59 protein-coding genes and 2 pseudogenes (1 of these 61 running past the window's edge) are annotated in these 57,671 nt (G+C 51.0%); 53 read left to right on the top strand and 8 right to left on the bottom strand.

Features of this window, described 5'->3' with window-relative positions; translation table 11 throughout:
• Positions 1-523 carry the beginning of a DUF4097 family beta strand repeat-containing protein gene (locus tag F1593_RS12900; protein ID WP_149401975.1) on the bottom strand. 791 nt of this gene lie to the left of the window's left edge, so the window shows 523 of its 1,314 coding nt (coding positions 1-523); it begins with the start codon at positions 521-523; the stop codon falls past the left edge of the window.
• A gap of 433 nt (positions 524-956) precedes the next feature.
• Positions 957-1,916 (bottom strand): YihY/virulence factor BrkB family protein, encoded by a 960-nt coding sequence (locus F1593_RS12895; RefSeq protein ID WP_149401974.1) that lies wholly within the window; start codon positions 1,914-1,916, stop codon positions 957-959.
• 258 nt (positions 1,917-2,174) lie between these two features.
• On the opposite strand from F1593_RS12895, the gene F1593_RS12890 reads away from it, so the two are divergent.
• The 6 genes from F1593_RS12890 (at position 2,175) to F1593_RS12865 (ending at position 6,629) form a co-directional block, all read left to right on the top strand.
• Entirely contained in the window at positions 2,175-3,095 is a 921-nt protein-coding gene (locus tag F1593_RS12890; protein ID WP_149401973.1) for an MBL fold metallo-hydrolase, read from the top strand.
• A gap of 12 nt (positions 3,096-3,107) precedes the next feature.
• A complete protein-coding gene (locus F1593_RS12885; RefSeq protein WP_149401972.1) occupies positions 3,108-3,836 on the top strand; it encodes a site-2 protease family protein in 729 nt (242 codons plus the stop codon).
• A gap of 11 nt (positions 3,837-3,847) precedes the next feature.
• Positions 3,848-4,381 (top strand): hypothetical protein, encoded by a 534-nt coding sequence (locus F1593_RS12880; RefSeq protein WP_149401971.1) that lies wholly within the window; start codon positions 3,848-3,850, stop codon positions 4,379-4,381.
• 190 nt (positions 4,382-4,571) lie between these two features.
• Positions 4,572-5,129: a nucleotide exchange factor GrpE gene (locus F1593_RS12875; protein WP_172632086.1), complete on the top strand. Its 558-nt coding sequence runs from the start codon at positions 4,572-4,574 to the stop codon at positions 5,127-5,129.
• 62 nt (positions 5,130-5,191) lie between these two features.
• Positions 5,192-6,232, top strand: coding sequence for a DnaJ C-terminal domain-containing protein (locus tag F1593_RS12870; protein WP_149401969.1), 1,041 nt, complete (start codon positions 5,192-5,194; stop codon positions 6,230-6,232).
• 25 nt (positions 6,233-6,257) lie between these two features.
• Complete coding sequence (locus F1593_RS12865) at positions 6,258-6,629, top strand: MerR family transcriptional regulator (protein ID WP_149401968.1); 372 nt, start codon at positions 6,258-6,260, stop codon at positions 6,627-6,629.
• A 151-nt stretch (positions 6,630-6,780) separates the two neighbouring features.
• Here F1593_RS12865 and F1593_RS12860 read toward each other — a convergent pair whose 3' ends face one another.
• The 4 genes from F1593_RS12860 to F1593_RS12845 all read right to left on the bottom strand — a co-directional run bounded on the left by F1593_RS12860 (position 6,781) and on the right by F1593_RS12845 (position 13,128).
• A complete protein-coding gene (locus F1593_RS12860; RefSeq protein WP_149401967.1) occupies positions 6,781-8,445 on the bottom strand; it encodes a glycoside hydrolase family 3 protein in 1,665 nt (554 codons plus the stop codon).
• A gap of 165 nt (positions 8,446-8,610) precedes the next feature.
• Positions 8,611-10,896: a zinc-dependent alcohol dehydrogenase gene (locus F1593_RS12855; RefSeq protein ID WP_149401966.1), complete on the bottom strand. Its 2,286-nt coding sequence runs from the start codon at positions 10,894-10,896 to the stop codon at positions 8,611-8,613.
• 207 nt (positions 10,897-11,103) lie between these two features.
• Positions 11,104-12,351 carry a sensor histidine kinase gene (locus tag F1593_RS12850; protein ID WP_149401965.1) on the bottom strand — a complete coding sequence of 416 codons (1,248 nt, stop codon included), beginning with the start codon at positions 12,349-12,351 and terminating at the stop codon, positions 11,104-11,106.
• A 48-nt stretch (positions 12,352-12,399) separates the two neighbouring features.
• On the bottom strand, positions 12,400-13,128 hold the full coding sequence (locus F1593_RS12845; protein ID WP_149401964.1) for a response regulator transcription factor: 729 nt from the start codon (positions 13,126-13,128) through the stop codon (positions 12,400-12,402).
• Positions 13,129-13,947: 819 nt separating this feature from the next.
• Here F1593_RS12845 and F1593_RS12840 point away from each other — a divergent pair.
• From F1593_RS12840 to F1593_RS12620, 45 genes and pseudogenes are all read left to right on the top strand, one after another.
• A complete protein-coding gene (locus F1593_RS12840) occupies positions 13,948-14,388 on the top strand; it encodes an RrF2 family transcriptional regulator (RefSeq protein WP_149401963.1) in 441 nt (146 codons plus the stop codon).
• Positions 14,389-14,567: 179 nt separating this feature from the next.
• Positions 14,568-14,954 carry a response regulator transcription factor gene (locus F1593_RS12835; protein ID WP_149401962.1) on the top strand — a complete coding sequence of 129 codons (387 nt, stop codon included), beginning with the start codon at positions 14,568-14,570 and terminating at the stop codon, positions 14,952-14,954.
• A 29-nt stretch (positions 14,955-14,983) separates the two neighbouring features.
• Positions 14,984-15,955, top strand: coding sequence for a cysteine synthase A (gene cysK, locus F1593_RS12830; RefSeq protein ID WP_149401961.1), 972 nt, complete (start codon positions 14,984-14,986; stop codon positions 15,953-15,955).
• 489 nt (positions 15,956-16,444) lie between these two features.
• Positions 16,445-17,278: an LrgB family protein gene (locus tag F1593_RS12825; RefSeq protein ID WP_149401960.1), complete on the top strand. Its 834-nt coding sequence runs from the start codon at positions 16,445-16,447 to the stop codon at positions 17,276-17,278.
• A 1,062-nt stretch (positions 17,279-18,340) separates the two neighbouring features.
• A complete protein-coding gene (rpoB, locus tag F1593_RS12820) occupies positions 18,341-21,838 on the top strand; it encodes a DNA-directed RNA polymerase subunit beta (RefSeq protein ID WP_149401959.1) in 3,498 nt (1,165 codons plus the stop codon).
• Between the two features lie 102 nt (positions 21,839-21,940).
• On the top strand, positions 21,941-26,284 hold the full coding sequence (gene rpoC, locus F1593_RS12815) for a DNA-directed RNA polymerase subunit beta' (protein WP_149401958.1): 4,344 nt from the start codon (positions 21,941-21,943) through the stop codon (positions 26,282-26,284).
• 94 nt (positions 26,285-26,378) lie between these two features.
• On the top strand, positions 26,379-26,828 hold the full coding sequence (gene rpsL / locus F1593_RS12810; protein ID WP_149401957.1) for a 30S ribosomal protein S12: 450 nt from the start codon (positions 26,379-26,381) through the stop codon (positions 26,826-26,828).
• Between the two features lie 583 nt (positions 26,829-27,411).
• Entirely contained in the window at positions 27,412-27,882 is a 471-nt protein-coding gene (gene rpsG / locus F1593_RS12805) for a 30S ribosomal protein S7 (protein WP_149401956.1), read from the top strand.
• Between the two features lie 9 nt (positions 27,883-27,891).
• Positions 27,892-29,970: an elongation factor G gene (gene fusA, locus F1593_RS12800; RefSeq protein ID WP_149401955.1), complete on the top strand. Its 2,079-nt coding sequence runs from the start codon at positions 27,892-27,894 to the stop codon at positions 29,968-29,970.
• 310 nt (positions 29,971-30,280) lie between these two features.
• Entirely contained in the window at positions 30,281-31,486 is a 1,206-nt protein-coding gene (gene tuf, locus F1593_RS12795; RefSeq protein ID WP_149401954.1) for an elongation factor Tu, read from the top strand.
• A 91-nt stretch (positions 31,487-31,577) separates the two neighbouring features.
• Entirely contained in the window at positions 31,578-31,895 is a 318-nt protein-coding gene (gene rpsJ, locus F1593_RS12790; RefSeq protein WP_149401953.1) for a 30S ribosomal protein S10, read from the top strand.
• Between the two features lie 56 nt (positions 31,896-31,951).
• The gene (gene rplC, locus F1593_RS12785) at positions 31,952-32,752 is read left to right on the top strand and encodes a 50S ribosomal protein L3 (protein WP_149401952.1); all 801 of its coding nucleotides are present in this window, start codon (positions 31,952-31,954) and stop codon (positions 32,750-32,752) included.
• A gap of 6 nt (positions 32,753-32,758) precedes the next feature.
• Complete coding sequence (gene rplD / locus F1593_RS12780; protein ID WP_149401951.1) at positions 32,759-33,460, top strand: 50S ribosomal protein L4; 702 nt, start codon at positions 32,759-32,761, stop codon at positions 33,458-33,460.
• A 17-nt stretch (positions 33,461-33,477) separates the two neighbouring features.
• Positions 33,478-33,774, top strand: a complete 297-nt coding sequence (rplW, locus tag F1593_RS12775) for a 50S ribosomal protein L23 (RefSeq protein WP_149401950.1) — start codon at positions 33,478-33,480, stop codon at positions 33,772-33,774.
• Between the two features lie 11 nt (positions 33,775-33,785).
• The gene (gene rplB / locus F1593_RS12770) at positions 33,786-34,625 is read left to right on the top strand and encodes a 50S ribosomal protein L2 (protein ID WP_149401949.1); all 840 of its coding nucleotides are present in this window, start codon (positions 33,786-33,788) and stop codon (positions 34,623-34,625) included.
• Positions 34,626-34,628: 3 nt separating this feature from the next.
• The gene (rpsS, locus tag F1593_RS12765) at positions 34,629-34,916 is read left to right on the top strand and encodes a 30S ribosomal protein S19 (protein WP_126626678.1); all 288 of its coding nucleotides are present in this window, start codon (positions 34,629-34,631) and stop codon (positions 34,914-34,916) included.
• Positions 34,917-35,063: 147 nt separating this feature from the next.
• On the top strand, positions 35,064-35,414 hold the full coding sequence (rplV, locus tag F1593_RS12760; RefSeq protein WP_149401948.1) for a 50S ribosomal protein L22: 351 nt from the start codon (positions 35,064-35,066) through the stop codon (positions 35,412-35,414).
• Positions 35,415-35,438: 24 nt separating this feature from the next.
• The gene (gene rpsC, locus F1593_RS29840; RefSeq protein WP_149401947.1) at positions 35,439-36,503 is read left to right on the top strand and encodes a 30S ribosomal protein S3; all 1,065 of its coding nucleotides are present in this window, start codon (positions 35,439-35,441) and stop codon (positions 36,501-36,503) included.
• A 14-nt stretch (positions 36,504-36,517) separates the two neighbouring features.
• Positions 36,518-36,949 (top strand): 50S ribosomal protein L16, encoded by a 432-nt coding sequence (gene rplP, locus F1593_RS12750; protein ID WP_149401946.1) that lies wholly within the window; start codon positions 36,518-36,520, stop codon positions 36,947-36,949.
• A complete protein-coding gene (gene rpmC / locus F1593_RS12745; protein WP_172632085.1) occupies positions 36,936-37,145 on the top strand; it encodes a 50S ribosomal protein L29 in 210 nt (69 codons plus the stop codon). The genes rplP and rpmC overlap by 14 nt, the downstream gene beginning before the upstream one ends.
• Positions 37,145-37,516, top strand: a complete 372-nt coding sequence (gene rpsQ / locus F1593_RS12740; protein WP_149401945.1) for a 30S ribosomal protein S17 — start codon at positions 37,145-37,147, stop codon at positions 37,514-37,516. Before rpmC ends, rpsQ begins: the two co-directional genes overlap by 1 nt.
• Before the next feature lie 22 nt (positions 37,517-37,538).
• Positions 37,539-37,907 carry a 50S ribosomal protein L14 gene (rplN, locus tag F1593_RS12735; RefSeq protein ID WP_149401944.1) on the top strand — a complete coding sequence of 123 codons (369 nt, stop codon included), beginning with the start codon at positions 37,539-37,541 and terminating at the stop codon, positions 37,905-37,907.
• Between the two features lie 12 nt (positions 37,908-37,919).
• On the top strand, positions 37,920-38,306 hold the full coding sequence (rplX, locus tag F1593_RS12730; RefSeq protein ID WP_235932570.1) for a 50S ribosomal protein L24: 387 nt from the start codon (positions 37,920-37,922) through the stop codon (positions 38,304-38,306).
• A gap of 5 nt (positions 38,307-38,311) precedes the next feature.
• Positions 38,312-38,854 carry a 50S ribosomal protein L5 gene (gene rplE / locus F1593_RS12725; RefSeq protein WP_149401943.1) on the top strand — a complete coding sequence of 181 codons (543 nt, stop codon included), beginning with the start codon at positions 38,312-38,314 and terminating at the stop codon, positions 38,852-38,854.
• 14 nt (positions 38,855-38,868) lie between these two features.
• Positions 38,869-39,054 (top strand): type Z 30S ribosomal protein S14, encoded by a 186-nt coding sequence (locus tag F1593_RS12720; protein ID WP_149401942.1) that lies wholly within the window; start codon positions 38,869-38,871, stop codon positions 39,052-39,054.
• 73 nt (positions 39,055-39,127) lie between these two features.
• On the top strand, positions 39,128-39,523 hold the full coding sequence (gene rpsH / locus F1593_RS12715) for a 30S ribosomal protein S8 (protein WP_149401941.1): 396 nt from the start codon (positions 39,128-39,130) through the stop codon (positions 39,521-39,523).
• A 13-nt stretch (positions 39,524-39,536) separates the two neighbouring features.
• Complete coding sequence (gene rplF / locus F1593_RS12710) at positions 39,537-40,112, top strand: 50S ribosomal protein L6 (protein WP_149401940.1); 576 nt, start codon at positions 39,537-39,539, stop codon at positions 40,110-40,112.
• 421 nt (positions 40,113-40,533) lie between these two features.
• On the top strand, positions 40,534-41,073 hold the full coding sequence (locus F1593_RS30130) for a 50S ribosomal protein L18 (protein ID WP_443092134.1): 540 nt from the start codon (positions 40,534-40,536) through the stop codon (positions 41,071-41,073).
• A gap of 158 nt (positions 41,074-41,231) precedes the next feature.
• A pseudogene (gene rpsE, locus F1593_RS12700) lies at positions 41,232-41,729 on the top strand (30S ribosomal protein S5); the annotation flags it as partial.
• 214 nt (positions 41,730-41,943) lie between these two features.
• Complete coding sequence (rpmD, locus tag F1593_RS12695; protein ID WP_149401938.1) at positions 41,944-42,138, top strand: 50S ribosomal protein L30; 195 nt, start codon at positions 41,944-41,946, stop codon at positions 42,136-42,138.
• Positions 42,125-42,652 (top strand): 50S ribosomal protein L15, encoded by a 528-nt coding sequence (gene rplO / locus F1593_RS12690; RefSeq protein WP_149401937.1) that lies wholly within the window; start codon positions 42,125-42,127, stop codon positions 42,650-42,652. The genes rpmD and rplO overlap by 14 nt, the downstream gene beginning before the upstream one ends.
• A gap of 110 nt (positions 42,653-42,762) precedes the next feature.
• Positions 42,763-44,094 carry a preprotein translocase subunit SecY gene (gene secY / locus F1593_RS12685; RefSeq protein ID WP_149401936.1) on the top strand — a complete coding sequence of 444 codons (1,332 nt, stop codon included), beginning with the start codon at positions 42,763-42,765 and terminating at the stop codon, positions 44,092-44,094.
• Between the two features lie 103 nt (positions 44,095-44,197).
• A complete protein-coding gene (locus F1593_RS12680) occupies positions 44,198-44,851 on the top strand; it encodes an adenylate kinase (RefSeq protein ID WP_149401935.1) in 654 nt (217 codons plus the stop codon).
• 725 nt (positions 44,852-45,576) lie between these two features.
• A complete protein-coding gene (gene infA, locus F1593_RS12675; protein WP_149401934.1) occupies positions 45,577-45,795 on the top strand; it encodes a translation initiation factor IF-1 in 219 nt (72 codons plus the stop codon).
• Positions 45,796-46,072: 277 nt separating this feature from the next.
• Positions 46,073-46,189, top strand: coding sequence for a 50S ribosomal protein L36 (gene rpmJ, locus F1593_RS12670; protein ID WP_149401933.1), 117 nt, complete (start codon positions 46,073-46,075; stop codon positions 46,187-46,189).
• Positions 46,190-46,264: 75 nt separating this feature from the next.
• On the top strand, positions 46,265-46,645 hold the full coding sequence (rpsM, locus tag F1593_RS12665) for a 30S ribosomal protein S13 (protein ID WP_149401932.1): 381 nt from the start codon (positions 46,265-46,267) through the stop codon (positions 46,643-46,645).
• A 21-nt stretch (positions 46,646-46,666) separates the two neighbouring features.
• Complete coding sequence (rpsK, locus tag F1593_RS12660) at positions 46,667-47,065, top strand: 30S ribosomal protein S11 (protein WP_149401931.1); 399 nt, start codon at positions 46,667-46,669, stop codon at positions 47,063-47,065.
• 31 nt (positions 47,066-47,096) lie between these two features.
• Positions 47,097-47,723 (top strand): 30S ribosomal protein S4, encoded by a 627-nt coding sequence (gene rpsD, locus F1593_RS12655; RefSeq protein ID WP_149401930.1) that lies wholly within the window; start codon positions 47,097-47,099, stop codon positions 47,721-47,723.
• Between the two features lie 247 nt (positions 47,724-47,970).
• Complete coding sequence (locus tag F1593_RS12650; protein ID WP_149401929.1) at positions 47,971-48,951, top strand: DNA-directed RNA polymerase subunit alpha; 981 nt, start codon at positions 47,971-47,973, stop codon at positions 48,949-48,951.
• Between the two features lies 1 nt (position 48,952).
• Positions 48,953-49,579 (top strand): bL17 family ribosomal protein, encoded by a 627-nt coding sequence (locus F1593_RS12645; protein WP_371873842.1) that lies wholly within the window; start codon positions 48,953-48,955, stop codon positions 49,577-49,579.
• A gap of 62 nt (positions 49,580-49,641) precedes the next feature.
• A complete protein-coding gene (gene truA, locus F1593_RS12640; RefSeq protein ID WP_149401928.1) occupies positions 49,642-50,445 on the top strand; it encodes a tRNA pseudouridine(38-40) synthase TruA in 804 nt (267 codons plus the stop codon).
• Positions 50,429-50,896, top strand: a complete 468-nt coding sequence (rplM, locus tag F1593_RS12635) for a 50S ribosomal protein L13 (RefSeq protein WP_149401927.1) — start codon at positions 50,429-50,431, stop codon at positions 50,894-50,896. Before truA ends, rplM begins: the two co-directional genes overlap by 17 nt.
• Positions 50,897-50,952: 56 nt before the next feature.
• Entirely contained in the window at positions 50,953-51,330 is a 378-nt protein-coding gene (gene rpsI / locus F1593_RS12630; protein WP_149401979.1) for a 30S ribosomal protein S9, read from the top strand.
• A gap of 425 nt (positions 51,331-51,755) precedes the next feature.
• A pseudogene (locus F1593_RS12625) lies at positions 51,756-51,896 on the top strand (NAD-dependent epimerase/dehydratase family protein); the annotation flags it as partial.
• A 90-nt stretch (positions 51,897-51,986) separates the two neighbouring features.
• Entirely contained in the window at positions 51,987-52,412 is a 426-nt protein-coding gene (locus tag F1593_RS12620; protein WP_149401925.1) for a nitroreductase/quinone reductase family protein, read from the top strand.
• A gap of 265 nt (positions 52,413-52,677) precedes the next feature.
• On the opposite strand, the gene F1593_RS12615 is transcribed toward F1593_RS12620, so the two are convergent.
• The gene (locus F1593_RS12615) at positions 52,678-54,225 is read right to left on the bottom strand and encodes a sensor histidine kinase (RefSeq protein WP_149401924.1); all 1,548 of its coding nucleotides are present in this window, start codon (positions 54,223-54,225) and stop codon (positions 52,678-52,680) included.
• Between the two features lie 15 nt (positions 54,226-54,240).
• Complete coding sequence (locus F1593_RS12610) at positions 54,241-54,921, bottom strand: response regulator transcription factor (protein WP_149401923.1); 681 nt, start codon at positions 54,919-54,921, stop codon at positions 54,241-54,243.
• Positions 54,922-55,065: 144 nt separating this feature from the next.
• Here F1593_RS12610 and F1593_RS12605 point away from each other — a divergent pair, with 144 nt between their 5' ends.
• Both F1593_RS12605 and F1593_RS12600 read left to right on the top strand, forming a co-directional pair.
• A complete protein-coding gene (locus F1593_RS12605; protein WP_149401922.1) occupies positions 55,066-55,812 on the top strand; it encodes an ABC transporter ATP-binding protein in 747 nt (248 codons plus the stop codon).
• On the top strand, positions 55,809-57,578 hold the full coding sequence (locus F1593_RS12600; protein WP_149401921.1) for an FtsX-like permease family protein: 1,770 nt from the start codon (positions 55,809-55,811) through the stop codon (positions 57,576-57,578). Before F1593_RS12605 ends, F1593_RS12600 begins: the two co-directional genes overlap by 4 nt.
• Positions 57,579-57,671: the final 93 nt, after the last annotated feature.

The raw sequence follows: 57,671 nt of genomic DNA, 5'->3' as shown, positions 1-57,671 counted from the left end.
AGGTGACATTGCCAATTTTGTCGCAAACCTGAATTTGCGATAGTTGTGAGAGCGCGACATCCTGACTGCTGGTCCGCGTATATGTTTTCAGACCAGGCAGGCCAGGGATACCACTGAGATGCCCGCCATTTTGTACCGCATTCAAGCCCAGGATCACCAGTGCGGCCAGTATGGCGACCACCAGTAAGACACCAATCACGCAGCCTGTGAGCAGAGTGGGCCAGGTACGGCGCTTGCGTGCAGGTGGAATCCGTCGCATGGTACGCTGCGGGGCAGGTTGGCGTGAAGGGCGAGAGGCCGGGATATCACGTTCGGGCGTGACATAGCTACGCTGTGTGCGGGGATAAGGTCTACGGGCCCCATGTGAAGGACGGCGGAATGGAGGTTGCTCATCGTCTTCATACTCTTCATACTCTCCATAATCCTCATAGTCATCTTCGTGGATATAGCGATAGTCGACGTAGTCATCCTCATCCTGTGGATGCCAGCCGTTCGGTGAATGATTATTTTTTTCCTTGCCCATAGATCGTTGCGTACTCCTCGCTCCTGCTTCTGATGTGCCGCGTAGAAAAATATCCTGCCCATCAAGCATGTTATTGAGTATCCATTGTACCATATAGAGCATTTATCGCTTGATAGGCAGTACAATCTTTCACTAGAAAAAAAGAGACGCATGCTGCCCGGCTACAGAGTGTCTGACTCCTATGCTCTTCACGATCTCTGCGCATGAATTTTCGCCCTAATGGCGCTCAAACATCTTTTTATTGTATATTGCTGTAAATGTGATATGAACATTTACAGCAATATACAATAAAAAGGGTGCAGGCGCGCATGCGCCAGCCAGCCAGTGAGCAGCAAGATCCCGCTGGGAGTGGGAATCAAAAACTTTATTAGAGCAGATTGAGGCAAAAAAAGGCCAGCCACAAACACCTGTGGCTGGTCTTTTTTATCGGAGCTTAGTTGCTGTGGCTGGCGCGTGTGACAAAATCATGTGGTGTGGGCGGAACATTTTCAACAAAGTACGCATTGACGGTTGCGCCAATCAATGTGACCAGTGAAATGATATAGAAGAAGATCATGAATACCAGTGCGAAGGCAATCTGATTGACAATCCCATTGGTATAGCTCTGAGCATACAGAGGGAAAGCAATCAGTCCAATCTGTAGCACAATGGCTGCGACCACCGCACCCAGGACACTATTGCGGGCGCGTGTTTTAAACATGCCCTGGCGATTGGGCAAAAAAGTATAGATGATCTCGAACAGTAAGAACGAGACGATCGAGCTACTGATGATACCCACAATCCGATTCACCATGTTCGAGTGAACGTTGAGAGAGGTATTTTGTAAGAGTGCGAGTACCTGTTCCGGCACCAATGAGGTCAGTACCAGTAATGGAGCCAGAATCATAAAAACGAGAACCATGATAATTGCCAGTATGTTTTTCTGCTTCTGGGGACGCTGTGGTACATGATAGATGATATCGAAGCAAGCCTCAAGCAAGGTGAAGAGGCGTGAACCAAAGAAGATCGCAAAAATGATACTGAAGAAAATCCAGATGCCGGAACTTTGTGTGAACTTTTGCAGTGCTGATGTCGTAATTTGTGCAGGCAATATCTGCGGAGGTAACAACGATTGCAGGTGTTTAATAAACTGTGCTTGCGCATGCGCATCAAGGCTACCAATAATGCGGCCGACAATTGCCACGAGTAACATGCCAAGAGGAATTACGGAAGTCACCAGACCAAACGTCAGTGCCTGGGTCAAATGTAAAGACCAATCATGATAGAATTTTTTAACAAAATCGTGTGTAGTCTTGGCGCCTGATTCTACGTTACTGACGGCGTCGCTACCAAGATCCTGGGCTTTGCGTTTGGCCTGGCTAGCATTCCTGTCTGTCGAGCGATAAGAGGCCATATGTTTGTTCTCCTCTGATAATGTATTTGCATACTGTGCGTGACGTTATCGTCCTCGTCGAAGTACAGTGTTGAAAGAAAATGATTTCCAAGGATAGAAATGCGGTAGTTAACCTATACTTAACAATAAGTTCACGAATGAACTTGTTTAATCGTTTCATTAATTAAGAGGAAGCAACCTTTTCAATACTTTCACAAAACGGTATAATAGGGTGGGCCATTTATCACAAAAAGTTGGTGGCGTAGGAGCAATATTTTTATGGCTAATGTTGAGGAATCGCGTTTTCTGATTCGTTTTTGGGGCGTGCGTGGAAGTTATCCCACCCCTGGTCCTGGTACGCTACGCCATGGAGGCAACACCGCCTGTGTCGAAATCCAGGCAGGAGAGCACACGCTTATTTTCGATGCGGGAAGTGGCATTATCGGCCTGGGTGCTAGCTTAATGCAGCAATTACAAGGATCAGCGACTCGCTATCTCTCATTGTTCATCACACATGGGCATGGGGATCATCTGCAAGGATTTCCTTTTTTCTCGCCCCTCTTTGACCCACGTATCAATCTCCATCTCTTTGGTCCTCAATTAGCTGATCAAAATATAGAAGAGTTATTAGTGCCGTTAATGTCGCCGCCCTATTTTCCAGTAGATGTACGTCATCTACCTTCGCAGCGTGCCTTTCATACGATTGAGGATACCCAGTGTATTCGCTGGCTCCATGGTGAGTCAGAGCCAACCCTTTTCCCACGTACCCCGAGCTTATCCGTAGCGCAAGGTGGCGAAACACGTGTTATCGCCTGCTTTACCCACAGCCATCCCTTAAATGGTGCTATTATTTATCGTATAGAGCATGCAGGTCATAGTGTTGTCTATGCGACCGACGTAGAATGGAGTGACGGCTGTGATCCGGTTATCCTGGATTTTATTGCCGGGGCAGACGTCTTGATTCACGATGCGCAATACACAACGGCCGACTATCAGCAGATGAAGCATGGGTTTGGTCATAGCACTGTAACCATGGCGCTTGATGTTGCCAGAAGTGCCCGGGTGAAGCAACTTATCCTCTTTCACCATGAGCCAACCTATAATGATGACCAATTGGATACAATGGAGGCCGAGGCCTGCGCCAGTTTCGCCCGGACACGCTCAGCATATGAAGGCATGGAGATTGATCTTTTAGCTTGAAAGAGTGAATGAATGTTAGATGTGTTATTAGCACTAATGATAATCGGTTCGTTCCTTGTGGCGATATTACTGCATGAATGGGCCCACGCTCAGATGGCTTATTGGTTGGGGGATCACTCACCAAATACCAGCGAGCGTCGAACCTTGAGCTTATCCGCGCATATTGAACCAGTAGGCTTACTGATGTGTATCGTGCTCGCCTTTCAATCCATGACCGGATTGGGTTGGGGAAAACCAGTCAAGCCAGATCCCTGGAAGATGCGTGTCAGCGCAAATACTGGTGTCCTCCTGGTGGCCTGTGCTGGCCCCATTTTCAGCCTGCTTGTCGGATTGGCGGTAGCGGCGCTGTCGCGTTTTCTCTATCCTTTTTACGAGCAAAACATCCTCTTAAGTTTTGTCTTGAAATTGCTCACCGTTTTTGCGACCGTCAACATCGGTCTGGCGATCTTTAACATTCTCCCTTTTTATCCTCTGGATGGATATCAAATTGTGTATACGCTCTTACCCAGTAAGCAAGCTGTACAATTTGCACGCTCAGCGACCTATGGACCGTTTATCATCCTCATTCTCTTCTTTTTCCTACCATTTTTGGGTCAGTTTGTGAACATGCAAAACTTCTTTTTGTTTCAACTGGCTGCCTACATCCGTTTGGGAGCATTCTTACTGGCTTCGCTGGTATCAGGTATCCCACTGACTGATACGTATCCTTACTTCTATGGTTTTTTTGTGTTGCACTTTTAAGGCATGGCAAGATGAAGATGGTGCTCAAAACGGTGCGCTACCGCTTACGGCAGGTGCGTCAACAGCTTGGTTTTGTGCCTCCGTTGACCAGAGCAGATGATGCAGAGGTGGCGCGCTGGCTTCCCGCCTCAGCTCTACCTCTGTTTTATACCATGTCAACGGCGGATCAGCAGCATAGTCTGCGGGTCTGTCGTGGTCTGTTAGCTGGTGGCAATCAGGAATCTGATTTACTGGCGGCAGCCTTATTGCATGATGTCGGTAAAGCTGAAGGGCGAGTTCCATTCTGGACGCGCCCTGTCATTGTTCTGGGCAAGCACCTCGCCCCATCCCTATTGCGCCGTACAGTCATGGAGCCAGATAATAGTGCGTACAATGAGCAGCCGCACTGGCGTCAAGCGCTGAGTTATGCCTGGCATCATGCCGCAGTAGGTGCTCGACTGGCCGAGCAGGTTGGCCTCTCCGAACGAGCCATACTCTACATTCGCACCCATCATCAACCTCATGGTCCCGCTGCCGCCCTCTATCACGTCGACGAAATCTCCTGATCCAAAAACGTCAATACCAAAAATATCTCAATTTCGGCAATAATGGTTAAATGCGTATTGTTGCTGGGAACTCTATGGGCTGGAAACTTGACAGTGTATGGCTCAAGTTTTATACTGTACACATAATAAAGTTACGCCTATCCCTATAGTAATGTAATAGAAAAGCATGCTGAGGAGAGATAAAAGCATAATGGAAGATAACCGCGATAAATCAGCTGAGCAATCAGAAAATATAGAGCAACAGTTTTTCAATACCGGCGATGCCGATCAGGTACAGCGCATTGCTGAGTTAGAGGGGCAACTGGCCCAGGCGAAAAAAGAGGCGGCCGACAGTTGGAATAAATATGTCAATGTACGCGCTGACTGGGACAATTTCCGAAAACGCCAGGAGCGTATGGTTACAGATCGTGTTCTCTATCAAAAAAAGGCTGTATTTAATAAATTACTTGAGGTATTAGATAATGTAGAGCGTGCTCTTATTTATGAAGATACTATGGACAAAACTCAGTTACAACATACTTTACGTATGCTTCAGTGGCAGATGAATGAAGTGCTGCGTGGTGAAGGGCTCAATGCGGTTCCAACGGTCGGCGAGACCTTTAATCCCTACGTGCATGAGGCAGTAGAAGCCGTTGAGGATAGCGATCAGCCCGACGGAGTTATTCTGGAAGAGCTGCGCAAAGGATACACCCTTGGCGAAGAGATACTGCGTCCTGCCCGCGTCAAAGTTAGTGTCGGGAACAAGTAAAGCCCGCTAGATCGAGGTACTATCAGTATCTCGTAGGCAGCATTTTTTAAGAGGGCTGGGACATGGATTATAAAGATTATTACAAAATATTGGGTGTCGCACGTGGCGCGAGTGCGGACGACATAAAAAAAGCTTTTCGTAAGCTTGCGCGGAAATATCATCCAGACGTCAATCCCGGCGATAAGAAGGCTGAGGACAAGTTCAAAGAGATCAATGAGGCCTATGAGGTGCTCGCAGATGCGGATAAGCGTAAGAAATATGATACGCTAGGCCCCAACTGGCAAGAGCAATTTGGCCCCAGTTTCTCAGGTGCTGGAGGCGGGCGGCGCACCTATAGTTCGGGTGGTATGCGCGGCACGCCCTTCGACTTTGATCCGTCCAGTGCAAGTGGTTTCTCTGACTTTTTTGAGGCCCTCTTTGGACGGAGCAACGCCGGTGCTCGTTCCTCAAGTATGGGTGGGGGGATGCGTGAGGATCTGCGGCGGCGCGCGGGCGATAATATTGAGCAGCCGGTCGAGGTAACGCTACAGGAAGCGTATATCGGCGGTTCACGCACCTTCAATATTCAGTCTACCGAGGTGTGTCCAACCTGCCGTGGCACAGGTGAAGTCAATGGTCGCAGTTGTAGTAGCTGCGGCGGCCAGGGGCAGATTCCCAAGAGTAAGCGTATTCAGGTTAAAATTCCAGCTGGTGTGGACAATGGTTCGAAGATTCGCGTGGCTGGTGAAGGACAACCGGGCATCGGTGGTGGTCCGCGTGGGGATCTGTTTCTTGTGATTAGTGTAAAGCCCGATGCGACCTTTGAGCGTAAAGGGGATGATTTGCATGTGGGTGTGGAGGTGGAACTGGTGAAAGCTATGTTAGGTGGCGAAGTGGCGGTTCCGACTCCTGATGGGCGTCGGCTCTTGCTCTCCATTCCATCTGAAACACAGAATGATCGGCAATTTCGTTTGACGGGCAAAGGTATGCCACATCTGCGTGGTGATGGAAATGGAAACCTCTATGCCCACGTCAAGGTTGTATTACCAATGCAACTTTCTGCCGAAGAACGAGAACTGTTTGAGCAACTGGCACGAAGTCGCGGAGTCGAAGCTCGCTCATAGCGCGATAAAAGGAGCGTGAGAAATCATGTCTGAGAATGGTGATGGCGCATGGTACATCATTAGCGTGGCAGCTCAGCGTGCTGAAGTGCATGAGCAAACCTTGCGTCATTACGAACGTTTGGGACTGATCTCGCCTGCGCGTAAGGGTAGCAGCCCGCATAGCCCACGACTGTATTCTGATCGAGATATCGAACGTGTCATTCACATTCGTAGCTTGATGCGTGATCTCGGTGTCAATCTGGCTGGTGTCGAAGCTATCCTGCACATGAAGGAAGGGATGGAAAAGATGCAAGAGGATCTGGCACATGAGATATCTCATTTGCGCGAACAGCATGCAATTGAGACGCGGCGTTTGAAGGATATTATCGAACGCTTGCAGCGTGGCACATTGCCATAATGCGACGTTCATTTCGTTCGGGAAAATAAAGGGTTTTGGGGGGAGAAGAGGAAAAGTGGGGCACACCCCACCCCCTGGCAGGAGGACTGCCGGTCCCCCTGTATCCTCTGTGCCCTTTACATGAGATCCTGCCTGGCTATAGCTGGCTATATCAGGAGTTGGCTGGTGGAACCGCCGGGACAAGGCCGCGCTCCATTTTGAGGGTAAGGATGTGGGTAGCGGCATCATCGAGACGGCTCTTGGAGAGGGCCCCATTCTTGAGCGCATTCTCGATAGCTGTGACCATTACACGCATCTCAGCGGCATTTTGAGGTCCCAGGAGTAGATCGTTGCCAGCTTTCAGGGCCATCACACCCGCATCGGCCAGCGGCACATGTTGACCATTGACCTGTACCCCAAGCATCGTCAGGGCGTCCGTCACGATAACGCCATTATAGCCAATCTGTTTACGCAAAATGTCTGTTACAAAGGTTGGCGAAAGTTCAGAAATGTAGGTAGGATCAATGGAGGGCACAAACTCATCTGTCGTCATGACAATGCCCGGTTGCTCCATTTTGTCGCTGGCATGAATAAAGTGTTCAAAGGGCAAGAGATCCTTGTCATAGAGCTGTTGTTTGGTTTCGTTGATGGTGACGAAGACGGCATGGGGATCGGTCGTTTTTGGCGCGCTACCCAGTCCTGGAAAGTGTTTGACGGTTGCGATTACACCGCCTGTTTGCATGGCTTTCATATAAGGGCCCACATATTTAATCACATCCGCAGCGGTCGAACCGAACGAGCGCTGATCCCAACCGATATAGCCATCATTAGATGATACGTCAACATCCGGCGCGAAGTTTGTATTAATGCCAACTGAGAGCAGATCGTGCGCAACCTTTGTACCTTCCCTGGCAGCAACAGTCGTACTACCGGAGTCATGGATATCGCGGGCCGAGAGGCGTGGTGGATAAATATTCGTGAGACGATGTACGTTCCAGCCCTCTTCATCGGCTGAGATCAACAACGGAAAAGTCGCGCGTTTTTGCATTCGTGCAGTATCCGCTCTGGTCTGTGCAAGCGTATTGATCTGACGTTGATACATAATGACGCCACCGGCATGCATATCATGGACCATCGCATCCAGGTCGGGTGAGTAGCTATTTTCCTGATACTCAACCATCATTACCTGACCAATTTCTTCCGCCAGACTCATCCTGGCGACAGAGAGGTAAGCCAGCTGTCGATCCTGCATATGGGTGGAGAGGTGCCTGAGATCATCTATCTGCTGACTACTCAGCGGAGGCGCGACAAAGGCCGTGGTCTTTTTGATCGTTGTTTTGGCAACCGGTGTCGTTGAAACCTCTGGAGAATAGTAACGTTGTCCCAGGATGGAGCCGCCGATGCTCAGCAGAAGCAAGACGACCAGCGCGAGTAGTAGGAGCGGCTTTGTTTGGCGACGACGACGGCGTCCAGGCAGCTGGGATGAAGTAACCTGACTCTGCGCGGTATTCCCGGGTGTGGTGGTGACTGGCTCAACGGGCGGCATCTGATCCTGAATTGAGCTTGAATAGGCTTGGAATTGGCGCAAGGATGGCTGTTTTGATTCTTGTGTTAATGAGCGAGCAGGCAGGTGTAAAAATGGATGCACGGACGGTGATGGTAGGGAGGGATCATGCCGGGGGGCTGTTTGTTTGGAATAGAGAACTTCGTCTGGCTGGTCTGGTTCAAATGGAGCGGTATTCCAATCCGCTGGTGCTGGTTGTGGTGAATATGGTAGATGCTGTGGCTTAAATGACTCTGATCTCTCATGGGCGAATGGAGATTCCTTGTTACTCATCTTCTACTCCGTGCGTGACTAGTATTGCTCAGGGCTCCCATGTCCATGGGGGCGCAAAAAATGAGACGACAGATCAGATGCATAAAATTGCTCGCTTATATACAGAGCAGTTGTACTGTGAAGGTCTTTGATGATCTATCGTCTCTGTGAAAAGTTCTCCTGCTCTTAGCGACCGCCAGACCTTTTTTTGCGATTGCGAGAGCGCGCTTGCTGGATTGCTATGGTGCGAGGTCTGGCTTCTTGCTCTGAAGAAGATAACGCATCAACTTCTGGGATTGTCTCAGATTCGACAGGAGTCAGGGATGGGGTGGGATCGTACTCATCACCCAGGCTAACTTCAGCATACTCTTCCTGGAAAGAATCCTCTGGTATATCCTGTTGGTACAGTTGCTCTTCCCAGAATGGATCATAGTTCTCTACAGGATCGATAGCATCTCTTTCTGTTGCGTCCCATTGTGTCTGCTCGTTGTTCTGTGTGAATTCAGGCTCTTCTAGCTCCTGAGCGCCGATTCTGGCTGTATAGTCTGCTTTTTTATCGGATACCTCCTGCTCGATCTCTACAGGGGTCTCAGACGCCGCTGCTGCGTTTTCTGCTGTATGCGAATTCAGTTTTGCGGCACTGAGTGCAGCTGCTACTTCTGAACGGGATACGCGGACGGTAGCATCAGAATTTAAGTCAAGATCATTTTCGGTTTGTGGAATGGCCTGTGGTTTGACAAAGTATTGTGTGTGCTCGATCTGATCGGCCTTTGCCTCATCTTCAATATGATTTGATGTCGCTGGCACTGATCCTTTTTCATCTCCTTTGAGTCTGGAGACATCAATATTTCCTGACATATGTGATTGAGGAACATAGGAATGATGATTCCCTGTGGCGCGCCTGCCAACGGCAGGGAGAGCGGAGGCGGTATCTCCAGTGCCATCATCATCATTATTGTTGTGATATTGCTGGCTTACCTGTGCTGTGCGCGCAGACTTGGCTAACTCTTTGGTATGGGGTTGAGCTGAAGGTATCTCTTTGCGATTGGCAGGTGTTAATGGCTGTGATGATGAGCGCCGGGCAGGATCGATGGTCTGAGCCAGGGCTCCACTGCGCGTGCGTGGACGTTCGCCAGTGAGAAGCTCACCTGTTTCCGGATACTCTTCCATAAAGTTGATGGTGGATTGACGGCGAATGCGTGGGGCTGAGGCACGCACATTGGGCACGACCGAGGCTGGCAGAAGAGAATAATCGAACACGACCTTGATGGCCCGGCTCTCAGCTTTATCGGACGCGGTTAGCAGGGCATGTTTATAGTTGTTGACAGCGAAATGATGGGTGATCAATTGTTCTGGCGCAATGCTGCCCTGGATCATCAATTCGGAGGCCACCTTGAAGGTTGAGACCTCATGCTCGCTGCCTAGCGGCCACTCTTCCATACCATGGGCGTTGCTTCCCTGCAAGTTAATTTCCTGGGTCCACAGGGGGGTGAGATCGATACCGATAGGTTGCATCCGCAGACCGACAACGACGATGGTTCCCTGAGAACGAATCCAACGCAAGGCATGATGCAATGTACTGCGTTCTAATGGACCATTCTTTTGTCCGATCGTATCGTAGATTACGTCGTAGCCGCCCTGAAGGGTGCGATTTCCAAAGAGTCCATTATATAGTTTGGCCTGGGTCGCACGTTGGATGCCTACATAGGCATCATGTGGATAGATGATATGTGCCGCGCCCAGACGAGTGGCTCGTTCCACCTGAAAAGGATAGCGTGCCAGCACACTGATCTCGGTTTGTGGGGTCAGGGCACGCACGATTTGTTGAATCAGCAATCCAACCGTGCCAGCACCAATGATTAAGACTTTATCGCCTGGTTGGGGCAGATGGCGGAGGACTGCATGAATTGCCATGGCGGTTGGTTCGAGCATTACTGCCTGCTCATCGGTCAGGCTGGATGGTACACGGAACAGTTGTTGTTCATGGAGTAGCATCTCTTCGCTCCACCCACCACCCAACGGGGGAGGAGCCAGAAAGGTCCCCTGTTCGCATAAATTATAATTGCCACGCGCGCAAGAATGACAGGGTGGTTGTACACCAGCCGTCACACAATTGGGCTTCCATTGTAGTGCTACTCGATCGCCTACCTGCAAGCGCTGAACATCATCCCCGATCTCAATAACCTCGCCCACCACCTCATGGCCGGGATAATAATGGCTTTGACTGGGAGTAGCAGCTGAGGCAACACGCTGATCCCTTCCTCCATGGTAAAGCAGGTGGAGATCGCTACCGCAGATACCTGAGAGGCGATTGCGTACGCGTACCCAGCTATTCTCTGGCAGTGACTGACGCGGCGCGTTCTGGACTTGTAATGGCGAATAAGAAGAAAAATAAATGTTGCGATAAAAGCGACCAATCATCTGCGCGAGCAGAACTTTCTTCTGGTCTAGATCCATCGTAGAGGTCCACATAGCGATATCTTACCTTTATCCAAATGGTTATAAGTGGTGAACGTACAACCATATCCCCTTTTTACTTTTTTGCAGTGTATCACGGTAAACCAGCGAAGGTCAATGCGTGTAGGAAAGAAGCATAGCTGCGCTTTTCATCCAGGAAGGCTGTTCATCCATAATTATGCATTTTAGAGAGAATAAATCTGGATTGCAGACAGGCTCAGACTAGTCGGCGCAAGGCATCAGCACCTTGAATTCGGTATTGCCGGGTTCACTACAAGCAGTGATTGCTCCATTATGCGCTCTGACGATAGAAGATGCAATTGTCAAACCCAGCCCGGTACCAATTACAGTGCTTGTTGAGGACGAGCGATGGCGGCCGCGATAGAAGGCTTCAAAGATATGTTCCAGGTCGTCACTGGCGATGCCATCCCCATTATCGGTCACGCTGATCGCAACCTGTCCTTGAATCTTATCCAATTTCAGGGTAATTTGACCATCTGGACCAGGGCGTCCATATTTCAGAGCATTATCCAGCAGAATAAAGAGCAATTGTTTGACACACTCCCGGTCAGCCTGCACCCCTAATTTGTCCTGCGAGGCCAGATGAAGTCGAATTGGACGTTCATCGTTCGCGCGTGATCTTGTCTGCTCAACACTCTCCACTGCCAGATCAACCACATCTATATATTGCAGTTTCATTGGATGGGTATCATCTAGCCGAGCCAGCGTCAGAAGATCATTGATGAGCAGGGTCATGCGTTCCGATTCATTTTTCATGCGTCTGAGCATATGCTGAGCGGTCTCTGGATCATCCCTGGCATTGCCTCGCAGCAGCAACTCGGTAAAACCACGAATCGAGGTGAGCGGTGTACGTAACTGATGAGAGGCATCCGAAAAAAACTGATGGAAGCGATCCTGTGAAGCGCGTTGTGCCTCCTCTGCTGTTTCCAGCCGGGACACCATCGCATTCAAACTTCCGGCCAGCCGATCAATTTCATCCTGGGGAGGCAAGCGTAAGGGCAGGCGCGTGCGTTGCGCCAGATCGCCCATTGCAATTGCCTGAGCGGCATCAGTCATGCGTGAAAGTGGGCGGAGCAGCAACGTTGTCATCACAAAAGCCAGGGCAGAGCCGACCAGGATCAGAGCCAGCACAGCGAGCATCATATAGGTTGATGAGTTCTGTTGATCCAGTAAAAGATAAGAAAATGCCAGCATCAGAATGAGCAGCAAAGAATATGCAAAGGTCAACTGCGTGCGTAAGCTCATGAAAGGGCGCAACCAGGCAGGAGTATCTGGATGATTGTTACCACCAAGCTGTGAAAAAGGCATATGCAACGGTTGGGTAATCTCTTCTCCCCTGCTTGGGCCAAGCAGATACAGATTTTCACTTGAAGCCAGACGCTGAGTGTCTGCTCGGGAAAGCCGCATGGCTAACTGTTTTTGTGACCTGATGGCTTTCTGCTCTGACATAATTGTGATACTCCGGGTGACAAATTGACGAGTACAGTGAAAAACGTTTTATCCTTTTAATACATAGCCCACGCCACGAACGGTGACAATCAAGCGTGGCGAGCTGGGAGAGTCCTCAATCTTTTCGCGTAAATAACGCACATAGACCTCGATAATATTTGTCTCACCCAAGAAATCATAGCCCCAGACACGATTCAAAATGGTTTGACGATCCAGAACCTCGCGGGGATGACTCATAAATAGATGTAAGAGATTATATTCAGTCGCCGTCAACTCAACGGGTTGACCGCTCCGTGTCACCTCGCGGGTAGCTGTATTCATGCGCAATTCGCCGAACTGCAAGATCTGCGCGGCATTAGCATCCGAGGCATCGCCTGGAGAAGACTTGGTGCGGCTCTGGCGGCGTAAGATCGCCTTAATGCGTTCCAACAATTCATAGAAATCGAAGGGCTTGGTTAAATAATCATCGGCCCCGGTTTGCAGGCCCAGAATGCGATCTCCCACCTCATCTTTTGCTGTCAGCATCAGCACTGGAACATCGCGCGTTGTCGGGTTGTTCCGTAAACGGCGGCAGACTTCCAGACCATCGATGCCAGGCATCATCACATCCAGAATAACCAGATCCGGGTCGATACGTTGCGCGAGTGCGATGCCCTGCTCTCCATCTGACGCCACCTCTACCTGGAAGCCTTCGTAACGGAGACCGAGGCGAATAAGCTCTATAATATTATCCTCATCATCTACGACAAGAACTTTGAGTTGTGGCTGATTCTCCATAGTTTCTCTCCTGGTGATTCACCAATTAACACAAGCGGGCATCATCAGTAGAAGCGAAGAAATGTGCCTGTGTTTCTAAGGTTCATTATAGATAGGTCTGTGGCGACCTGCAAGCCTGATCGTTCTGTTTATCGGCATTCTCAGCATAATCTAATCAATTTGGAATAGCGCTTATCTAATCTTAAGCTGATCCATCTCTGAGGATATGCGTCTCGACAACGCGCTGATTCCCAATCTCTCTATGAGAGAGTGTCAGCCCCCCAATAGCAGCGGGATCTTGCTGCTCACCTGCTGGCAGGCGCTTGCGCGCCTGCACCCTTTTTATTATGTGATGTAGAAAAGGTTCGAAGAACCTTTTCTACATCACATAATAAAAATCTGTTTGAGCACCGCAGGTGCGAAAACTCATGCACAGAGATGGTGGAGAGCATGGGAGTCCGACACACTCTGAGATCTTCCTACCCACTTGTAGGAAGGTGCTCACGCGCCTGCATTGCATGTTAAAACATTTTTGAGCACCTCAGGTGCAAAAATTCATGCGTAAAGTTTTGAATGATAGAGGAGTCTGACACATTCCAGGAAGGACAGGCCAATGGGAAAGGGCTCAGTAATGGTATGATAGAGGTAGAGAAAGATACTATTAGAGAGATTGTTTACTCACTTTGTCAAGTTTCATCGATAAACCATTGACATGCATTCTCTACTGATATATTCTAAACACTAGATAAAAAGGTATTTCAGGGGGGCGAGCCGCCTCTGTTGGTAGCACAAGCCCACCCTATAACATTCGTCACTTTGCCCAGTGGAAAGGCCCCTAAGATGAAGCTAACAATGAAGGGAGACTATGGCCTGCGAGCTATGCTCGATATGGCCGCGTATTACGGGCAAGGTCCGATTGAGAGCGCAGATATTGCAACGCGGCAACATGTCCCAGAGCAGTATCTCGATCAAATCCTCATGGTATTACGGAAAGAGGGATTGGTGAAGAGCGTTCGCGGTCCCAAGGGTGGGCATATGCTGGCGAAAGCGCCAGGCCAGATTACTATGGCACAGGTTATGCAGGCTCTTGAAGGATACGTTCCCCCGATGGAATGTTTACCCAACCCGGACTTTTGCAAACTTTCCCCCGGTTGCGCCTTACGCGATGTCTGGCAGCAGATAGATACGTTGACGCAACAGATCTTACATACTACCACGATTGAGGAGTTGGCTCAAAAGCATCGTACCGGTAGTACAGAAGAGACAATGTACTACATTTAAGCTCGTGCAGGTTCGTCGACCAGTGTTTCAGGCTGTGGCACCGGGGTTACGGATGTGCCAGACCGCGTACAGGTAATTTCAAAATTCCGTAGTGGTCATGACCGCTACGGTTTTTGTGGGGGGAGCTGGTTGGGGCAAGCATAAGGATGTGTTGAGTAGGCAAAAGGGGATGGTAGCACGTGGTTGATGCAGCTTATGAGCATAAACTGATCGCTATTGTTGAGGATGATCCACGACTGACCGAGATGTTTTGTGATGTGTTTAAGTTCTTCGGCCAATGGCGTTTGCAGGTGTTTTCAGATGGGCAGGTTGCCAAAGATCAATTGCCTGATCTGGGGGCGGATCTTGTGCTACTAGATATTGGCTTGCCCAGTCTCGATGGTGGGTCCCTCTATAAATATTTACGAGGACATAGTAATACCAAAAACACTCCCATTATTGTGATTACCGGGAGCCATGATTGGGAATTGCATCGTATGGGTCTACGGGCTAGCATTCTCCTGCGCAAGCCATTCAATATGCAAGAACTGGTAAGTATTATCCACGCTTTGCTCCCTGAGGAATGATTCTGTAGAAAGAAGGCTGACAAAGAGTTATGGTCCATTGGGCAAAAAATGTGACTGAGTTAGTTGGTCGCACTCCTCTCCTTGAGTTAAAGCGTTTTGCTGCCGAAGAAGATCGTTCCGGTCAGCCAAGCGGTGTGGTAGCGAAGATCCTGGCAAAATTAGAAATGATGACTCCGGGTGGGAGTTCGAAGGATCGCGTTGCATTGCAGATGGTCTACGAGGCAGAGATTCAGGGATTATTGCGACCGGGCGCGACGATTATCGAACCCACCAGCGGAAATATGGGTATTTCCCTGGCATGTATCGCGGCTGCACGTGGCTATCACTGTATTCTGACGATGCCGGACACGATCAGTCTGGAACGTCGCCTCTTACTCCAGCGTTTTGGAGCTGAAATTATTCTCACCCCGGCCTCACAAGGCATGCGTGGCGCGATCAACAAAGTCATTGAATTGCGTACCACACGTTCTAATGTCTGGTATCCTCAACAATTCTATAACCAGGCCAATCCTCGTGCTCATCGGGATGGAACCGCGCTAGAAATCTGGGAACAGACAGCCGGAGCGGTCGATATGGCAGTGATTGGTGTAGGAACGGGCGGCACTCTGACTGGCATTGCCGAAGGCTTGCGTGCGTACAAACCGGGCATTGAAGTAGTCGCTGTCGAACCGGCCACCTGTGCCGTTCTTTCCGGTGGTCGACCGGGTCCCCATCGCATTGAGGGCCTGGGTTCTGGCTTTATTCCCGATACCCTGCGCGTGGACTTAATCGATCGGGTAATCCCGGTTACAGACCATGATGCCGTCGAGACCGCCATCCAGGTGATGAAGGATGAAGGATTGTCGATAGGGATCAGCAGTGGAGCGGTTGCCTGGGCCTCCTTACAAGAGGCGCGTAAAGAAGCGAATCGCGGCAAAGTAATTGTAACTGTCTTTCCAAGCGCAGCCGAACGCTATCTCCAGACAATTCTCTTTGATGATTTGCGGGCGCAAGCACGTTAGCTTCCGCCTTCAAGACTTGTTCTCTCCTTTTCATCCACCATTTCTGAGCTCCTCGCATGATTTTTCGTACTTATCTTCGCTCACCACACACTAAAAAAGGAGCAGAAGCGCAAGTTACTGCCAGCAAGTGAGCACCTCGGGCGTGAAAAAATTATATATGTGAAATAGAGAAGAGCATATATTTTGATATAGATTGCGTCAAAATGTATGCTCTTCGCGTTGTATCTCTGACCATTCTGGCTTTTTGCTATCAAATGATACAGAATGACATATTGCTGAGAGAAACCAATTTCGCGCTGCTTCGTAATAATAAGGTGGGGAGATAGAACACAGGGAATCTCCCTGCGGAAACTTGATTTGTTGCGCTTACTGTTGATTATTTTTGTCACACTTGATACAGGTTGAATCGTTACAGCATAGAGAAGAAGAAACGATCACCTCTTAAAGTGCACTATGCAACAAATCTCTTCGATTATCAGGGGTGGATTTATGATGCAAACGTTGAAAGATACGTATCGCTTTAATCTGGCGCGTTCGCGATACTCACATATTCGTATGTTGGGCTGGCTATTTTTTGTAGGTCTGCTTGTATGTGCAGCAGTGGGGATTGGCTGTGGTGCCTGGTTGTGGACAACTTATGCGCATACCTTTACTTTCTATTTAAAATGGCAGGATGCATTGGTAGCCTTATCGTGGTTTATATCGTTCCTCGCCATAATGGGATGCGCGCTGGTATTACGTTTCTTGTACACTTTGCGTCAGGGATATACAGAGGGTATGGTCACGTTTGAGGCCAGCAACACCCTGACCGTCCGTGACCTCTCGACAGAGAATCTCAAAAGTATCTTTTGGATCATGAATAGCACCTTCTGGTGTTTCACAGCAGCATTGATTGGTTTGATACCAGCCATTCTGATCGGCTGGACACTGGGCTTTAACAATCATGTGGTGATGGTATTAACTACAGCATTGGCTGTGCTCCTGAGTATAGCTGGTCTGGTCGTCAGCATCGCGGCAGTCGTCATTATCCTCATCGGTTGTATCGGAGGCGTCTCCTTCTGTCGTAAACTCGGCTCTTCTCATACCTATTGCTTGAATGGGCAGGTAACCATTCGCATCGATAATTTTGTCCTGACCATCAGTTATCCCGGGCATCCAGAATCACTGGTCGATCTCAACTTACTCTCGACAGAAGATCAACACCAGCTCTTAGATCTCTTGCATAAACGCTGGATTGACGCCGAGCAGGTCTGGAATCCCACCCTGGGTGATGAAATCGCCCGCGCCCTGGAAGCTGCCGAACACCTCATGAGTGTCGCCTGATTCCTCATTCTCACCAATCCCGGTCTGCCCATCCATTGTCTGATGAAACAACAAAAGAGGGTCCGAACCTTTGTGCTCACAGTATTCGGCGTTTTTGCGTTGTTGCAACATCTATTTTCGTTCTTCAAGCGGTATTGCCCGTGAAGGGTAGTTGTTACGAGGGTAGCCTCGTCTTCACCCTGAGAATTGAAATTCCTGGCCGGGATGGAATAAGTTGAAATTCTGGCGCGTTTGTTGTAATATACTCATGAAGAAAAATTATATTGTGGACAGAAGAATACATGATAACATCGATGAGCCTTCCCGCTCGGCGAAGCTCATGGCAGAGTTGCACGAGGACGCGCCGTTCGACTTGAGCAAAAACAGACAAGAGAAAATAAAGTCGCCAGAAAGAGACAACACCACCAGTGCTGGCGGTGCAAAGAGCCAGGAGGCCTGAGAAAGGCAACTTTTTCAATGGTCTTTGTATTGTTATGAAAAAGGTATTGACATATTTGGTCAGGGCATGTATAATTGTACCTTGCCAGTGTATGTATACTAATAACAGTAGTGTTATAGCTGATTCATAACACAGGTAACGGCGTAGACCAAGAGGCGAGACACATTACGAAACGACACATCACTCCCCAAAAACGTGAGGATACTATCATAAACCACATGAAGTTGAACCCTTACCCATTGTTATGAGCTAAGCTCTGCAACAAAAACAAGATTTCCGGGTGGAGGTTCCGATGTGGTATTTTTTGCTGTTTCGGATTCTTAACTGGTGGCTTTTATCTTGGCAGCTGGCTTGTTTATCTCCAATTGGAGGGGATAGTTGTGTGGGCGATTGGCAGATTGGCAAAAAGTTTGCAAAACAATCATTATGCGTAGAGATGTAGGAGTAACCGCTTAGTTATGAACGCAAGCGGTTACTTTTCTTGTCATAGACCGTTTCACAACACAGGCATTATCAATAAGTATTTATCTGTTTTTTTCCGTTTTCCGTTGCACTGAGAGGTGCGTATTGTCGTGTCTCTCAAATTCCTCTATGGGCGACTAGGTGAGAGGAGATTACCAAGTATGGCAGTAAGCACAAGGGCCGTTGCGCTCCCCGAGCGTGTATCCTTTGCACGTATTCCAGACATACGGCCTATGCCTGGCCTGATTCAAATTCAACTTGACTCCTTTGAATGGTTTAAAAGAGAGGGTTTGCGCGAGCTTTTCGAAGAAATATCTCCGATTGAAGATTTCACTGGCAAAAACCTCAGTTTAGAATTCATTGTACCACCCGAACCATTTGGCAAGCCAAAGTATTCAGAGGACGAGTGTCGTGACCGCGATGCCACATTCGCTGCACCCCTGAATGTGAAGGCACGCTTGATCAATAAAGAGACCGGTGAAATCATTGAAAAAGATGTCTTCATGGGTGATTTTCCATTAATGACAACTGATGGAACTTTCATCATCAATGGTGCCGAGCGTGTCGTCGTGAGCCAGCTGGTTCGTTCTCCTGGTGTCTACTTCACGGTAGACGCAGACGCTACCACGGGCAAGAAAATGTTCGCTGCGAAGCTGATCCCCGGCCGTGGTGCCTGGTTAGAGTTTGAGACCAGCAATAAAAATCTGCTGACCGTCAAAATCGACCGCAAACGTAAGATTCCTATCACAACGTTGCTGCGTGCGATCTCAAGCCTGGCGAAAGATCAATGGCATTCTGAAGATTTAGACCTTTCAACCGATCAGGGTATTCTGGATGCGTTTGCTGGCGTGGATAATGATGAAGTTATTCGTTACGTTCAGGCCACGTTGGACCGCGATCCAGTGAAGAAAGAGGACGAGGCGTTACTCGAACTCTACAAAAAACTCCGTCCGGGTGATCCCGCGACTCTTGATAATGCACGTTCTCTGGTAAAGAATTTATTCTTTAATCCACGCCGCTACGATCTGGGTAGTGTGGGTCGTTATAAATTGAATCGCAAACTGGACGAGGCTATTCCCCAGAGCACTCGCATCCTGACTCAGGATGATCTGGTGAATATTGTGCGTCGTATGGTGGCACTGAACAATGGACATGGCCGCAAAGATGATATCGACCATCTTGGCAACCGCCGCGTTCGTTGTGTTGGTGAGTTGATTCAGACCCAGTTCCGTGTTGGTCTGCTGCGTATGGAGCGCGTCGTCAAGGAGCGCATGAGTATTCAGGAGCCAGGACAGGCCACACCAAATGCTCTGATCAATATTCGCCCGGTCGTCGCGGCGATGAAAGAGTTCTTTGGTGGAAGTCAGCTTTCACAGTTTATGGACCAGACCAATGCTCTGGCTGAAATCGGCCATAAACGCCGTTTGTCAGCACTCGGACCTGGTGGTCTCTCCCGTGATCGTGCTGGTTTCGATGTGCGTGACGTACACGAATCTCACTATGGGCGTATCTGTCCAATTGAGACTCCTGAAGGTCCAAACATTGGTTTGATCGGTAACCTCGCGACCTATGCTCAGATTAATCCTTATGGGTTTATTGAAACGCCTTATCGCAAGGTATACAAACGTTTGAAGGCTAATGATCCCAATTTGATTGGTCGTGAATTCCGTGGCGTCTTTGGCAGTGAGCGTGATGCAGTCACCGATACAGATGGGACCGTCTTGATCCCGGCTCGTGAGCGTGTACGCGTTGATGAGGTTCTGTTCAAGAAATTATCCGCTGTATTAGGTGATAAAGATGTGCGTGTGAAGCCATTCGTCACCGAGGTGGTTGATTATCAGACCGCCGATGATGAAGAGAACTTCTGGATCGCGCAGGCCAATGCTGTGTTGACCGAAAATGATGAGTTCGCAGAGGATCGCGTCCTGGCTCGTTACCAGGGTGAATTCTTCATGGAGAACTCTGACAATATTGACTATATGGACGTCTCGCCGCGCCAGATGGTGTCAGTTGCTACGGCCCTGATTCCTTTCCTTGAGCATGACGACGTCAACCGAGCACTGATGGGTGCCAACATGCAGCGTCAGGCAGTGCCGTTGCTGCGTCCCCAGTCGCCCATTTGTGGTACCGGTATTGAGCGGCAGATCGCGGTTGACTCCGGTCAGGTCGTGGTAAGTCGTGTCAATGGTGAGGTCGTTTCTTCGACTGCCCGCCGTATTGAGATCATCGATATGCAGGGTGAACTGCATAGCCATCGCCTGCGCAAGTTTGTCCGTTCGAATGCCGGTACCTGCATTAACCAGCGCCCGATTGTGAAAAAGGGTGACACCGTTATCGCCGGTCAGGTCATTGCGGATAATACCTCAACCCAGGACGGTGAACTGGCCTTAGGCCAGAACATTCTTGTCGCGTTTATGAGTTGGGAAGGCGGTAACTTCGAGGACGCCATCCTGATTAGCGAGCGTATCGTACATGAAGATCTCTTCACCTCAATTCACATTGAGAAATATGAGATCGACGCCCGCGATACCAAACTGGGACCTGAGGAGATCACCCGCGATATTCCAAACGTTGGTGAAGAAGGTCTGCGCAACCTGGATGAGCGCGGCATCATTTATGTCGGCGCTGAGGTTGGACCGCAAGATATCCTGGTTGGTAAGATTACGCCGAAGGGCGAAACCGAACTGACGGCGGAAGAGAAACTGTTGCGCGCCATCTTTGGTGAAAAAGCTCGTGAAGTGAAGGATACCTCATTGCGTGTGCCACACGGTGAGCGTGGTAAGATCGTCGAGGTGAAAGTCTTCTCGCGTGAGGCGGGTGACGAACTTCCTCCAGGAGTCAATCAACTGGTACGTGTCAGTATCGCGCAGAAACGTAAGATTGGTGCCGGTGACAAAATGGCTGGACGCCACGGCAATAAGGGCGTTATCTCCCGTGTATTGCCAATCGAGGACATGCCATTCTTGCCAGATGGAACGCCAGTGGACATCATTCTGAACCCACTAGGTGTACCTCACCGTATGAACATCGGTCAGATTATGGAAACACATCTTGGCTGGGCCGCGGAAGCATTGGGCTTTAAAATAGCCACTCCGGTTTTCGATGGCGCAACTGAGGACGATATTGAAGAATTCTTGCGTCGTGCTGGTTTGCCAGAGACCGGTAAGGTCCAACTCTACGATGGACGTACTGGCGAACCCTTTGATCATCCAATTACGGTTGGCTACAACTATATGCTGAAGCTTGCCCACCTGGTTGAAGACAAAGTCCATGCCCGGTCCACTGGACCATACAGCTTGATTACGCAGCAGCCGCTGGGTGGTAAAGCACAGTTTGGTGGTCAGCGTTTCGGTGAAATGGAAGTATGGGCACTGGAAGCATATGGTGCCGCGCATATCCTGCAAGAGATCCTGACGGTCAAATCGGACGACGTCGTGGGTCGTGTCAAAACCTACGAGGCCATTGTGAAGGGTGAAAACATCATGGAGCCTGGCGTTCCAGAATCCTTCAAAGTGCTCGTAAAAGAATTGCAAAGCCTGGGCATTAACGTTGAGGTCCTGAACGAAGACGAGCAAAAGATCCAATTCGTAGAAGATACCTCCAATGACGTGATGCCGGAACTGGGTATTAACCTATCCGGTTTCGAGGGAGACCAATAGTATAGGGGCAAACGCCAACGTGTGTGTTGAAATTGTAGGAAATGAATTGCGTAGCGACAGGTCATTTGGCCTGTCGCTAGCCCCTATCCCAGGAGAGGTAGCATGCTCGAAGTAAATGATTTTAACGCTATCCGAATTAGCCTTGCCAGTCCAGAGCAGATTCGCGGCTGGAGCTATGGTGAGGTTACAAAGCCGGAGACAATTAACTATCGTACACTGAAGCCCGAAAAAGATGGTCTGTTCTGCGAGCGTATCTTCGGACCAACGAAGGACTGGGAGTGTTACTGCGGTAAATATAAAAGAGTGCGTTTTAAAGGCATCGTCTGCGATAAGTGTGGTGTCGAAGTTGCGCGTTCTAAGGTCCGGCGCGAGCGCATGGGCCACATTGAACTGGCATCACCTGTAAGCCACATCTGGTACTTCAAAGGTACACCGAGTCGCATTGGTCTCCTGCTCGATCTCTCTCCACGTAACCTGGAGCGCGTGCTGTACTTTGCGCTTTATGTCGTGACCGAGGTTGATGAAGAGGCACGCCAGCGCGAATTGATGCGCCTGGATGAAGAGATGGTTGGCCTGGAGCAGAATCTGGATGAGAAGGTCGTTGAGCGTGTGAACAACTTGCGTGCGCAACGCGATGCTGCTCTGCAAGAGAATGATGATCGTTATTCTCCCGTCAGCCGCCAGGAAATCGAGGAGCGCCGTGAGCAGGGACTGGAAGCAGCCCGTCAAGCAGAGAGCGAGACTCTGAGCCTGTTGCGCGAGTCGATGGGGCAAGCGGTTGAGGACGATATCTTCTTCTTACCAACCGATCAGATTATTGTGCGCGAGGGTGAGACCGTCTCCTCCAAACATCTGGATGTCCTGGAGCGTGTCGCCGAAACTGCCCGCAATTCAATTGCTGAGCAGGCCCGTCGTGAGATGGATGGTTCACAGACTGAAGGCAAGCATGAAGCTGATCGCCTGAACTTCGATTTCCAGAGTCAGATTGATTCTGTACAATCACAACTTGAGCATGAGCGCACCGATGCTCGCCAGCGCATTGAGCAACTGCGCCGCGATCTCGAAGGTCTCAAGAAAATGGACCTGCTCCAAGAGAATCGCTATCGCGAGTTGAAAGACAATTTCAGCGATGTTTTCCGCGCTGGCATGGGTGCGGAGGCTGTACGCGAATTAATCTCTGGTATTGATCTGGAGAAATTGTCGGACGATCTGCGTCATGAGATTGGTAATACCGTTGGTCAGCGTCGTAAAAAGGCGACCAAACGCTTGAAAGTAGTTGAGGCTTTCCGTAAGTCGCACACTGCTCCCGAGTGGATGATCATGACGGTTCTGCCAGTGTTGCCACCTGATCTGCGCCCAATGGTACAGCTCGATGGTGGTCGTTTCGCGACCTCGGACCTCAATGATCTCTATCGCCGTGTGATTAACCGCAACAATCGTCTCAAACGTCTGCTTGAGTTGGGCGCGCCTGAGATCATTATTCGCAATGAAAAACGTATGTTGCAGGAAGCCTGCGACGCGTTGATTGATAATGGTCGCCGTGGTCGTGCTGTGGCTGGTTCTGGTAACCATAAGTTGAAGAGCCTGTCCGATATGCTCAAAGGTAAGCAGGGACGTTTCCGTCAGAACTTGCTGGGTAAACGTGTTGACTACTCTGGCCGTTCGGTTATCGTGGTTGGCCCGGATTTGAAGTTGAATCAATGCGGACTGCCAAAACGTATGGCTCTGGAGCTCTTCAAGCCATTCGTGATGCGTAAACTGGTTGAGCAAAACTTCGCCCACAATATCAAGAGCGCCAAGCGTTTTGTGGAGCGTGTCAAGCCTGAGGTTTGGGATGTCCTCGAAGAGGTGATCAAAAACCATCCAGTGCTGCTGAACCGCGCCCCAACGCTGCATCGTCTTGGTATTCAGGCCTTCGAAGCAGTTCTGGTTGAGGGCAGTGCCATTCAGTTGCATCCACTCGTCTGTTCAGCTTTCAATGCTGACTTCGACGGTGACCAGATGGCTGTCCACGTTCCTTTGTCCGAAAAGGCACAGGATGAGGCCCGTCAGTTCATGATGTCAACCCGCAATCTGTTGTCACCTGCCCATGGTGAGCCATCGATCGGCGCATCCCAGGATATGGTGCTGGGTTGTTTCTACCTGACACAGGAGCGCCCCAATAAAAAGGGCGAGGGCCGTGTCTTTGCCGATCCCGGTGAGGCATTGCTGGCACTGCAACAGGGCGTGATTGATCTTCAGGCACCAATTAAGGTCCGTATGGGCATTATTGATGTCTATGACCAGCCCCCCCCCGAGAAGGCTACTCTGCACTCTATGAATAAGCCTGTGGCTACTACTGTGGGACGCATCATTTTCAATGAGGCTTTGCCAGAGCGCCTGCGTTTCAAGAACTACGCCATGAAAAAGGAAAACTTGAAACTGGTCATCGGTGAATGCTTCAAAGAATATGGACGCAGTAAGACCACTGATCTTGCCGACGAAATCAAACGCCTTGGTTTCCACTATGCAACCAAAGCCGGTGCCTCGGTCGCGATCAGTGACGTACAGGTTCCTCCGGGTAAAGCGGAAGAGTTGGCGAAAGCCGACGCCAAAATTGTTGAGCTGGATGAGCAGTTCCATGATGGTTTGATCACCGAGAACGAAAAATATCAGCAGACAATCAGCGTGTGGAATGAAGCCACTGATAACGTCCAGAAGATGGTTCGTTCAGTGCTTGATCCATTTGGTTCCATCTACACGATTGCTGAATCTGGTGCGACGAAAGCGAAGTTCCAGCAGATTCGTCAGCTGTCAGGTATGCGTGGATTGATGACCGATCCATCGGGCCGTATCATGGATATTCCCGTACGCGGTAACTTCCGTGAAGGCCTGAGTGTGCTAGAATACTTTATTAGTACTCATGGTGCTCGTAAAGGTCTGGCTGATACCGCCCTACGTACAGCAGAGTCTGGTTACCTGACTCGTCGTCTGATCGACGTCGCGCAGGATGCTATCGTCACAGAAGAGGATTGTGGTACGACAGAGGGTATCCTGATCACCGACTTCGACTCAAAAGATATGGCGCTGGAGAATTCCCGTGGTCGTCTCTTAGGTCGAGTGCTGGCTGAAGAGATTCCTGAACTGCCACATCTGCAAGCGGGTGAAGAGCTCTCAGACGAGGATGTGGATGAGATCGTGGCCGCGAAAATCGAGGCTGTGCGTGTCCGTTCAGCCCTCAATTGTCTGGCCCGCCGTGGCATTTGTCGTAAGTGCTATGGCCGTGACCTGGCAGCCAACGCCCTGGCCCGTATCGGGGCAGCGGTTGGTATTGTCGCCGCGCAATCCATTGGTGAGCCTGGAACACAGCTGACCATGCGTACCTTCCACACTGGTGGTATCGCAGGAGCGCAAGGAGACATTACACAGGGTCTGCCACGTGTTGAAGAACTCTTTGAAGCGCGTGTACCAAAAGATAAAGCGGAGATCAGTGAAATCGACGGTATCGTCGAGATCACCAAAGACGAGGCCACTGGTGCGCGTAGCGTGCGTGTTGTTTCGACCAATACCTTCTTCGACGAATACCCTCTACCCAAAGAGGTCAACGCCAAGATTGTGGTCAACGAGCATGATCGCGTGCAGAAAGACCAGATCATTGCCCTCATTGCGGCTGAAAATGGAAATGAACCTTTGCCCGTCATGGCACGGACAGATGGTGAAATCATCCTGACTGAAGAGGGCATCTCAATCCGTTTTGAAGAGCGTGACGAGCGCACCTATACCGTGCCAGCGTCCCGTAGCATTGCTGTCCAGGATGGTCAGCGTATTAAAGCTGGTACGCCAATCACCTCCGGCCAGCGAGATCCCCAGGATGTCTTACGCATCCAGGGTCGTGAAGCGGTCCAACTGTACCTCACCAAAGAGGTCCAGCGTGTGTATCGAAATACTGGTGTGTACATCCACGATAAACACATCGAGGTCATCGTGCGGCAAATGCTGCGCCGCGTGAAAGTCGACGAGCCGGGTGATACCGAAATGCTCCCGAACGACCTGGTGGACCGTTTCTTGTATGCTGATACCAACGCACGTGTACTGGCAGAAGGTGGTGAGCCCGCCAAAGCCTCGACCGTGTTGCTCGGTGTCACCAAAGCATCACTGAATACTGACAGCTTCTTAGCGGCCGCCTCCTTCCAGGAGACGACACGTGTGCTGACGGAAGCCGCGATTGAAGCCCAGACAGATCATCTGGTCGGTCTGAAAGAGAATGTCATTATCGGTAAATTGATCCCGGCCGGTTCGGGTATTGCCCAACGCCGCCGTGATCAAATCGCTCGCCAACAGGCGGCGGCAGCGCGTATTGCAGCTGCTACACCCGTTGTCGCTGGTGCCATTGCCAGTGGCGGTACACCTGTCGGAGCCGGCAGTGCACCTCTTGGACTGACACTTGACAGCGGAGACAATGAGTGATAGTATATGCAATCGCATATGTGTGATAAATTTGACGCGAATAGGACTCCTATTCGCGTGTACTTAGAACTATGAGGACAGGGAGGATTGTTCCTTGCCGACAATTAATCAGTTGGTCCGTAAGGGCCGCACAAACAAGCAGAAAAAGGTGAAGGCCCCCGCGTTGTTGTATTCGTACAATGCGTTAAAGAACAGGACCTCCCGCCTGCGTGGGTCGCCCCAGAAGCGTGGCGTCTGCACCCAGGTACGTACGATGACCCCGAAAAAGCCGAACTCGGCAATGCGTAAAATTGCTCGTGTTCGTCTGTCAAACCAGATGGAAGTTACGGCCTACATTCCTGGTGAGGGACATAATTTGCAGGAGCACTCGGTGGTGCTCATTCGTGGCGGTCGTGTAAAAGATCTGCCAAGCGTCCGCTATCATATTGTGCGCGGCACGCTGGACAGCGAAGGCGTTTCAAAGCGCCGTCGTGGTCGCTCAAAGTATGGAGCCAAGCGTCCGAAACCCGGACAGGCGGCCGCTCCAGCCAAGGGCAAACGGTAAGTAAGGAAGCGCAGTAGTTGTGCGCGGGTCTGGTGAGTAGCGACCGCATAGCACCAGTCCGTAAGAGTCCGGAACATTAGTAGAAGCTAGTGCGCCGGGACAAGGATACTGCATTCAGTCGGTAAATCACACATCATCGTTGGCGGACACTCCGCTACCTCGTGTAGTGCAGGTGTCCGCCAGATTGCGATGATCGTCGGGTGTTCTCCTGGTTTAGTTATTTCGGTGCGTCTGTGAAGAAAAGCGCAGGCGGATCGAAACGAGCGTATCCATCTACGCTGTGGAAAGGCACCCGCGTGTAGGCGTTCGAAGACGATCAAGGTAACCATGCCTTGAAATCGAGTCGGCGTCTTTTCTGGTGTCCGCCAGGTACCGACCAGGTACCAGGACATAAAGGGATGGGCGCTTGAGCACACAGCGATCAAGAACTGTGTGGTGCAAGCAGAGTAGATGTGAAGAAAACTTCTGCCAGAACCTGAGAGAACACACGAAACCAGAGATCAAGACGATCTCATCCCCTGCGGTTGGGGAACGATTGATGAGAAGCATAGCAGATCCGAATGACACACTGAGGAGGCAGTACATGCCAAGACGTAAGAGAGTGGTGCGTAGGCCGGACGTACAGGACGCCAAGTACAAGAGCCGAAACGTAGCCCGTTTTACAAACAAATTAATGATTGACGGCAAGCGCAGCCTTGCTGAGCGCATTATCTACGATGCATTTGAGGCGATTGAAGCCAAGCAGAAACGTCCTCCCCTGGAGGTGTTCGAGCAGGCATTGCGCAACGCCACGCCAAGTATCGAGGTCAAACCCCGCCGTGTCGGTGGTTCAACCTACCAGGTGCCGATTGACGTTAAGAAAGATCGCGGCAACGCACTCGCTATGCGCTGGCTGATCAAATCTTCCCGTACGCGTAACGGACGATCCATGTCAGAGAAATTGGCTAGCGAGTTAATGGATGCAGCAGCGGGTCAGGGTGCAACCATTAAAAAACGTGAAGAGACCCACAAGATGGCGGAGTCCAACAAAGCCTTCGCTCATTATCGCTGGTAAAAAGACATCATGGCAAGAGAATATCCACTCGCGAAAACACGAAATATTGGTATCATTGCTCATATTGACGCTGGTAAGACCACAACCACCGAGCGTGTCCTTTTCTATACCAAGAAGATTCACCGTATTGGTGAGGTTCACGAAGGGGCCGCGACGATGGACTGGATGCCACAGGAGCAAGAGCGTGGCATTACGATCACATCGGCCGCTACGACCTGTTTCTGGCAGGACCACCGTATCAATATCATCGATACCCCGGGTCACGTGGACTTTACCGCAGAAGTTGAGCGCTCATTACGCGTTCTCGACGGTGGCGTTGTCGTCTTTGATGGTGTGGCAGGTGTAGAGCCACAGTCCGAGACGGTCTGGCGTCAGGCAGACAAGTACGATGTTCCACGTATCTGCTTTGTAAATAAGCTAGACCGCACCGGTGCCGATTTCTGGCGCTGTGTGGACATGATTAAAGATCGCCTTGGTGCGGGTGCTCTCCCGATCCAGATTCCGATTGGCATGGAGTCCGATTTTAAGGGCTACGTTGACCTTTTTGAGCAGAGAGCGGTTATCTACACGGATGACCTGGGAACCACTTCAAAGCAAGTAGAGATTCCTGCAGAGCTTCAGGCTGAGTATGAGAAGCATCGCGAAGCGTTAATTGAGCGCATTGCGGAGTCTGACGAAAATCTGACCATGAAGTATCTCGAAGGCGAAGAGATCTCGAAAGAAGAGCTGACCGTAGCGTTACGTAACGCTACTATTGCAAACACATTAGTGCCAGTTTTATGTGGTAGCTCCTTGAAAAACAAGGGTGTACAGGCAATGCTGGATGCAGTGATCGCTTTCTTGCCTTCTCCTCTGGATATCACCGTTCCTACCGGAACCGATCCTGAAAACGGTGAGACCATCACTCGTGAAGTGTCTGACACAGCTCCGTTTAGCGCGCTGGTCTTCAAGATTGTTTCTGACCCATTTGTCGGTCGACTTTCCTACCTGCGTGTCTATTCTGGTATAATGGCTAAGGGCGCTTCAATTGAGAATACCTCAAAGGGCAAAACCGAGCGCATTGGTCGTTTGCTGCGTATGCATGCGAATCACCGTGAAGATATCGACGAGATTCGAGCCGGTGATATCTGTGCGGCCGTGGGCTTGCGTAACACCTTTACCGGTGACACGCTCTCAAACTCGCAGCAGCCGATTATCCTGGAGTCGATCCAGTTCCCAGAGCCGGTGATCGACCTGGCGGTTGAGCCAAAGACGCGCGCTGATCAGGAAAAGATGGGCATCGCGCTTGGCAAACTGGCTGAAGAAGATCCAACTTTCCGCGTCCACACCGACGAAGAGAGTGGTCAGACCGTTATCTCTGGAATGGGTGAGTTGCACCTGGACGTCATCACTGACCGTCTCTTCCGCGAATTCAAGGTTGAGGCCAATGTGGGTCGACCACAGGTTGCATACCGTGAAACCATTACCAAAGAAGCACAGGCACAGGGTAAACATATCCGCCAGACAGGTGGTCACGGTCAATATGGTGACGTCTGGTTGCGTGTAGAGCCCAATGAGACAGGCAAAGGCTTTGAGTTCGTCAATGGCATTGTCGGCGGCGTGATCCCAAGAGAATACATCAAGCCAGTCGAAAATGGTGTCAAAGAGACATTGGAAAATGGCGTTATTGCTGGCTTCCCAATGATTGACGTCAAAGTGACCCTGTACGATGGTTCATTCCATGATGTTGACTCAAGTGAAATGGCCTTTAAAATTGCTGGATCAATCGGTATTAAAAATGCCGTTGCTAAGGCAGCTCCAATTCTGCTTGAGCCAATGATGAAAGTCGAAGTCACGACTTCCGAAGAGTTCTATGGTGATGTAATTGGCGACCTCAACCGTCGTCGTGGCATCATCCAGGGTATGGAAACCCGTGGGGTGACGAGTGTGGTGCGGGGCCATGTTCCCCTTTCCGAAATGTTCGGCTACGTGAACGATCTCCGTTCTATGACTAGCGGGCGTGCGGCATACACAATGGAATTCTCGCACTATGATCCCGTTCCAAAGAACCTCGCCGACGAAATTGTTACAAAACGTTCGGGGCGTTAAAATGACACCGGGGGTATCTGTGACAGATACCCCCCAATTCTGCGATAGGTGAATAAGGGGCCGCTACTTTAGCCTCCCCCACTTTCCTGTCCAAGACACTTGCTGGTAGTGTGTATGCACACAGGTAGAGCTTGCTGTGCCTGTGAACGCAATAGGCGGTAAGTACCAGCATTTAAACAACGCATTCATTTTATTGATATACTCTACTATCTCGGTGCCGAATTCAGGGAACAGGCCTACCGGGTGGAAAGTATCTTAAAAAATGTGTCCTGCGGGGTGCAGGAAGAATTAAACAAAAAGAGGAATTGACATGGCGAAGAAAAAGTTCGAGCGGACAAAACCGCATGTGAACATTGGAACCATTGGACACATTGACCATGGCAAGACTACCCTGACTGCGGCGATCACAAAAGTATTGTCTGCTGCTCAGCTTGCCAAATATACAGCGTTTGACCAGATCGACAAAGCCCCCGAAGAGCGCGAGCGTGGTATCACCATCTCGATTGCCCACCTGGAGTACGAGACGGAGAAACGCCACTATGCTCACGTTGACTGCCCTGGTCACGCTGACTATATTAAGAACATGATCACGGGTGCCGCTCAGATGGACGGCGCAATCCTCGTGGTGAGCGCTCCTGACGGTCCTATGCCTCAGACGCGCGAGCATGTTCTGCTTGCCCGTCAGGTAGAAGTACCTGCCATGGTAGTCTTCCTGAATAAAGTTGATATGATGGAAGACGAAGAGTTGCTTGAGCTGGTTGAGCTGGAAGTACGCGAACTGCTTTCCAAGTACCAGTTCCCTGGCGATGATGTTCCAGTCGTACGCGGCTCCGCCATCAAAGCCCTGGAGAGCAAAGGCGATCTGTCCCGCAATGATCCTGATGCCAAACCCATCTGGGATCTCATGGACCAGGTTGACGAGTACATCCCAACTCCTCCACGTGCCACCGATCAGCCTTTCTTGATGCCTATTGAAGATGTCTTCGGTATTAAAGGTCGCGGTACTGTCGCCACCGGTCGTATCGAGCGTGGCGTCGTCAAAGTTGGCGAGAACGTCGAGATCGTTGGTATTCAGGAAGTGACCCGCAACGTCGTCGTAACAGGCGTCGAGATGTTCCAGAAAACGCTGGACTCCGGCATGGCTGGCGATAACGTCGGTTGTCTCCTGCGTGGTGTTGAGCGTGCCGACCTTGAGCGTGGTCAGGTACTGGCCAAGCCCGGTTCGATCAAACCTCACAAAAACTTCAAAGCTCAGGTATACGTCCTCTCGAAAGAAGAGGGTGGCCGCCACACTCCATTCTTCAACGGCTATCGCCCCCAGTTCTATGTCCGCACCACGGACGTAACCGGTTCGATCAAGTTGCCAGAGGGTGTTGAAATGGTCATGCCTGGTGACAACATCGAAATGACAGTTGAGTTAATCCAGCCGGTCGCTATGGAAGTAGGCGTGAAATTCGCCATCCGTGAAGGTGGTCGCACTGTTGGTGCTGGTTTCTGCACGCAGGTGATTAGCTAAGCAAGGCAGCAGGGGTCATGGACAGAGCTCACGCAGAAACACACAACGAGCGAAATCGCCCTCTGACCCCAATCCGTATCAGGAGAGAAAAATGGCTACGGGAGTGAAACAGCGGATCCGCATTCGCCTCAAGGCATACGACCATCGCATTTTGGACCAGTCAGCGGCCCAAATCGTGGATACCGCGCAACAGACAGGGGCACGTGTCTCAGGACCAGTGCCGCTGCCAACCGAGACCGATAAATACACGGTGATGCGCTCACCATTTATCGACAAAGATGCACGCGAACAGTTTGAAATTCGTACACACAAGCGTTTGATTGACATCATCGAGCCGACGAACAAGACTGTTGAAGCCCTGACACGTTTGAACCTGCCCGCAGGCGTGGATATCGAAGTTAAACTGTAAGGGTTGCCAGGGAAGCGAGAGGCTATCCCCCTTATAGTTGAGGAGAGGTAAAGAATATGCTGAATGCATTGTTGGGCAGGAAGGTCGGCATGACCCAGGTATTTGGGCCCAATGGAACAGCCATTCCAGTCACAATCATTGAGGCTGGCCCCTGTGTTGTCACACAGGTCAAAACTGCCGCCAATGATGGGTATGAAGCGGTCCAGATTGGTTTTGAACCAGCCACCACGAAAAATGTGACGCGCCCAGAACTGGGACATCTCGGACACAGCCTGCCATTATTGAAGGCACAACGCAAAGCGCTGCAGACACATCAACAGGAGCAGCGGAGCGAAGACAAAGCGGAAGCTGAAAACGCGACCGCACCTGAAAAAGACAGCAAGCAGATCCAGAAGTTGCTGAAGGTTCAGGCGAACCGTCAGCGCCGTCCCGGGCCTGCGCTTGGCCCCTTCAAAGTCCTGCGTGAAGTTGGACTGGACGAGGGTACCACCGGCGTAGAGTTGGGCGTGCAGGTTGATGTCAGCCTCTTCAAGGATGGTGAATCTGTGGACATCGTTGGAACCACCAAAGGTAAAGGTTTCCAGGGCGGTGTCAAACGACATGGATTTGCTGGCGGCCCCAAGACGCATGGTCAGTCGGATCGACACCGTGCTCCAGGTTCTATTGGTTCAGGTACGACCCCAGGTCGTGTTCTGAAAGGAACCCGGATGGCAGGCCGTATGGGTAATGTGCGTGTGACAGCGAAGAAGTTAGAAGTAATACAAGCTGATCCTGAGCGCAACCTGTTGGTGGTCAAGGGTTCGGTGCCCGGGGCCAACGGTGGTTTGCTCATGATTAAAAAGCATGTGATGAGGTAAACCGAAATGCCCTCGACTACAGTGTATAATCAGGCCGGAGAGGCCGTAGAACAGCTCGAACTGAGCGAGCAGGTGTTCGGAGTTATCCCTAATATGGCGGTTCTGCACCAGGTTGTCACCGCACAACTGGTCAATCGTCGTCAGGGTAACGCCTCAACCAAAACTCGCAGCGAAGTAAAGGGCGGCGGTAAGAAACCGTATCGGCAAAAAGGTACAGGCCGTGCACGTCAGGGTAGCACACGTGCACCTCAATTCCGTCACGGTGGTACCGTCTTTGGCCCTAAGCCGCATGTCTATCATCATGATGTGCCGAAGAAAATGCGTCGTCTGGCGATCCGTTCGGTATTATCGGACAAGGTTGCTAACGAGAATTTGATCGTCATTAATGAATTGGCACTTGAGACCCCTCGTACCAAGGATATGCTGACGTTATTGAGCAAATTCCCGGCGAGTGCGGGCAAAAAAGTACTGATGTTGTTGCCACAGCGCGACGAAAACGTTGTATTATCGGCGCGAAATATTCCGACCGCCAAGGTGCAGCATGTCTCTTCGATCAACGTTGTGGAGCTGCTGAAGCATGATGTCATCGTCATGCCAGTGAAAACCGTGCGCTGGATTGAATTAGTTTTCGGTGAAGGTCTGAGTGCGGAAGACGCAACCAAACAGGTTGTAGAGATTGCCTCAGCGAGCGCTGGAAGCGAAGCGTAAGGCGAGGAGGAGAGACTGTGGAAATCACAGAAATTCTGCGCAAGGGTATCGTTACCGAGAAAACGGTCAAATTGCAGGCGCGGAATCAGTATACCTTTGAAGTGGCGCTACAAGCCAACAAAATTGATATCCGTCGGGCGGTTGAGCAATTGTTCAAAGTAAAGGTTGTATCGGTCAACGTGATGCGTATGCCTGGCAAGCCCAAGCAAATTCGTCAGCGTGGTGCTGCTCCTCGACCTGTTGAGGCCCGCGAATGGAAAAAAGCGATTGTCACCCTCGCAGAGGGCGAGTCAATCGATGCATTGAAGGCATAGGGGATTGAGAGATGCCAACTAGACAGTATCGACCAACATCTCCTGGACGTCGCGGCATGTCGGTATCGACCTTCGAGGAGATCACCAAGACACGACCAGAGAAATCTCTGACGGTGAAGCTGAATAAGCACGCCGGACGTAACAACCAGGGTAAGATTACAACCCGCCATCGTGGCGGTGGTGCCAAGCGCGCCTATCGTATCATTGATTTCAAGCGCAACAAGTTGGGGGTTCCAGCCCGTGTCGCTGCGATTGAGTACGATCCAAATCGCTCATCACGCATTGCCCTGTTGCACTATGTTGATGGAGAGAAGCGTTACATTATTGCACCTCTTGGCTTACAGGTGGGAGATCGCGTAGAGTCAGGTCCCGATTCCGACATTCGTGTTGGAAACGCCCTGCCCCTCAAGAATATCCCAACCGGTACGACGATCCATAACATTGAGATGGAGCGTGGTCGCGGTGGACAGCTGGTGCGCGGTGCCGGTGCCGGTGCACAGTTGATGGCAAAAGAGGGCGATTATGCTCAGGTGCGCTTACCATCCGGTGAGCAGCGCAGAATTCATATTCTGTGTGTCGCAACCATCGGTCAGGTCGGCAATGTTGACCATGAAAATCAGAGCCTGGGTAAGGCCGGACGTTCGCGTCACCTCGGTCGCCGCCCAACGGTTCGTGGATCTGTTATGAACCCCCGCGACCATCCTCATGGTGGTGGTGAGGGACGTGCCCCAATCGGTGGCCAGCCACAGACTCCCTGGGGCAAACCTGCGATGGGCTTCAAAACTCGCCGTAACAAGCGAACGGATCCCTTCATTGTTCGACGCCGTAACGCAGGCCGCAGGAGGAAGTAGCATATGTCGCGCTCAAGAAAAAAAGGGCCATATATTCACGAGTCACTCAGGAAAAAAGTCCTGGTTATGCGTAAAACTGGCGACCGCCGCGTGATCAAAACCTGGTCACGTGCGTCAATGATCTTCCCTGAAATGGTGGGGATGACCATCGGTGTCCATAATGGCAAGACTCATGTGCCGGTTTTCATCAGTGAAAACATGGTAGGCCATAAACTAGGTGAATTTGCCCCCACACGCCACTATCGTGGTCATGCTGGCGGCAAAAATGAAAAAACCACAAACGTTCGTTAGAACACTACGTGGTAGTTATGAGGCTCAATGGTTTGAGCCCTCCGAGGATAGTGCAGGGACCAGCATCCGTTGTCCCAGGGGCCGACCGAATTTAAAGCGATTTAAAAGAAATGGTGCCCCTTCCTCGGTGTATAATGTGAGGTAGAGATGCAAGTCAGGGCTATTGCAAAAGATATTGGCATTCCGCCGCGCAAGATGCGTCTGGTTACGAACGCGGTGAAAGGGCTTCGGGTAAATGAGGCTCTGGCTATTCTTCAGTTCTTGCCACAAGCCGGTGCTACCCCTGTTAGTAAGGTGGTAGCTTCTGCCGCGGCTAATGCGGAGAATAACTACAATCTCAATCCAGATGACCTGTATATTCTTAATATTGTGGCGGATGACTCGTTCCGGATCAAACGTGTGAAACCACGGTCACATGGTCGGGCGGCTCGTATCTTACGACGTTTCTGTCATGTCACAGTGATTGTCTCCGATGATCCGGCAGACGCCGGTCGTTAGAGACTGCTAAAAAGGAGGACACTTTTGGGACATAAAGTGCATCCCAATGGGTTCAGACTCGGCGTCGTGAGAGGATGGCAATCTCGCTGGTATGCTGAGCGCGATTACAAAGATATCCTGGCCGAAGATTTCAAGATTCGTGGGATTATCAACAAAGAGCTTGCCAACGCTTCGGTTTCGAAAATTGAGATCGAGCGCACTGCCGCTGATCAGGTTCTGGTCAAAGTGTTTACAGCAAGACCTGGTATTGTTATCGGTAAGAGCGGCGAAAAGGTAGACCGACTGAAAAGTCTCCTTGAGAGCAAGACCAAAAAGCGCCGCGTGCGCATGGATATCGTTGAGATCCGCCAGCCGGAACTCGATGCTTTCCTGGTTGGTCGCAGTATTGCCGAGCAGTTAGAGAAGCGCGTTTCATTCCGACGTGCTATGAAGCAGGCCGTGCAGAAATCAATGCGCGCCAATGCTAAAGGAATCAAAGTGATCTGTGGTGGCCGCTTAGGTGGTTCGGAAATCGCTCGTACTGAGAAAGAGGTCGAGGGAAGTGTTCCGTTGCAGACTCTGCGCGCCGACATCGATTATGGTCAGACCGAGGCCCACACAACATTTGGTGTCATTGGCATCAAAGTGTGGATCTATAAAGGTGATATTCTGCCCAGCAAACGCCGTGAGTTAGCTGAAGCTCAAGTGGCAGCCGCCGCACATCAGAATGTTGCATCACGTGATCGTGGTGACCGTCGCGGTGGCGAGCGTCGTGGACCACGCACCGACCGTCCTCAGGGCAGCGAGCGCGCACCACGTCCCCTGGGAGATCGTCCTCGCGGTGGAGACCGCGGTCCACGCCCACAGGGCGAGAGACCAGCGCGTCCACCACGCCCAGCAGGAGATCGTCCAGTCGGGGATCGCCCACAGGCCGAGCGCGGCCCACGTCCTGGTGGAGACCGAGGTCCACGCCCACAAGGCGAGAGACCGCAGCGTCCACCTCGTCAGCCACGTCCTGAGCAGACACCTGTCAGCGAGAGTTCCCCATCGGTAACTCCTACTGAGACCACAACGTCGACGCCTGATACCGGGGCCACTCAGAGCGAGTAGAGGAGAGCGAAGCCATGTTACTGGCACCATCACGTACAAAATATCGTCGACAGCACCGTGGACGCATGAGGGGCGAGGCCATTCGTGGTAGCTCGATTTCCTTCGGCGAATACGGACTGCAGGCCCTGGAGGCTTGCTGGATGGAGGCTCGTCAGATCGAATCCGCGCGTATCGCGCTCACCCGCTTCATGAAGCGCGGTGGTAAAGTCTGGATTCGTGTCTTCCCTGACAAGCCAATTTCCGCCAAGCCTGCTGAAACCCGCATGGGTAGCGGTAAAGGCGCGGTTGACCACTGGGTAGCAGTGGTCAAACCAGGCCGCATCATCTTTGAGATTGGCGGCGTCAGCGAAGAGATTGCTAAAGAAGCTGTGCGCCTGGCCGGTCACAAACTGCCTGTGAGAACACGCTTTATCAAACGAGGGGAGGCAGAGAGTGTCGAAGCTTAATGAACGTCGCAAAGAGGTCGCTGGAATGACAGCTAGCGCGGCGCAGGCTGAGCTTAAAGAAAAGCGCCTCAAATTATTCCAGCTCCGTTTGCAGCAGCAGCGCGGCGAAGTCAAAGATAACCGCGTTTTTGCGCAGACCCGGAAAGATATTGCGCGCCTTCTGCATCACCTAACCGTATTGGAGAATGAGCAATAATGACACAGCAATCCAATGCGATCACACCAGAACAGGCTCTGGCGGCGGCAAAACATACCAGCCGCCGACAGCAAAAAGTCGGTCATGTGGTCAGCAATAAAGCGGACAAGACGATTGTTGTCGTCGTAGAGTCCTTGAAAAAACATCGCATTTACAAGCGTACCTACAAACAGACCAAACGCTTCTATGCGCATGATGAGAACAACACCTGTCAGGTAGGCGATCTGGTTCGTATCGAGGAGAGCCGCCCGCTGAGCAAATTAAAGCGCTGGCGCCTGGTCGAGATCGTAAAACGTGGTTCCGGCATTGTTCCTGTGGAACAGGTCGTGGCTGAGGTCGACCCTCACCTGCAAGAAGATTCCGCACAATAGGCGGAATAGGGAGATTTGACAGATGATTCAGCCACAAACACGCCTGAAAGTCGCTGACAACACGGGCGCTAAAGAGATCATGTGCATTCGCGTGATGAGCGGCTCATCCAAGCGCTATGCCACGGTCGGCGACGTGATTAAGGCCTCGGTGAAGCAGGCTGCACCAAATGGACAGGTGAAAAAAGGCGAAGTCGTGAATGCTGTTGTGGTGCGTGTCTCGAAAGAGTATTCACGCCCCGATGGTTCGCATATTCGTTTCGATGAGAACGCTGCCGTGCTTATTGCCACTGGTAATAATCCTCGCGGCACGCGTATCTTTGGCCCGGTGGCCCGCGAATTGCGTGAGAAAAACTTCACACGACTCGTTTCGCTCGCACCTGAAGTGCTCTAACGAGGATAGAAGATGGCAACACAAGTAAAAAATAAGAAGCCTCTCCACCTTGCCAAGATGAACATTAAGAAAGGCGACACCGTCGTCATTCTGGCTGGCAAGGATAAGCTAAAGGAAGGAACTGTTTCACGCGCAATGCCACAGACCGGCAAGGTGATTGTTGAAGGTCTCAACGTTGTGAAGAAACATGTTCGCCCGCAGGGCCAGACGCGACAGGGTGGCATTATCGAGAAGGCAATGCCACTGCATGTCTCCAATGTCATGCTGAAGTGCACAGAGTGCGGCGAGGCGACGCGTGTCGCTCGGGAGCGTCGCCCCTTAGGCAACGACCAGAAACTGCGTCCTGTGCGTGTCTGCAAGCATTGCCATAAGGTCATTGCTGACCGTACGAGGAGTTAAGAATTATGGCAACAGCATTTAAAGAACGCTATCGCCAGGAAGTTGTACCTGCTCTGCAGAAAGAGTTCAATTATGTAAACTCGATGCAGGTGCCTGGAGTGAGCAAAGTCGTCATTAACATCGGTATGGGCGAAGTGATCCAGAATGCGAAAGCTCTGGATGCCGCTGTGGCCGATCTGGCTGCCATCACCGGACAACGTCCGGTGGTGACCCGCGCCAAGAAGTCGGTTGCTGCCTTCAAATTACGTGCAGGTATGCAGATCGGTTGTATGGTGACATTGCGCAACCAGCGCATGGACTACTTCCTTGATAAATTGATCAATGTGGCCCTGCCCCGTATCCGTGATTTTCAGGGGATTTCCGCTGATGCATTCGATGGACGTGGCAATTATACGTTGGGCTTACGTGAACAATTGGTTTTTCCTGAGATCGAATATGATAAGATCGACAAGCTGCGCGGTATGGAGATCACCATTGTGACCACTGCCAAAACAGACCAGGAAGGCCGACGGCTGCTCGCATTGATGGGCATGCCCTTTAAGAAGTAACGCTGGAGGGCGAAATGGCAAAAATCTCAATGATTGTGAAGTCGCAGCGCAAGCCACGCTACAAAGTGCAGCAACATAACCGCTGCCAGGTTTGCGGCCGACCACGTGCATACATGCGTAAATTCGGTCTCTGCCGTATCTGCTTCCGCGAGCGTGCATTACGCGGTGAGCTGCCGGGCGTGACAAAATCGAGCTGGTAGAAGCGCGACGATGAAAGGACATGTAGTAAGAAAGCGTGAGTCTTTGACTGCTACATGATGTGGAGGAACATCCATGAATATGACTGATCCCATTGCGGATATGCTTACGCGCATTCGTAATGCGGCCACAGCACGACATACTCGCGTATTGATCCCAGCGTCGAAAATGAAGCTGGCTCTTGCGCGCGTGCTTAAAGAAGAAGGCTACGTTAAGGACATCGAGATCCTGAAAGATAATCCCCAGGGGACATTACGCCTGACATTGCGTTACGCTGAAAAGAAACCAGTCGTAACGCAATTGAAGCGTGTCAGTAAGCCTGGTTTGCGCGTCTACACGAAGCAGGCCAACATTCCCCGCGTACGCGGTGGTCTGGGAATTGCGATTCTTTCGACACCAAAGGGCTTGATGACCGGTTCGAACGCTTACAAGCAAGGTCTTGGCGGCGAAGTCATCTGCTACGTTTGGTAGAGGGAGGATTCAAATGTCTCGTATTGGACGTGCTCCAATCGCTGTCCCACCAAAGGTACAGTTAGACTGGACTGAAGACAATTTCGTGACCGTGAAAGGTCCGAAGGGCGAGTTGTCGCAGCAGGTTGATCGCGATTTAAGCCTGGAGCTTAAAGATGGTCATCTGACGGTTTCCCGTCCCGATGATAGCCGCGAGCATCGCTCAAAGCATGGCCTCTATCGCACATTGATCAACAATATGGTGGTTGGTGTGACGACCGGATACACGAAGACGCTGGAGATCCATGGCGTCGGTTATCGCGCTGCCAAGGTTGGCAACAACCTGGTGATCATCGTTGGCTATTCGCATCCGATTGAGGTCCAGCCTCCTGCAGGCGTGACCCTGAGCGTTGATGGTGTGGATGCCGCGACAAAGGCCACCAAAGTTAGCGTGAGCGGTATTGACAAGCAGCTGGTCGGTGCCGTTGCTGCAGAGATCCGCCGTGTTCGCAAACCTGAGCCTTACAAGGGCAAAGGTATCCGCTATAGTGGCGAGAAGATCCGTCGTAAAGCTGGTAAAGCTGGTAAAGTCGGCGGCAAAAAGAAATAAGTCTGGGTCGTACCCTTTCGTATCCGTGCTACAATGGATGATAGTTGCAGGCTTCCTGCATTTACCACCAAAAGTTGTACACGGATGCGACTTTCTGTCCAGGAGTCCTCACAAAACTCGCGCCAAATGTTAGAGTGTGATACTATAGTGTGGGCCTGAAATTTCTCCACTGCTCTCTCTCTTTCTGGTAGGATCAGTGAAGAATCTAGCCGTTCTCACCGGACTGAAAGAACCTGTACGGTTCGATACTGCATTGTGTCATCCACGTGGCCATGAGGGATGTGTGAAACAAGAGACGTAGTGCCGACCACGTCGCTGTAAGCTTCCTTATATCCCACGTATCCAAAGAAAGGGGAATTGCGAAAGATAGGCTCCTCATGTTGATCCCTGAGGATGTGTCACTGTCTTTTGCGATGCAACTATGATTAAGAAATTTGAAGCCAACAAGGCGCGGCTGCGGCGGCACCAGCGTATACGACGCCATCTCGAGGGTACCTCGTCACGTCCACGCCTCAATGTGTTCCGCAGCGGAAACCATATCTATGCACAGGTCATCGACGATACGACCGGCAAGACTCTGGCTGCCGCTTCCTCATTAGAGGAGAGCCTGAAGAGCTTTAACCCAGAGTCGTCTTCCTGGACACCTACCGCCAGCACCACCTCAGCCGAAGAGCCAGCAGCTGTTGAAGCCGCCGCTGAAGCACCCGCCAGAAAAGGCAAGGGCGCGAAGCCAGCACAGGCTGTTGCGGAGAAGAAGGCAAAGAAATCTCCTGTTGAGCAACTGTCTGGTATTGCCAGCAACCGTAGGGTCGCGCTTGCTCACGAGGTGGGTAAGATTGTTGCCGCGCGTGCGAAAGAAAAAGGCGTCACCCGAGTTGTCTTTGATCGTGCTGGCTACGCCTATCATGGGCGAGTTGCCGCACTTGCTGAAGGCGCTCGTGAGACAGGTCTGGAATTCTAGACCCACGAGACAACCTTCCATGCGTGTGATGCTGGAATGAAAGTGGCTTGACACACGCTAGAGATACGTGGAAGCCACACTTATGACATGACTATGCCTGGCATTTTCCGGGCTGGCACAACAACACGCATGAATTTAGAGGAGATAAGACAAAAATAATGGCAAGAATAGATGCTTCAAAACTGAACCTTGAAGAGACAGTGGTGGAAGTAAGCCGTGTCTCCAAGGTCGTTAAAGGCGGCCGACGCTTTAGCATTCGTGCTCTGGTCGTGGTTGGCGACCGCAATGGACATGTGGGTTTCGGCTTTGGCAAAGCAGGAGAATATACCGAGGCTATCCGTAAGGGTGTCGAGGATGCCAAGAAAAATCTGGTTGAGGTTCCTTTGAACGGTACAACCCTTCCTTTTTCTGTAAAGGCCTCCTTCGGTGCGTCTGAAGTCTTGTTGAAGCCTGCCGCCCCTGGTACCGGTGTTATCGCTGGTGGCGCTGTCCGTGCGGTAATGGAAGCGGCTGGCGTACGTGATATTCTGACAAAGACCCTGGGAAGCACCAACAAGGCGAACACTGTTCAGGCCTGTGTTGCCGGTTTGCGTGAGCTGCGTTCGGCTGAAGCCGAGGCTGCCCGCCGTGGCAAGACGGTTGTTGAGCTCCTGGGTAAACGCCGTGCCGAACAACTCGTCGCCGCCAATGCTGCCGCTGCTGAACAGGCCGCGGTTGCTCGTGCTGCTCGAGAAGAAGAACTTCGTGAGAACCGTGCCGTTGCCGGTCGTCGTGACCGTGGCGGAGATCGCCGCGGCGGCGGCAGTGATCGTGGCGGAGATCGCCGCGGTGGCGGCAGTGATCGCCGTCGCTAGGATTTGGTGAAAAAAAATGGCAAAACTGCGTATAAAATGGGTACGAAGCTCTATTGGCTACCCAAAAGATCAGAAGGCAACGATCAAAGCTCTCGGTTTGCACAAACTTCAACATACTGTTGAGCACGAAGATCAGCCAGCGATCCGTGGTATGATTCGTAAGGTCAGCCACATGCTTCAAGTAGAGGAGATTGTCAGTGAAACTCTCTGATTTGCGTCCAGCTCCCGGTTCACACAAAACTGAGCGCCGTCTTGGACGTGGTCACGGTTCTGGCCGCGGTAAAACCGCTGGACGTGGCACAAAAGGACAGAAGGCACGTTCGGGTGGACATGTTAACCGCTCATTCAATGGTGGTCAGACACGTCTTTCCAAACGGTTACCATTCGTTCGCGGTCTTGGCAATGGCACCAGTGTTTTCCGCGATGATTATACTATTGTTAATATTGTAGACCTCGAGTTGTTTGAGGCTGGTTCACAGATCCATCCAGCGGATCTGGTTTCACAGAAACTGGCAACGGTCGCTCAGAGTAAAGGATTAATCAAAATCCTTGGCGATGGTGAACTTGATCGTGCTTTAACCGTGTATGCGCATAAGTTTTCTGCGTCTGCCAAAGCAAAGATCGAGGCCGCTGGTGGTAGCGTGGAGATTATCCCAACACGGGTCTATGAGAAGACCAAACGTCGTAAAGACGAAGACACGACTACAGCTGAAGCTGCAAAGTAGCTGATACAACGCCAGGGAGGTAGTTTTCTGCTTCCTTGGCTTCTTGTTACTTCTTGCAATAGCTTTCACGCTTTGTCCTGTGTTTGCGTTTTTCGCAAAAGGAGGCTCCTATGTGGGAAAAGCTGCGTAGTATCTGGACAGTTCCTGATCTACGTAAAAAGATCCTCTTCACGCTTGGAATACTACTTGTGTTCCGCGTCCTGGCTCATATCAATGTTCCTTTGAATGCGGCTGAGCAGAAGGCGTTAAGTGGCCTTGTCAATAGCAACTCTTCAGGTGGTATTGGACAACTGCTTGGCCTGATGGACGTCTTTTCTGGCGGCTCCTTACAGAGCTTTTCCATCGTTTCTTTCTCTGTCTATCCCTACATCACTGCCACGATTGTGATGCAACTTTTGCAACCTATTATTCCAGCGTTGCAGAATTTGTCTGCTCAGGGAGAGTCAGGGCGTCTTCGTTTTAGTCAGATCACCCGTATTATTGCTGTACCTCTTGCCTTCCTTCAAGCTCTGGGTCAGGCTGCACTCTTCCAACAGGAACAAGTGCTGACGAACTTCAACCTGTTCAGTAGTCAATATGCGTTGCAGAGCTGGGGTATTTTGTTCTCATTGGTGGCAGGCACGATGATTCTGGTCTGGCTGGGTGAGTTGATTACTGAGAAAGGTATCGGTAACGGTATCTCGATCATCATTCTGGCGAACATTCTGAGCAATTTGCCAAAGTATGTTTCACAGGGTGTAACTGCAGCTCAGTCCGGTGGCGGCCAGGCGGTCGTAAGTATTGGTGTGTTCCTGATTATTGGTGTTATCACGATTATTGGTATTGTATATATTTACCTGGGACAGCGTCGCGTGCCTGTTCAGTATCCGACCAAGCGGAGCGTTGGACGCGGTATGCTGGTTGGGTCGGCACAGACGACTTACATCCCGATGCAGATCAATAGCGCAGGTATGATCCCTCTGATCTTCGCATCCTCGATGCTGTTGTTCCCAACGGTTATTGTGCGCTATCTCAGTACAAGCAGCGTTGCGTGGATTAAAGATACCTCTTTGTGGATCTCACTCTACGTTATTAATACCAATGATTGGTGGTACTGGGCGATCAACTTCTTGCTCGTCGTTGCCTTCACATATTTTTATGCCTATGTGATGTGGCAGCAGCAGAATATTCCAGAAAATCTGCAGAAGCAAGGTGCGTTTATCCCTGGCTATCGCCCTGGTGAACCAACCAGTCGCTATCTTTTTAATATTCTGAACCGCATCACGCTGGCAGGAGCATTGTTCCTGGGCCTGGTGACGATTCTACCTTTTATTGCTCGCGTAGGTGGTAACCAATTACTGAGTGCTGCTTCACTCTTGATTGCCGTCGGTGTTGTGTTAGACACGGTACGGCAGTTGGAGTCACAGATGGTGATGCGTAACTATTCGGGCTTTCTTTCATAGACAAGGAGTGGAGAATGGCTATAGCGCTATTTTCCCTTAAATGTCTCTCGTTCCAGAGGAAGTGCGATGCTGCACTTCCTCGACCTTCCGGCGGAGGGCTATCGTGAATATTATCCTGATCGGTGCACAGGGGTCGGGGAAGGGGACACAGGCAAAGTATCTGGCGAATGAGCTGGGTATGCATCATGTGTCAAGTGGTGACCTGTTTCGTAAGGCGTCTGCAGAAGGTACAGCGTTCGGCAAGCAAGCACAGGCTTACTTTGATCGTGGGGAATTGGTCCCGGACGAGTTGACCGTAGCGATGGTGTTAGAGCATATTTCTAAACCTGAATACATCCGGGATGGCATCCTGTTGGATGGCTTTCCACGGACAATCGCGCAGGCGCAGGCACTGGATGAAGGATTACTAGCTGCTGGTCGGTCCATTGATTGTAGTATTTACCTGGAGGTTCCGCGTGAGGAGCTCTTACATCGACTTTCAGGACGCTATATCTGCCGGGCCAATCAACATGTCTATAATATTGACACGGATCCTCCAAAAGTCCCAGGTATTTGTGATCTGGATGGCAGTGAGTTGTATCAACGTGCAGATGACACTGGTGCTGCTATAGAGAAACGGTTAGACATTTTTTTTCATGAGACCATTCATTTACTCGATTATTACGATCAACAGCATAAGCTGGCTAAGATCGATGGGAATCGTCGTATTGAGGTGGTTTCACGAAGCCTGATAGAGCTTGTAAAAAACTATCAATAGTCTATCAGGGCTTTCTTATTCATCTGAAGGGATGTCAGGGAATGTGACTTTCTCCCGCCGCCTGCGGCGGCGAGAAAAAAAGTAATTTTGGGGACACCCCAAACCCCGGCAAAGGGCTAGCCGCCCTTTGCAATCCTGCATGTGAGGATGTAGAGGAAAAGCCCCTCTGCAAATCCGCTTGCAGGGGGTGCAGGGGGACCGCGGTCCCCCTGCCGGGGTGTGGGGTGTCCCCACGTCCTCCTCTCTTCTGGCCGCCGTAGGCGGTAGGTGAGAGAATGAGGAAATCCTGATATGCGCAATTTGGATATTGCCTTTGATGCCGAAACGTTGTAACATAGTACCATATGCCGTTCTGACTGAAATGTGTTGAGTCAAGCTGGCGGAATGGAACGCGATAGCGCTATACGTGAGGCGCGCGGCGGCATACGACGATAGAAGTTGATGATGTGGAGGTTGTGCTCCCACTGAGACGTGTAGTTGAATCAAGCAGTTTAGTACATACTTCTGGCTATGATACATTTTCCCACTCGACACCTCGGAGAAAGTGTGCTATAATCCGTAGTTGGCTGCAGCAGTAACAACTGCTGCCCTTTTGTACTTTCACGCGCATTGAAACTGCAGTATAATCCGCGAATGCACGTGCGAAGGCTGCCGCGCGCTGCACATCTGGTAAAGATATACGCAGGAAATAGCGAATGTTGTCCCGCCGCTAGGGAAAGGATGTTATGCCAAAAAAGGATGAAATTGAGGTTGAGGGCAAGATTTTAGAATCCCTCCCCAATGCCATGTTCAAAGTAGAGATCGACGAAAGCCATCAGGTTCTGGCCGTCTTGTCGGGACGTATGCGTATGAATTTTATACGTATCGTACCAGGTGATAAGGTGCGGGTCGTGCTGTCCCCCTATGACCTGACTCGAGGACGCATAACATGGCGTGCGCGATGATGAGGCCTTTCGGCTTACCCGGTGCGTAATCCTGACGACACGTCGGGCTGGATGTACACCCATCATTGTTCCTTTTCTCCTATCGGTATCATTTCGGTAACCAGGCTGGACTAGAAGGAACCGGGAGAATCAATCCGTTCGTATTGGTTCTTTCAGTCCAACTGCGGCACTCATTGCCAGTAGCATGATACGGAAGCCTCGTGCGCCTGTGATCTATCAAGTGGCAGTGAGCAAACAATTGTGAACTCATTAAGACAAATGTGAGGAGAGGCAAGACATGAAAGTAAGCGCCTCGGTGAAACCGCGCTGTGATAGCTGCAAGGTCATTCGCCGCAAACGTGTGGTAATGGTCATTTGTAGCAAAGACCCAAAACATAAACAGAAACAGGGCTAATCAAGAGTTTCGGATTTCGCGTTGCGAGCGCAAGCCAGAAATGTAGAAAGCCGAAACGCAAAGCTGGAGGAAAAGATGGCAAGAATTGCCGGCGTTGACATTCCGCGAGAAAAACGTGTGGAAATTTCGCTGTGCTACATCTATGGAATTGGGCTAACGACAAGCCGCAAGATCCTGGAACGAACACGCATTAATCCCGATACACGTGTCAAAAACCTGACTGAAGAAGAAGTCAATCGTCTCCGTGAAGTAATCGACCGCGAACATAAAGTTGAAGGTGATCTGCGCCGCGAAGTTGATATGAACATCAAACGGCTGATCGAAATCAACTGCTATCGTGGTATGCGCCACCGTCGTAATCTGCCAGTACGTGGTCAACGTACCCGCACCAATGCACGCACCCGCCGTGGTCCAAAACGCACGGTTGCAGGCAAGAAGAAAGCAGCGAAGAAGTAGCGCAGGAGAGAGTAAATAAAAATGGCAGACAAGAAGAAACCAACTGGCAAAGTTCGGCGGCGTGAACGGAAATCTGTCCCCCGTGGGCAGGCTCATATTCAGGCCACGTTCAACAATACGATTGTAACCCTCACTGATCCTAATGGAAACGTTCTTTCATGGGGTAGCGCGGGTGGTCAGGGCTTCAAAGGCTCACGTAAGAGCACTCCTTATGCTGCGCAGGTGACGGCTGAAGGCGCGGCACGCAAAGCCATGGATCATGGTTTGCGCCAGATTGACGTTTTCGTCAAAGGACCAGGTTCCGGTCGTGAGGCAGCGATTCGCTCGTTGCAGGCTGCTGGCCTCGCAGTCACTTCCATTACAGATGTTACACCTATTCCGCACAATGGCTGCCGACCACCCAAACGTCGTCGTGTATAGCCCGCTTGATCGGTGAGGAGGATAGAATTCGATGGCACGTTATACCGGTCCCGTCTGCCGCTTGTGCAGACGTGAAGGGGTAAAACTTTTCTTAAAGGGCGACAAGTGCATGACAAAGTGCACTTTAGAGCGCCGCAGTACAAAACCTGGTCAGCATGGTACCAGCCGTGCTCGTAAAGAGTCTGGCTATTCCAAGCAGTTGCGCGAGAAGCAGAGAGTGCGTCGCACATACGGCATCCTGGAGCGCCAGTTTGTCAAGCATTTCGGATTAGCCGCGACCCGCCCTGGTAAAACCAGCGAGAATCTGCTGCAGATCCTGGAGATGCGTTTGGACAATCTGGTCTATCGCCTTGGTTTTGCCGATTCACGTGCTCAGGCTCGCCAATTGGTGAATCATGGACATTTTGCCGTCAATGGCCGCAAGACAGATATTCCTTCTTTCATTGCGAAGCCAAATGACGTTATCGTCGTACGTGATCGCAGTAAAACTTTAGAGTACTTCAAAACACGCGCCGAGCTGCTGAGCCAGAAGGGCATTCCTACCTGGTTGAGCCTGGATATCAATGCGCTTTCCGGCCGTGTCGTCACCATTCCCTCTCGGGCGGACCTTGAGCTTCCCTTCGATGAGCAAATGGTGGTTGAGTACTATCAGCGATAACAGGTTGAGTCGGCGGAGACTTCATGGCACATGCCCGCGCTCTTTGCTAGTACGACAATGGGTAGTTTGCCAGGTGTCGCAGGTATGTGTGTTAGAAGGGTTAGGTCCGTGCCTGAGTGATCTGTTTTCAGGTCGCGCCAGGGCGAAGAACTCTTGGACTACCAGCGTTCTGGCCTCTGTCTCCCTGGCTATATAGGTCATGTGAGCATTACTGAACCTGGTAGAAAAAGAAAGGCAGGTTAGAACCTTGCTAGATATTGCACTGCCTCGCATAAGAAATACAAAAACTCAGGAGAATTATGCGAGCTATGATATTGAGCCGTTAGAGGCGGGGTATGGTATGACCCTGGGTAATTCGTTGCGGCGTGTGTTGCTGTCTTCGTTACCCGGTGCGGCTGTCACCTCTATTCGGATCGAAGGTGTGCAACATGAGTTCCAGGACATCCCGAATGTGATGGAAGATGTGACTGATATCGTGCTGAACATTAAACGTCTGCGCCTGCGCTCTTTCTCGGACCATCCCGTTTCGATGCGTCTGGAAGTGAGCGGTGCGCGCGATGTGACTGCAGCCGATATTATTGCTCCCAGCACGGTAGAGATTGTCAATCCAGAGCTGCATATCGCCACTCTCGATAATGAAAACGCTCGCCTTGACATGGAGCTGGTCGTTGAGACTGGTAGAGGCTATGTTCCTGCCGACTCAAAAGATGATCAGCCGATTGGGGTTATTCCGGTCGATGCTATCTATACGCCTGTGCAAAAGGTAAACTATACCGTTGAGCATACACGTGTAGGTCAGATGACCAATTTTGACAAAATTGTACTTGAAATTACGACGGATGGGACGATTACGCCTGATGAGGCGTTGCGTCAAAGCGCGGATATTCTGGTGCGGCATTTTACCTTGCTCGCCAATTATCGTGCTCAGGTACCTGAGATTGAAAAACCACCTTTGAGCAGCTTGCCCATCCCGCCGAAGGTTTATGACACTCCCATCGAAGAATTGGATCTTTCGGTGCGCGCTTACAACTGTTTGAAGCGTAGCAATATTACGAAGGTTGGCCAGGTTCTCTCGATGAACGAGGAAGATCTTCTGGGTGTACGCAATTTTGGTGAGAAGAGTTTACAAGAGCTGCGCGAGCGCCTCCTTGTGCGAAACTTCCTGCCTAATCCGCGCACCAGCACCGTCGGAGCCGATTTAGACGGCGATCACGAAATGGAGGAATGAGTTGAGGCACCGAATTGCCGGCAACCGGATGAGTATGCCAGAGCCGCGACGTCGGTCTGCGCGCCGTAATCTGATGGCAGGTCTCATCCGTTACGACCGTATTCAGACCACTGAAGCACGCGCACGCGCGATCCGTGGCGAGGTTGAAAAGTTAATTTCTGTGGCAGTAAAAGGGCGCGAAGATGCCCGCAAACACCTGGCTGTGGTGGTCTCTGATGCAGATCAGGCTACCAAAGTGCTGGAGTTTGCTCGCAAAGGCCGCTTCTCTCTGAAACATACCGTCGCTTCTAACGAAGACCGCGCGAAACTTCAGAAGGCTCCTTTGACCGCAAATGGCCGCAAATTCCAGGAAGATAAGTTGAAAGCACGCCGCGCCGAGCTGCTGGCAATCATTCCCAATGAGGATGATGCTGAGAAGGCTTTACGTGCTGCTTATGACGCGATGGTGATTGAGTTGCATGCTCGCCGTCTTATCTTGAGCGCTTTACCCGATGAGTTGGTTGTGAAGAAGTTGTTTGATGAACTGGCTCCTCGCTATCTCGGTCGTCCTGGTGGCTACACGCGTATTACGAAGCTGGGTCGCCGTAAAGGTGATGCCGCTGAGATTGCGCAGATCGCCCTGGTATAGGGATACAGTTTCGCGGAACCTGGTTTGATGCGTCCTATCCCTGGTGAATTACATTGAGTCGTATGAACATTGCTTGTTGTGTTGAGTATGATGGCACGGATTTCCATGGCTTTCAGCGTCAATCTGGGAACCATGGACCTACGGTGCAGGGCGCTTTGGAGACGGCGATTGCGCAGGTTTCTGGTGGCGTTTTCTCTGTAGTGAATGGCGCGGGCCGTACTGATGCTGGCGTTCATGCAAGTGGGCAGGTAATTACCTTTACTACCTCGCTGCAACGCTCGCCTGAAATCTGGCTACGCTCTCTGAATGCCGTCTTACCCAAATCCGTAGCAATACGATGGGTGCGGAACGTCCCTGAACAGTTCCATGCTCGTTTTAGCGCGGTGAGCCGATCGTATCGCTATACGGTCTGGAATGATCCTGCGCCGACAGCATTGCGGGCCCGCTATAGCTATCATTGCCATCATGAGCTGGATGTTGCTTTGATGAGCGAGGCCTGTCAGGAACTTGTGGGCAATAAGGACTTTGGTGCATTTGGGCATAGCCCGAATAAATCCCTTTCCTTGCAGACGGAGCCCGGCCATTGTGTTCGTACGATGTTGGAAGCTCGTTGCATACGTCCCGAGGCAAATGAACTCATCTATTATGATTTTACTGCCAACGCCTTTCTCACGGGGCAGGTTCGTAGAATGGTTGGCACTCTGCTCCTGGTTGGACAGAGGCGTCTCAGTCTTGAAGAATTTAGAGAAATTGTGCAACGTGCGGAGAAGACGCACCCCGGTTCAGCGGCCCCATCACATGGGCTGTGCCTGGTACGGGTTGAATATCCTGAGAATTTTGGAGTAAACGATGGTAAAGACATATAGCGCCAAGGCCGCTGATCTGCAACCAAATTGGTATGTCATCGATGCCGAGGGGCAGGTACTGGGTCGAGTTGCGACACAGATCGCGCATATTTTGCGCGGTAAGCATAAACCTACATTCACACCACATCTCAATAGTGGAGATTTTGTGGTTGTGATTAATGCCGACAAGATTGCTGTAACCGGCAATCGCCTGGATCAGAAGGTGTATTATCGCCATTCACAGTATCCCGGTGGCTTGAAGAAGACGACATTGCGCCAGACTTTGGAAGGCAAACATCCAGAGCGCGCACTTGAGCATGCTGTTCGCGGTATGGTGATGCATAACCGCCTGGGCTCTCAGATTATGTCACGCTTGAAAATCTACGCTGGTCCTACACATCCACATCAGGCTCAGAAGGCAGTCATCTGGACTGGCCCTGAGGCGTTGTTGAAGCAGGCCACTGAGGCATAGGAAAGAAGAGGAGAACCACCTTGGCTGATACAATCAAAGGTGATTACTACTACGGCATGGGACGACGTAAGACGGCTGTGGCTCGTGTGCGTCTCTACCCAAATGGCGATGGTAGCATCACTATTAATGATAAAAGTGCCCAGAGCTTCTTTGGGCCCCGCGATACGCATCTGGCTACCGTTGCTGCCCCTTTGCGTGCCCTGGATTTAAATAGCGATGCCTACACCCTGACCGTTCGTGTTGTCGGTGGTGGTACAAGCGGCCAGGCTGGCGCGATCCGCCACGGCGTCGCTCGTGCCCTGGTACGCTTGAATCCTGATTTCAAAGCTGCTCTACGTAAAGCGGGTTATCTGACCCGTGACCCACGTATGAAGGAAAGAAAGAAACCAGGTCTGAAGCGCGCCCGTAAGGCCCCACAGTATACAAAGCGTTAATCCAAACGGTTTGTCTATGTTTCTATACTGCCTGGCTATCAGGCTTACCAAAAAGCTCCTGTTACACTATCCTGTGCGACGGGAGCTTTTTTGTGAGATATATCTATGTATGTATATGTTTTTAGCATTTTTCAAGCATAAACTCATCCTTGCAAAATTCTCTCCAGGGACACGATGAAATTTCTGCTCCTGTAACAGAAGCATGGTCTGAATTGGCCTCATTCCTTCTGTTCTTCGTGCGACATCATTCCCTCTTTGTTGCATATGTAACAAGAGGCAAGAATTGATGCTTGCCCCGTGTACCCGTCCAGGCTATACTGTTTATTGTAACAAGTTGATGCAAAAGCATCAACTTGTTAAAACATGAGATCAGAACAGGGGCAACACCAGCGAACTCCTACCCACATGTACTGGAGGAATTGCTTATGAAAGTGTTCGTTACTGGCGCGGCCGGTTTTATCGGCTCCGCCGTCGTTCGCGAGCTGATCGAGGCAGGGCACCAGGTCCTTGGCCTGGCTCGCTCCGATGCAGCCGCTGCCAAAATCACCGCTGCTGGCACGGAGGTGCGAGAGGTGATATTCAGGCTGGTTGGTCGAAGAAGGAGCAACGACACTAATAATGACGAGAAGAAATGGTAGCGACAAGAGGAGGATTTCATGACTGAGATACAGGATTTGAATGAATGGGATCGCCAGATTATCGAAAAGTTCCGTGCCAACGGGGGGAACGTTGGTGGTCAATTAGCTGGTGCCCCCTTACTTTTGCTGACGACGACGGGGGCAAAAAGCGGTCAACAGCGTATCAGCCCACTGGTCTATTTGTCCCAAGGTGGCCGCATCTACGTTTTCGCCGGGAATAGGGGCGCGCCAACCAATCCCGGTTGGTATCACAACCTGGTCGTGCATCCCGATGTGACTGTCGAGCTTGGCACTGAGACGTTCGAGGCTAGAGCCATCGTTGTCGACAGTGCGGAGGCGGACCGCCTTGGGAGCATCCAGGTACAGAAGATACCTGCTCTCGCTGAGCTTCAGGCGAAGATCACACGCAAGGTCCCTGCTGTTCTGCTGGAACGCAAAAAGTAAAGAGCTTGCACAACAGAGAATAGCAGAGTCCTTCTACACTCTGGCCTTATCGGGGTCATAACATTTTTTAGTACACTTTTCGGCTCTCCCGCATATTTCGTGAAAGCTCTTGTATATTTGGCTCACGAGTCCCGTTGATCCTGCTTCGTAGGCCATAGCCACTTTTTGATAGTTGCTTTATTGTACTGCTTATCACGCAAAGTGCGGGAGAGCCCACTTTTCCCCGCTAAGCCAATCAGCATCGATATTGTGATAAAAGTGACCTTCATGTGCCAGCTTCTGAGAGCGGGAGGCAAACCTCAAAAATCGTGCCTTTGCTGGGAGTAGATTGAACCTGAATTGAGCCGCCGTGTTCTTGCGCGATCCAGCGGGCGATAGAGAGACCGAGGCCACTCCCTCCGGCAGTGGGCGTGCTGCCAGCTGACCGATTATATGTGCGGGACTGGTCTACACGGAAGAAGCGCTCAAAGAGGTATGGGAGGTGTTCCGCAGCAATGCCTGGCCCCTCGTCAATAATTTGCATGCGGGCCTGATCAGGCTCTCGATCCAGTCTGACATCGACGCACTTGCCAATCTCGGCGCTGTATTTGATGGCGTTTTCTAGCAGGTTGGTACAGAGTTGCGTGAGATAGAGCCGGTCGCCCCAGATGAAGATCTCGTCCAGGTTGGAGAGGCGGATTGTGATCCCGTTCTGTTCTGCCAGATAGGCGAGCCGTTCCGCCGCATCGAGGACGATTTCGCTGAGATCGAGTTGCTCACATTGCAATCTGGTCTGCCCTTGATCCGCACGCGCCAGCGTCAGCAAACCGTTGACCAGTCGGATCATGCGCTGGTTTTCCTGGTGGATGATTGCTATCGTCTGGATATATTCCTCGCAGGTGTAGGTCCGTTGAAGCACACGCTCAGCCTCTGTGTTGACGATGCTGAGCGGCGTGCGTAGTTCGTGGCTGGCGTCTGCGGTAAACTGCCGCTGGCGTTCAAATGCCCCCTCCAGGCGGTCCAGCATGCTATCAAAGGTTGCACCCAGCTCGCCCAGTTCATCATGTCGTCTCAAATTCAAGCGACGATGCAGGTCTGTCTCACTGATTTCTTGCGCGGTGCGTGTGATTGTATGTATTGGACGTGTTGCCCTGGACGCTAGCCAGTAGCCACCCAGGCTAGCCATGAGAAGAGCAAGCGGAGTGATGCCAACGAGTATACTGAGCAACTGATGTAACTGGTCCGGAATATCGGTATGCAGGCCAACCAGCACACTATTCAGGATCTGCCCCTGTCGATTGGTAATGGTCACTGTTTCAAACACATACCTGTTCCAGGGCGGTGGAGCAGACTGATCGATGATTGGCGTTCTCGTGGAAAAGAAATGGAGATCCTGATTTCCGGTGGCGCTCATCTGGTTACCAGCAGAATGAGAGGAGAGAAAAAAGGATACAGGGAGCCGATCAAGGTCGGGAGCACCCATCCTGCTAGTAGTCTGGACGATTTGCCCCTGTGGATTGAGCAAGATGCTCATACTATCACTGGTGTATATATCTGCATATAGACCAGTGTTCATGGTTGTCAGGCGACCTGACTGGAGATCATACAGATCAGGTAGCGTGCGGATAGCCTGCTGGAGATTGCTATCCGCCTGGTTGTAGAGTGCTCTTTGTTGAAGCACATAGATAGCTGTACTGAAAAAGTAGAGGGTCAGAGCCAGAATCAGCAAATACCAGAGCATCAACCGGAAGCGCAAGCTATAAAAGTGGTGCAACAGCCGCTTTGTGCGCCCGGATACACTTCTTTTTGCGAGAACGAGAATAGATGCTTGCATGGTACCTGAACCTCCTCACGTGTTTTTAGAAACACACAACCGGTAACCTGCTCCGTAGATTGTCTCAAGCAATTTTTCAGTGAAAGGGTCATCGACTTTCCGGCGCAGGCGTCTCACATAGACATCCACAACATTGGAGGCGCTGATGAAATCGTAGCTCCAGATGTGGCTCTCGATCATTTCGCGTTTGAGCACCTGATTGGGATGACGCATGAAATATTCCAGTAATGCGAATTCTTTGGTGTTCAGCTTGATACGCTCGCCCGCTCGCATAACCTCGTGAGTAGCCGGATTGATAACCAGATCCCCGACAACGAGCACACCACTTTTCTGCGGAGAAGTACGTCGTAAAAGCGCGCGCAGGCGTGCCAGCAGTTCATACAGTGCGAAAGGCTTGATCAGGTAATCATCAGCACCACTATCGAGACCCTGGACGCGATCTTCGATCGCATCACGCGCGGTAAGCATCAGGATAGGAGTTGTCATGCCGCGTTGGCGCAGCGTGCGGCAGACTGCGATGCCATCTTTGCGTGGCAGCATGACATCGAGGATGATGGCGTCATAGAGTGTACTCTCGGCATATGCTTCGCCCTCTATACCGTCGTAGACCGCATCGATGGCATAACCCTCCTCAATCAGGCTCTTTTTGAGCGCCTGGTTCATATGATAGTCATCCTCTATGATGAGTAGACGCATACCTGTCACCCCCTTTTTTCTCTTCCAGTATGCACTAAAAAGATGACAGAAAAATGAAAAACGGTGTCATATCAGTGTCATCTTTTTATCGTAAGGTATTCATAACCTGATCACGCATGTATTGTTCGAAGAAGGAGAACGAATATGACAATCACAAAAGGCGAAGCCCTTATTCAAGTAGAAAATCTATCGCGGGTCATTGGACCAAAGGCGCACCCTACAAAAATTCTCGATGCTATCACCTTTACCATTCCTGCTTTGGGCCTGTTTGTAATTAATGGACCATCGGGAAGTGGTAAATCTACCCTACTGAATATGCTTACTGGCATTGATCGTCCAACCAGTGGTCGCATTCTCTTTGAGAACGAAGAGTTGCGGGCGAAGAGTGAAAACCAACTTGCCCGGTGGCGGGGAAAACACGTCGGGATCGTCTTTCAATTTTTCCAACTCTTGCCCACGCTGACGGTCTTAGAGAACGTGTTACTGGCACTGGAACTGGGTACTGGTGCCGGTCTGCCGAGGCGGCAATGGAAGACTCGAGCGATGGAATGTCTGGATATGGTAGGCATCGCCGACTATCCCAATCGTTTGCCCAGTGCTCTCTCTGGTGGGCAGCAGCAGCGTGTAGCTATTGCTCGCGCCCTGGCGAATAATCCGCCAGTGATCATTGCGGATGAGCCAACCGGAAATCTGGATTCACGGACTGCTCATCAAGTCTTTGATACTCTGGCAGATCTGACGCAACAAGGCAAAACGGTCATTTATGTGACCCATGACTTACAGCTCGCTACACGTGCCACCGAGCGCATCGATTTGCTCGATGGTCGTATCGTTCAGCAGGGAGATGCTCTGCTGGCAAAGACAAACGGCATCAGGGAGGTTAATGCATGAGTGCATTATTGCGCAAATCTATCACCGATATCACGCGCCGAAAATTGCGTGCTGCGTTGATCATTGTTGGTATCTCGATCAGTGTGCTGGGGCTTACTGCCATTTTTACCGCCAATGATACGATCTCGCGGGCCCTGGCGTATAGCGCGGATCGCTCAACTGCGCCCGATATCGAGATTATGGTTGAGCAAGGAAGTTATAACCTGGCCCCAATCTTAAAAAAAGTCGCGAATGTCAAGTTGCTCCAGGTGGACTCACTCTTTGATAGTCGTTGGAATATCAATGCTGCTCCGGGACAAGCGGATATTACGATCTACGGATATGCGGATATGCAACACGTGGCTATCAGCCCGTTTGAGCTGACCAGCGGTCGCTATCCTCAGAAAGGCGAGATTGTGTTAGAGTCCGGTGATGCCTCTATTCAGCCCGTTGCCATTGGTAATACTATCACTCTGAACACCTCGCACAGCGATGTCACGTTAAAAGTCGTTGGTTTTACACGTACTCTGGGTCTCACAAATCCCGCAGTGACTGGTTCCGCACAGGGATATGTCTCGAATGACACGATTACGTTGTTGGGAGAGAAAGTTGCTAATCATATCCAGGTAAAAGCCTTCAATGCCAACTCGGCTAAAATTACGCAAACGATCAATGCATTAACGAGTGTCCTGATGGCTCACCATGTGCAGGTTAAAGACGCCCATTACGATACTGATCCCATTGAATTGAGTAAACGTCAACTCAATGGCTTTGTCCTGGCAACACAAGTTCTGGCGGTTGGAGCGCTGGTTCTCACTTGTTTTCTCATCATCAACATTATGTCAACTCTGATTGCTGAGCAAACAAAGGTTATTGGGACCATGAAGGCGATTGGAGGTACACGAGGAAAGATTTTGCGGAGCTATCTTTTCTCTGTACTCATCTATGGTTTGCTTGGTACGCTGATCGGAATCCCTCTGGGTGCGTATGCTGGCTATCGTTTAACGCTGTATCAGACGGCGAATATTACCTTGATTTTGGGACCATATCAACTTTCCTGGCAATCATTGCTTATCAGCCTGATCGCTGGCGTGGTGGTGCCTCTCGTCGCGGCGATTATTCCACTGTGGAATGGCACGAGCATCACCGTACGCGACGCGATCTCAGCCTATGGAGTCAAAGTGAGGAGAACGGAGCAGGTCCAATCCTCGCGTCTGGGGCGTATTCTCGGCCTGGCTCCCCAGACTTTCTGGCTTGGCTGGCGTGGTATGTTTCGTAAGCCTGGTCGTGCGTGGGTGACTCTGGCAGCGCTTGTCCTTGCGGGTATCGCCTTTTTCTCTGTGCAGATCGCAACGTACTCTATTCAGCAGTATACGCTGAACTTTTACGCTCCCTATAACTATGATGTATGGGCGACGGTCAGACCTCAGCCAAAATCGACCTTTGATAGTGCTCTGCAATCGATTCCCAATGTGAAACGTATCGAGCGTTTTGGGCAGCAAGCATTTACCACGAAGTGGGGAGTATTGCAGGTCAAGGCTTTCGATGCGGATACGCAATTATACACCCATCATATTCTAGATGGTCGCTGGTTGCAGGAGAGTGATACTCAGCCATTGGTTCTCAGCGATAACGTTCTGGCGCGCACTGGCTTGCATGTTGGCGACACTATTACACTGGTTGATCAACAGAATAAATCGACCCGATGGCACATTATTGGTAGCCTTCATGACGTAAGTGGCCCCTCGGGCTCTTTAGAACTTATCCGAAAACGTGGAAGGAGATGATAGAATCAAGAACAAGGAAAGGAACACGAATCCCCCAAGCAAAGGAGAAACCAAGATGGCCCGAACCAAACCGTGGGAAGTCAGTGACCAATT

The organism is Dictyobacter arantiisoli, from assembly GCF_008326305.1.
Classification (GTDB): Bacteria; Chloroflexota; Ktedonobacteria; order Ktedonobacterales; family Ktedonobacteraceae; genus Dictyobacter; species Dictyobacter arantiisoli.
Note: the sequence above shows the minus strand (reverse complement) of the source record. Positions and strands in the feature narration are given on the sequence as shown.

Coding starts and splice junctions, on each gene's coding strand:
- rplM (WP_149401927.1), top strand. CDS start 50,429: ATGGTAAAGACATATAGCGCCAAGGCCGCTGATCTGCAACCAAATTGG.
- rplN (WP_149401944.1), top strand. CDS start 37,539: ATGATTCAGCCACAAACACGCCTGAAAGTCGCTGACAACACGGGCGCT.
- F1593_RS12875 (WP_172632086.1), top strand. CDS start 4,572: ATGGAAGATAACCGCGATAAATCAGCTGAGCAATCAGAAAATATAGAG.
- rplB (WP_149401949.1), top strand. CDS start 33,786: ATGCCAACTAGACAGTATCGACCAACATCTCCTGGACGTCGCGGCATG.
- rpmJ (WP_149401933.1), top strand. CDS start 46,073: ATGAAAGTAAGCGCCTCGGTGAAACCGCGCTGTGATAGCTGCAAGGTC.
- F1593_RS12840 (WP_149401963.1), top strand. CDS start 13,948: ATGAAGCTAACAATGAAGGGAGACTATGGCCTGCGAGCTATGCTCGAT.
- cysK (WP_149401961.1), top strand. CDS start 14,984: ATGGTCCATTGGGCAAAAAATGTGACTGAGTTAGTTGGTCGCACTCCT.
- rplD (WP_149401951.1), top strand. CDS start 32,759: ATGCCCTCGACTACAGTGTATAATCAGGCCGGAGAGGCCGTAGAACAG.
- fusA (WP_149401955.1), top strand. CDS start 27,892: ATGGCAAGAGAATATCCACTCGCGAAAACACGAAATATTGGTATCATT.
- F1593_RS12605 (WP_149401922.1), top strand. CDS start 55,066: ATGACAATCACAAAAGGCGAAGCCCTTATTCAAGTAGAAAATCTATCG.
- rplC (WP_149401952.1), top strand. CDS start 31,952: ATGCTGAATGCATTGTTGGGCAGGAAGGTCGGCATGACCCAGGTATTT.
- secY (WP_149401936.1), top strand. CDS start 42,763: ATGTGGGAAAAGCTGCGTAGTATCTGGACAGTTCCTGATCTACGTAAA.
- rpsK (WP_149401931.1), top strand. CDS start 46,667: ATGGCAGACAAGAAGAAACCAACTGGCAAAGTTCGGCGGCGTGAACGG.
- F1593_RS12720 (WP_149401942.1), top strand. CDS start 38,869: ATGGCAAAAATCTCAATGATTGTGAAGTCGCAGCGCAAGCCACGCTAC.
- F1593_RS12600 (WP_149401921.1), top strand. CDS start 55,809: ATGAGTGCATTATTGCGCAAATCTATCACCGATATCACGCGCCGAAAA.
- rplV (WP_149401948.1), top strand. CDS start 35,064: ATGCAAGTCAGGGCTATTGCAAAAGATATTGGCATTCCGCCGCGCAAG.
- F1593_RS12865 (WP_149401968.1), top strand. CDS start 6,258: ATGTCTGAGAATGGTGATGGCGCATGGTACATCATTAGCGTGGCAGCT.
- rpsS (WP_126626678.1), top strand. CDS start 34,629: ATGTCGCGCTCAAGAAAAAAAGGGCCATATATTCACGAGTCACTCAGG.
- F1593_RS12610 (WP_149401923.1), bottom strand. CDS start 54,921: ATGCGTCTACTCATCATAGAGGATGACTATCATATGAACCAGGCGCTC.
- rpsQ (WP_149401945.1), top strand. CDS start 37,145: ATGACACAGCAATCCAATGCGATCACACCAGAACAGGCTCTGGCGGCG.
- rplE (WP_149401943.1), top strand. CDS start 38,312: ATGGCAACAGCATTTAAAGAACGCTATCGCCAGGAAGTTGTACCTGCT.
- F1593_RS12895 (WP_149401974.1), bottom strand. CDS start 1,916: ATGGCCTCTTATCGCTCGACAGACAGGAATGCTAGCCAGGCCAAACGC.
- rpsD (WP_149401930.1), top strand. CDS start 47,097: ATGGCACGTTATACCGGTCCCGTCTGCCGCTTGTGCAGACGTGAAGGG.
- F1593_RS12620 (WP_149401925.1), top strand. CDS start 51,987: ATGACTGAGATACAGGATTTGAATGAATGGGATCGCCAGATTATCGAA.
- F1593_RS12850 (WP_149401965.1), bottom strand. CDS start 12,351: ATGTCAGAGCAGAAAGCCATCAGGTCACAAAAACAGTTAGCCATGCGG.
- F1593_RS12855 (WP_149401966.1), bottom strand. CDS start 10,896: ATGTGGACCTCTACGATGGATCTAGACCAGAAGAAAGTTCTGCTCGCG.
- F1593_RS12890 (WP_149401973.1), top strand. CDS start 2,175: ATGGCTAATGTTGAGGAATCGCGTTTTCTGATTCGTTTTTGGGGCGTG.
- rpsI (WP_149401979.1), top strand. CDS start 50,953: ATGGGACGACGTAAGACGGCTGTGGCTCGTGTGCGTCTCTACCCAAAT.
- F1593_RS12870 (WP_149401969.1), top strand. CDS start 5,192: ATGGATTATAAAGATTATTACAAAATATTGGGTGTCGCACGTGGCGCG.
- rpoC (WP_149401958.1), top strand. CDS start 21,941: ATGCTCGAAGTAAATGATTTTAACGCTATCCGAATTAGCCTTGCCAGT.
- F1593_RS12860 (WP_149401967.1), bottom strand. CDS start 8,445: ATGAGTAACAAGGAATCTCCATTCGCCCATGAGAGATCAGAGTCATTT.
- rplX (WP_235932570.1), top strand. CDS start 37,920: ATGGCAACACAAGTAAAAAATAAGAAGCCTCTCCACCTTGCCAAGATG.
- F1593_RS12845 (WP_149401964.1), bottom strand. CDS start 13,128: ATGGAGAATCAGCCACAACTCAAAGTTCTTGTCGTAGATGATGAGGAT.
- rpsJ (WP_149401953.1), top strand. CDS start 31,578: ATGGCTACGGGAGTGAAACAGCGGATCCGCATTCGCCTCAAGGCATAC.
- F1593_RS12825 (WP_149401960.1), top strand. CDS start 16,445: ATGATGCAAACGTTGAAAGATACGTATCGCTTTAATCTGGCGCGTTCG.
- tuf (WP_149401954.1), top strand. CDS start 30,281: ATGGCGAAGAAAAAGTTCGAGCGGACAAAACCGCATGTGAACATTGGA.
- rpoB (WP_149401959.1), top strand. CDS start 18,341: ATGGCAGTAAGCACAAGGGCCGTTGCGCTCCCCGAGCGTGTATCCTTT.
- F1593_RS30130 (WP_443092134.1), top strand. CDS start 40,534: ATGATTAAGAAATTTGAAGCCAACAAGGCGCGGCTGCGGCGGCACCAG.
- rplF (WP_149401940.1), top strand. CDS start 39,537: ATGTCTCGTATTGGACGTGCTCCAATCGCTGTCCCACCAAAGGTACAG.
- rpmD (WP_149401938.1), top strand. CDS start 41,944: ATGGCAAAACTGCGTATAAAATGGGTACGAAGCTCTATTGGCTACCCA.
- infA (WP_149401934.1), top strand. CDS start 45,577: ATGCCAAAAAAGGATGAAATTGAGGTTGAGGGCAAGATTTTAGAATCC.
- rpsM (WP_149401932.1), top strand. CDS start 46,265: ATGGCAAGAATTGCCGGCGTTGACATTCCGCGAGAAAAACGTGTGGAA.
- F1593_RS12885 (WP_149401972.1), top strand. CDS start 3,108: ATGTTAGATGTGTTATTAGCACTAATGATAATCGGTTCGTTCCTTGTG.
- truA (WP_149401928.1), top strand. CDS start 49,642: ATGAACATTGCTTGTTGTGTTGAGTATGATGGCACGGATTTCCATGGC.
- rpsH (WP_149401941.1), top strand. CDS start 39,128: ATGAATATGACTGATCCCATTGCGGATATGCTTACGCGCATTCGTAAT.
- rplP (WP_149401946.1), top strand. CDS start 36,518: ATGTTACTGGCACCATCACGTACAAAATATCGTCGACAGCACCGTGGA.
- rpsG (WP_149401956.1), top strand. CDS start 27,412: ATGCCAAGACGTAAGAGAGTGGTGCGTAGGCCGGACGTACAGGACGCC.
- F1593_RS12615 (WP_149401924.1), bottom strand. CDS start 54,225: ATGCAAGCATCTATTCTCGTTCTCGCAAAAAGAAGTGTATCCGGGCGC.
- F1593_RS12880 (WP_149401971.1), top strand. CDS start 3,848: ATGAAGATGGTGCTCAAAACGGTGCGCTACCGCTTACGGCAGGTGCGT.